Annotated in this window: 48 protein-coding genes, 1 pseudogene and 2 riboswitches; of the genes and pseudogenes, 41 read left to right on the top strand and 8 right to left on the bottom strand. The window is 36.3% G+C overall.

What is annotated here, in order from left to right; all coding sequences use genetic code 11:
- From BFA01S_RS08030 to BFA01S_RS07980, 11 genes are all read left to right on the top strand, one after another.
- On the top strand, positions 1–676 hold a 676-nt coding region (locus tag BFA01S_RS08030), incomplete at its 5' end, for an acyl-ACP desaturase (protein ID WP_066228130.1).
- A 28-nt stretch (positions 677–704) separates the two neighbouring features.
- The gene (locus BFA01S_RS08025) at positions 705–959 is read left to right on the top strand and encodes a hypothetical protein (RefSeq protein ID WP_066228124.1); all 255 of its coding nucleotides are present in this window, start codon (positions 705–707) and stop codon (positions 957–959) included.
- Between the two features lie 257 nt (positions 960–1,216).
- Positions 1,217–1,519 (top strand): hypothetical protein, encoded by a 303-nt coding sequence (locus BFA01S_RS08020; protein ID WP_066228121.1) that lies wholly within the window; start codon positions 1,217–1,219, stop codon positions 1,517–1,519.
- A gap of 134 nt (positions 1,520–1,653) precedes the next feature.
- Complete coding sequence (locus BFA01S_RS08015) at positions 1,654–1,854, top strand: cold-shock protein (RefSeq protein ID WP_066228118.1); 201 nt, start codon at positions 1,654–1,656, stop codon at positions 1,852–1,854.
- A gap of 156 nt (positions 1,855–2,010) precedes the next feature.
- A complete protein-coding gene (locus BFA01S_RS08010) occupies positions 2,011–2,490 on the top strand; it encodes a hypothetical protein (RefSeq protein WP_066228115.1) in 480 nt (159 codons plus the stop codon).
- 660 nt (positions 2,491–3,150) lie between these two features.
- A riboswitch (cyclic di-GMP riboswitch) is annotated at positions 3,151–3,238 on the top strand.
- 249 nt (positions 3,239–3,487) lie between these two features.
- Positions 3,488–4,495 (top strand): hypothetical protein, encoded by a 1,008-nt coding sequence (locus BFA01S_RS08005; RefSeq protein WP_066228113.1) that lies wholly within the window; start codon positions 3,488–3,490, stop codon positions 4,493–4,495.
- Positions 4,496–4,747: 252 nt separating this feature from the next.
- Positions 4,748–5,929, top strand: coding sequence for a glycerate kinase family protein (locus BFA01S_RS08000; RefSeq protein ID WP_066228110.1), 1,182 nt, complete (start codon positions 4,748–4,750; stop codon positions 5,927–5,929).
- A gap of 2 nt (positions 5,930–5,931) precedes the next feature.
- Positions 5,932–7,386, top strand: a complete 1,455-nt coding sequence (locus BFA01S_RS07995) for an SLC13 family permease (protein WP_066228108.1) — start codon at positions 5,932–5,934, stop codon at positions 7,384–7,386.
- A gap of 9 nt (positions 7,387–7,395) precedes the next feature.
- Positions 7,396–8,085: a response regulator transcription factor gene (locus BFA01S_RS07990; protein WP_082799899.1), complete on the top strand. Its 690-nt coding sequence runs from the start codon at positions 7,396–7,398 to the stop codon at positions 8,083–8,085.
- Positions 8,086–8,088: 3 nt separating this feature from the next.
- Positions 8,089–9,447 carry a sensor histidine kinase gene (locus tag BFA01S_RS07985; RefSeq protein ID WP_066228102.1) on the top strand — a complete coding sequence of 453 codons (1,359 nt, stop codon included), beginning with the start codon at positions 8,089–8,091 and terminating at the stop codon, positions 9,445–9,447.
- Positions 9,448–9,451: 4 nt separating this feature from the next.
- Positions 9,452–10,210 (top strand): hypothetical protein, encoded by a 759-nt coding sequence (locus BFA01S_RS07980; RefSeq protein WP_066228099.1) that lies wholly within the window; start codon positions 9,452–9,454, stop codon positions 10,208–10,210.
- A gap of 87 nt (positions 10,211–10,297) precedes the next feature.
- Here BFA01S_RS07980 and BFA01S_RS07975 read toward each other — a convergent pair whose 3' ends face one another.
- Complete coding sequence (locus tag BFA01S_RS07975) at positions 10,298–10,483, bottom strand: hypothetical protein (protein ID WP_066228096.1); 186 nt, start codon at positions 10,481–10,483, stop codon at positions 10,298–10,300.
- 379 nt (positions 10,484–10,862) lie between these two features.
- On the opposite strand from BFA01S_RS07975, the gene BFA01S_RS07970 reads away from it, so the two are divergent.
- Positions 10,863–11,282: a universal stress protein gene (locus BFA01S_RS07970; protein WP_066228094.1), complete on the top strand. Its 420-nt coding sequence runs from the start codon at positions 10,863–10,865 to the stop codon at positions 11,280–11,282.
- A 265-nt stretch (positions 11,283–11,547) separates the two neighbouring features.
- Positions 11,548–12,213: a vWA domain-containing protein gene (locus BFA01S_RS07965; RefSeq protein WP_066228091.1), complete on the top strand. Its 666-nt coding sequence runs from the start codon at positions 11,548–11,550 to the stop codon at positions 12,211–12,213.
- 136 nt (positions 12,214–12,349) lie between these two features.
- Here the strand turns inward: BFA01S_RS07965 and BFA01S_RS22340 are convergent, their stop codons facing one another.
- Positions 12,350–12,499, bottom strand: a complete 150-nt coding sequence (locus BFA01S_RS22340; protein WP_156483566.1) for a hypothetical protein — start codon at positions 12,497–12,499, stop codon at positions 12,350–12,352.
- Positions 12,500–12,529: 30 nt separating this feature from the next.
- On the opposite strand from BFA01S_RS22340, the gene BFA01S_RS07960 reads away from it, so the two are divergent.
- The 6 genes from BFA01S_RS07960 (at position 12,530) to BFA01S_RS07935 (ending at position 20,440) form a co-directional block, all read left to right on the top strand.
- Positions 12,530–14,488 (top strand): GTP-binding protein, encoded by a 1,959-nt coding sequence (locus BFA01S_RS07960; RefSeq protein WP_066228088.1) that lies wholly within the window; start codon positions 12,530–12,532, stop codon positions 14,486–14,488.
- Between the two features lie 165 nt (positions 14,489–14,653).
- On the top strand, positions 14,654–16,063 hold the full coding sequence (locus BFA01S_RS07955; RefSeq protein WP_066228085.1) for a sucrose-specific PTS transporter subunit IIBC: 1,410 nt from the start codon (positions 14,654–14,656) through the stop codon (positions 16,061–16,063).
- Positions 16,064–16,088: 25 nt separating this feature from the next.
- Positions 16,089–17,051 carry a carbohydrate kinase family protein gene (locus BFA01S_RS07950; protein ID WP_066228083.1) on the top strand — a complete coding sequence of 321 codons (963 nt, stop codon included), beginning with the start codon at positions 16,089–16,091 and terminating at the stop codon, positions 17,049–17,051.
- Positions 17,048–18,526 (top strand): glycoside hydrolase family 32 protein, encoded by a 1,479-nt coding sequence (locus BFA01S_RS07945; RefSeq protein WP_066228080.1) that lies wholly within the window; start codon positions 17,048–17,050, stop codon positions 18,524–18,526. The genes BFA01S_RS07950 and BFA01S_RS07945 overlap by 4 nt, the downstream gene beginning before the upstream one ends.
- 160 nt (positions 18,527–18,686) lie before the next feature.
- A complete protein-coding gene (locus tag BFA01S_RS07940) occupies positions 18,687–19,685 on the top strand; it encodes a LysR family transcriptional regulator (protein WP_328014423.1) in 999 nt (332 codons plus the stop codon).
- Positions 19,686–19,801: 116 nt separating this feature from the next.
- Complete coding sequence (locus BFA01S_RS07935) at positions 19,802–20,440, top strand: HD domain-containing protein (RefSeq protein WP_066228077.1); 639 nt, start codon at positions 19,802–19,804, stop codon at positions 20,438–20,440.
- A gap of 124 nt (positions 20,441–20,564) precedes the next feature.
- Here the strand turns inward: BFA01S_RS07935 and BFA01S_RS07930 are convergent, their stop codons facing one another.
- A complete protein-coding gene (locus BFA01S_RS07930; protein ID WP_066228075.1) occupies positions 20,565–21,089 on the bottom strand; it encodes a DUF2812 domain-containing protein in 525 nt (174 codons plus the stop codon).
- Positions 21,070–21,429 (bottom strand): PadR family transcriptional regulator, encoded by a 360-nt coding sequence (locus tag BFA01S_RS07925; RefSeq protein WP_066228071.1) that lies wholly within the window; start codon positions 21,427–21,429, stop codon positions 21,070–21,072. Before BFA01S_RS07925 ends, BFA01S_RS07930 begins: the two co-directional genes overlap by 20 nt.
- Before the next feature lie 634 nt (positions 21,430–22,063).
- Here BFA01S_RS07925 and BFA01S_RS07920 point away from each other — a divergent pair.
- From BFA01S_RS07920 to BFA01S_RS07825, 19 genes are all read left to right on the top strand, one after another.
- Positions 22,064–22,783 carry a (Fe-S)-binding protein gene (locus BFA01S_RS07920; RefSeq protein WP_066228068.1) on the top strand — a complete coding sequence of 240 codons (720 nt, stop codon included), beginning with the start codon at positions 22,064–22,066 and terminating at the stop codon, positions 22,781–22,783.
- 1 nt (position 22,784) lies between these two features.
- Positions 22,785–24,197 carry a LutB/LldF family L-lactate oxidation iron-sulfur protein gene (locus BFA01S_RS07915; RefSeq protein ID WP_066228064.1) on the top strand — a complete coding sequence of 471 codons (1,413 nt, stop codon included), beginning with the start codon at positions 22,785–22,787 and terminating at the stop codon, positions 24,195–24,197.
- The gene (locus tag BFA01S_RS07910) at positions 24,178–24,873 is read left to right on the top strand and encodes a LutC/YkgG family protein (RefSeq protein ID WP_066228061.1); all 696 of its coding nucleotides are present in this window, start codon (positions 24,178–24,180) and stop codon (positions 24,871–24,873) included. Before BFA01S_RS07915 ends, BFA01S_RS07910 begins: the two co-directional genes overlap by 20 nt.
- Before the next feature lie 85 nt (positions 24,874–24,958).
- Entirely contained in the window at positions 24,959–25,633 is a 675-nt protein-coding gene (locus BFA01S_RS07905; protein ID WP_066228058.1) for a FadR/GntR family transcriptional regulator, read from the top strand.
- 19 nt (positions 25,634–25,652) lie between these two features.
- On the top strand, positions 25,653–26,975 hold the full coding sequence (locus BFA01S_RS07900; protein ID WP_412758867.1) for an FAD-binding oxidoreductase: 1,323 nt from the start codon (positions 25,653–25,655) through the stop codon (positions 26,973–26,975).
- Position 26,976: 1 nt separating this feature from the next.
- Positions 26,977–28,314, top strand: a complete 1,338-nt coding sequence (locus BFA01S_RS07895) for a (Fe-S)-binding protein (protein WP_066228051.1) — start codon at positions 26,977–26,979, stop codon at positions 28,312–28,314.
- Positions 28,304–29,689, top strand: a complete 1,386-nt coding sequence (locus BFA01S_RS07890) for an FAD-linked oxidase C-terminal domain-containing protein (protein WP_066228048.1) — start codon at positions 28,304–28,306, stop codon at positions 29,687–29,689. Before BFA01S_RS07895 ends, BFA01S_RS07890 begins: the two co-directional genes overlap by 11 nt.
- Before the next feature lie 322 nt (positions 29,690–30,011).
- A complete protein-coding gene (locus tag BFA01S_RS07885) occupies positions 30,012–31,751 on the top strand; it encodes an L-lactate permease (protein WP_066228045.1) in 1,740 nt (579 codons plus the stop codon).
- A 1,059-nt stretch (positions 31,752–32,810) separates the two neighbouring features.
- Entirely contained in the window at positions 32,811–33,131 is a 321-nt protein-coding gene (locus BFA01S_RS07880) for a PadR family transcriptional regulator (RefSeq protein WP_066228042.1), read from the top strand.
- A 71-nt stretch (positions 33,132–33,202) separates the two neighbouring features.
- On the top strand, positions 33,203–33,544 hold the full coding sequence (locus BFA01S_RS07875) for a DUF1048 domain-containing protein (RefSeq protein WP_066228039.1): 342 nt from the start codon (positions 33,203–33,205) through the stop codon (positions 33,542–33,544).
- A gap of 169 nt (positions 33,545–33,713) precedes the next feature.
- Positions 33,714–34,475 carry an ABC transporter ATP-binding protein gene (locus BFA01S_RS07870; RefSeq protein WP_066228036.1) on the top strand — a complete coding sequence of 254 codons (762 nt, stop codon included), beginning with the start codon at positions 33,714–33,716 and terminating at the stop codon, positions 34,473–34,475.
- On the top strand, positions 34,476–35,225 hold the full coding sequence (locus tag BFA01S_RS07865; RefSeq protein WP_066228033.1) for an ABC transporter permease: 750 nt from the start codon (positions 34,476–34,478) through the stop codon (positions 35,223–35,225).
- Positions 35,226–35,992: 767 nt separating this feature from the next.
- Positions 35,993–36,136, top strand: a riboswitch (cyclic di-AMP (ydaO/yuaA leader).
- A 132-nt stretch (positions 36,137–36,268) separates the two neighbouring features.
- Positions 36,269–38,095: an APC family permease gene (locus tag BFA01S_RS07860; protein ID WP_066228032.1), complete on the top strand. Its 1,827-nt coding sequence runs from the start codon at positions 36,269–36,271 to the stop codon at positions 38,093–38,095.
- A gap of 123 nt (positions 38,096–38,218) precedes the next feature.
- Positions 38,219–38,647, top strand: coding sequence for a MarR family winged helix-turn-helix transcriptional regulator (locus tag BFA01S_RS07855; protein WP_066228029.1), 429 nt, complete (start codon positions 38,219–38,221; stop codon positions 38,645–38,647).
- A 248-nt stretch (positions 38,648–38,895) separates the two neighbouring features.
- Positions 38,896–39,045, top strand: a complete 150-nt coding sequence (locus BFA01S_RS22765) for a hypothetical protein (RefSeq protein ID WP_235842991.1) — start codon at positions 38,896–38,898, stop codon at positions 39,043–39,045.
- Between the two features lie 94 nt (positions 39,046–39,139).
- The gene (locus tag BFA01S_RS07845; RefSeq protein ID WP_066228024.1) at positions 39,140–39,445 is read left to right on the top strand and encodes an NIPSNAP family protein; all 306 of its coding nucleotides are present in this window, start codon (positions 39,140–39,142) and stop codon (positions 39,443–39,445) included.
- Positions 39,446–40,093: 648 nt separating this feature from the next.
- Positions 40,094–40,618, top strand: coding sequence for a DUF2199 domain-containing protein (locus tag BFA01S_RS07835; RefSeq protein ID WP_066228019.1), 525 nt, complete (start codon positions 40,094–40,096; stop codon positions 40,616–40,618).
- Positions 40,619–40,864: 246 nt separating this feature from the next.
- Positions 40,865–41,248 carry a DUF5412 family protein gene (locus BFA01S_RS07830; protein WP_066228016.1) on the top strand — a complete coding sequence of 128 codons (384 nt, stop codon included), beginning with the start codon at positions 40,865–40,867 and terminating at the stop codon, positions 41,246–41,248.
- 218 nt (positions 41,249–41,466) lie between these two features.
- Positions 41,467–41,796, top strand: a complete 330-nt coding sequence (locus BFA01S_RS07825) for a YjdJ family protein (protein WP_066228013.1) — start codon at positions 41,467–41,469, stop codon at positions 41,794–41,796.
- 243 nt (positions 41,797–42,039) lie between these two features.
- Here BFA01S_RS07825 and BFA01S_RS07820 read toward each other — a convergent pair whose 3' ends face one another.
- Entirely contained in the window at positions 42,040–43,239 is a 1,200-nt protein-coding gene (locus BFA01S_RS07820) for an MFS transporter (protein ID WP_066228010.1), read from the bottom strand.
- Between the two features lie 77 nt (positions 43,240–43,316).
- Positions 43,317–44,480 (bottom strand): serine hydrolase domain-containing protein, encoded by a 1,164-nt coding sequence (locus BFA01S_RS07815; RefSeq protein ID WP_066228007.1) that lies wholly within the window; start codon positions 44,478–44,480, stop codon positions 43,317–43,319.
- Between the two features lie 285 nt (positions 44,481–44,765).
- Between BFA01S_RS07815 and BFA01S_RS07810 the strand changes: the two genes are divergently transcribed.
- Positions 44,766–45,227 (top strand): Lrp/AsnC family transcriptional regulator, encoded by a 462-nt coding sequence (locus tag BFA01S_RS07810; RefSeq protein ID WP_066228005.1) that lies wholly within the window; start codon positions 44,766–44,768, stop codon positions 45,225–45,227.
- 302 nt (positions 45,228–45,529) lie between these two features.
- On the opposite strand, the gene BFA01S_RS22760 is transcribed toward BFA01S_RS07810, so the two are convergent.
- Positions 45,530–45,670, bottom strand: coding sequence for a hypothetical protein (locus tag BFA01S_RS22760; protein ID WP_169800445.1), 141 nt, complete (start codon positions 45,668–45,670; stop codon positions 45,530–45,532).
- Between the two features lie 328 nt (positions 45,671–45,998).
- On the opposite strand from BFA01S_RS22760, the gene BFA01S_RS07805 reads away from it, so the two are divergent.
- Positions 45,999–46,358, top strand: a complete 360-nt coding sequence (locus BFA01S_RS07805; protein WP_066227997.1) for an Imm3 family immunity protein — start codon at positions 45,999–46,001, stop codon at positions 46,356–46,358.
- A 121-nt stretch (positions 46,359–46,479) separates the two neighbouring features.
- On the opposite strand, the gene BFA01S_RS07800 is transcribed toward BFA01S_RS07805, so the two are convergent.
- Positions 46,480–46,779: a glycine zipper 2TM domain-containing protein gene (locus BFA01S_RS07800; RefSeq protein ID WP_066227993.1), complete on the bottom strand. Its 300-nt coding sequence runs from the start codon at positions 46,777–46,779 to the stop codon at positions 46,480–46,482.
- Positions 46,780–47,211: 432 nt separating this feature from the next.
- On the opposite strand from BFA01S_RS07800, the pseudogene BFA01S_RS07795 reads away from it, so the two are divergent.
- Positions 47,212–47,565 (top strand): annotated as a pseudogene (locus BFA01S_RS07795) (hypothetical protein); the annotation flags it as partial.

Genomic DNA, 47,565 nt, shown 5'->3' with positions numbered 1-47,565 from the left:
AAATTTACCTTGGTATACTTCGCATTTGGATTATACGTTTAAAAATTCAATGGAAGTAATAAGTGATTTCGTACGCACTTGGACAGCTGAAGAAGACCAGCACTCTAACTTACTTGAAACATATTTATTAGTGACACGAAACGTAAATCCCACAAGATTGCATGAATTAAGAAGACGAGTAGTTGAAAGCGGCTGGTTTCCAGACTTCACTAATCCTCTGGCAACAATGGCCTATACTTCATTGCAAGAGTTAGCTACACTAGTTTTTTATAATAATGTAGCTAAAATAGCGGGTCCGCACGACAAAGATCTAGCAACATTACTTCGACGTTTAGCGAAAGATGAAGCACTTCATTATGCATTCTATCGAGACACAGTGAAAGCGCATCTTGAACTTGATCCGAATTTCATTATTTATTTCGAAAATGTAATTATTAATTTTTCTATGCCAGGCGCTGTTATGCCAGACTTTAAAGATAGAATGAAAACGATTGCATTAGATGCGAATTATGGTCCATTACAATACTTTGACCAAGTATTAGATGTAATTGTTAAATATTGGGACATTGCTAATTTGGAACCTACTAGTGAAGATGCCAAACAATCACAAGCGAACATAATGAAATATCATGGGCGTTTAAAAAGAATTAAAGATCGCCAACTAGCAAAAAAATAAAAGGTAGATGTACGAAAGGGTTTTTATAATGAAAACAACTTGCGAATTATGTGAAAAAGAAACGAAAGATAAAATAAGTTATTTAGAACTTGAAACGTGGGAATTTGATTTTTTAAAGAAAGAGAAAAAAGATTTTTACTCTATTTGTTTCGAGTGTTTTGACAAACATACAAATAACTTTATTGATAAAGAAATGGATCTTGAATTAAGAAAAAAACGTGCTCTTTCGGTAAATAGAGAGATCCAAGAAGAAATCGATGCTATTCTTGAAATCGAAAGTTAATTACTCAACTGTATTTATTGAGCCTAAGTTTCCTCCACGTCAGCAATTCCAAAATGTGCAGGAGACTATTTACTCCTTTTTATCCATAGTTCATGTACGGTAGCAGAGATTAATAAGAAAACCTCCTGATTAGGGGGTTTTTATTTTTTATTTAAATATAGTTTAAATGGAATAAGATTGTAAAATAAAAAGTTTCAATTCATGTATAATGGGAAAGTATAAAAATAAGCAGACGGAATGCAGTGGAGGTTTACACATTGGAAAATATTTATTATGATTTCTGGTATTTAAAATCGGAGGAGGTTGAATTAGACGGGAAAGAATCTGATCGTTTTGCATATGAAGTAGCAATCGGTGTTTTTAGTGACGCGGAATTTTATGAGCAGCTTGATGATTTAAGAATTTCCGGTTTAACGAAGGAAGAGATGCTTCAGTTTAAAATTGAGGAGCCGGCTGTTTTACTTCAAAAGCTTGAAGAAGAAGGGCTTTTAAACATTGCAGCAGATATTAAATCTATCGGCTATTATTTCATAATGGGAGAAAAGCAGGTTCAGATATAAGTGTAAAAAATGGATTATTTGCTAGAAAAAGGCTTATTTGTTAAAATAAGAATGTAAGCTATTCGATTTCTGATTAGAATTTTCATCAGATTCGAAAATTTTATTAATGGCAATGTATTGGAGGATTAATGAACATGGAACAAGGTAAAGTAAAATGGTTTAATGCAGAAAAAGGTTTTGGATTTATTGAGCGCGAAGGAAAGGACGATGTATTCGTTCACTTCTCTTCTATTGAAGGTGAAGGCTTTAAAACTTTAGAAGAAGGACAAGCTGTAACTTTTAATGTAGAAGAAGGACAGCGCGGACCTCAAGCTGCTAACGTTCAAAAAATTTAATATAGAGATTCTTTAAATGGGAAAAAGCTAGCATTCAATTGCTAGCTTTTTCCCGTTTATATAAGAAAATAGACAAGTTTTTTTAATAAAATTAACACTCATAAAGTTCTCTTTTCATATTCTATTGTAATAATAGGAAAAAAAGGAGGGCTTATTTTGGATAGCAAAGTAAAGATTTTAATATTATTCTATCTATCGATTCTTTTTTTAGGAAGCTTCTTTATCATTGCACTTTTACAATTAAATCTATTTCAACAATTTTTACGAATTTCAATAAATACAAAACCGATTGAACCGTCTTTGCAATATTTTTTCACAGGAATAATTGGTGCTTCCCTTTACCAGCTCTACTTATTTATTACAAAATATGTGAATGGTATGCTGACAAATCCCTCCGAATGGGTAAAATATATTTTTTACCCGGTTCTTGCCTCAGGAACTGCTGTTGTAACTGTTGTACTTATTGACAGCGGCATTTTATTTATCGAGTTTGTAGAAGGAGATGAAACATTCAGCGCACAAGCAGGAACAGCATTTTTAGTCGGCTTTGGATTTACGAAAATTATTACACTTTATAAAAGATTGACATCAAAACTATTTTCAGGTCAAGGTGTCGATGATAAAGATAATGAATGACAGTTTTTTTAAATATTTTTTATAAAAATGTTTTAAAAAATGATAAGTGGGTAATTACAATAAGGTCTAAATGCCCATTACTAGTATAGAAATTCTCTTTTAATATTTAATTTTATAGAAACAAATACAAATTTTATATAATGTGTAAGTTGTATCCAGGTCAAAGACTGTCTTTAGGCGGGGTGAAAGGGAGGTCAGATATGGTATACAGATAAAAATAGAATATACGTTCTGTACATCGAGCATCTGAAATGCTATACTCTGCTTATAGACAATGACAGTTTTCTCGGTAAAACAATATATGTCATCATGTAAAAGACGATAAAACTTTTGATTGAAGGATTAAAAACTTCCACTGGCGGGCAGCCGGTTTGAGTCTGATGGGGATACATGAAATATCGTATCCATCCTTTTTTCTTCTCAAGTAGAAAGTGATCTAAGAAAACCACACAACTACAATCGTCTAATTGATTTGTAACAGTTTAGAGATTTAAAATCTCGCTGCTTTAGCGGTGTGGAGTGTCAATGAATAAAATATAAAAAATAGAGAGAATAAAGTAGAGTTATTCCCACATACCTGTTAATATATAATATATAATACTTTAGAACTAAGATAACTATGTTATATAGGTTTTAATAAAGAATAAATCGAATAGGAATATACGAAAATGGCAAATTTATCGAAAGATGAAGACGCAAAGTCACAGGTCTAAGGTCATGTAATGGCTATGACGGCTGGGTTACCGAAATGTTACGTTTACTATAATCGTATCAAATCAGTAACGACTGTCATTTTTTAGCATGACAGTCTTTTTTAATATTTACCCAAAAATAATACACAGTAAGACTCCCACTTCAAGGCATCTGTCATTGAAGCGGGAGTCTAGGCTGAAGCTTCCCTTTCTAAGGGTGATCTCATTTTAAAAATAATAAATCATTGTATAGATTGATATACAAATAAGGAAAAATTCTTCAATCAGAAATGGGGGAAATTTTAATGCCTTATTATCAAGTTAAGGAAGTTCATTTATTACATAAAGAAGATAAATATTCTATTTATCACAATAATGAAGAGAAAGAAATAAAGTTAAATGAAGGGTTTTCTACAGCGAAAACAATTTTGGAAGCGATGTATTTACTTACTACGAAAGATGATCCAATCTCATTTTACTATTATTATCATAATGGCAAACTGGAAATTTTTCTGAAGAATGAAGAAAGAAATCTTTTGCCTGGCTTGCAGATTAATATAAATGAATGTGAATGGGAAAATGGAAGCCCTCAGTTAGAAACTATGTTTGCATATGAAAAAGTTTCCTTAAAAGGCTGTGCTTCACCGCTAGTTATAAAAGATCGTGAAGAAAATTTAATTGATGAGCTGATAAATAGATTTCCTAATAAAAGTTTTCTCATTCAAGTAAGAGTGATGCCGAAAGAAGATAGGAAAGCAAGAGAAGAAATCCGCAAGCTGATGAAGCATATAAAAAAGCTTCTGCAAGGTCTTGATACGAAAGATGAGGAAAAAGTAAAGGAAGAATTCTTCAAAGAAAACGGATGCCGTTTACTAACGAAAAATTCGATCAGAGAACAGCTGGAGATTTTGGAGAATCATGTAAATACATTGAATACACAAGGATTTCTTTTTGAATCATTAGAATATAATATTTATGCAGAAGACGAAATAGCGAAAGAAGTAGCTTTAAAAATGAAAGAGTTTTCAAAACGAATTGAAAATTCGAGTCTTTATTATCTTCGAACAGAGCAATATAATTACAGTTTAGAATATTTGAATTATATTCCAGTTAATTTTGTTGCCTCTATTTTAGCTCTGCCGCTCAAAAATGTGCCTCAAGCAGAGAATAGAAAACGTCTTGAAATGACGAATTACGAAAATGAGTGGATTAATAAGATGAAGCAGTACAATGTTAATATTTCTCAAAGAACGATGCCTGCTTATTTATTTACAGGTAAAAGAATAAAAAAGATAGTTATTAAAAAGCTGTAAAAGGAAAGCGTTTTAATATATGCGTCATCATGGGGATAATAAGTTAAATAGATTGTCGTTTTTTGTGGAAAAATATCTAAAAAAGTAAGTAAAAATTGAGATAAATGACTAGCGAGCTATAATACAGCTTGCTGGTCATTTTTTATTTACTAATAATTCTCTAATCGTTTTTTAATCTTTCTCTAAAAATTCCTTAGCTTTTCCCCTGTAAATTAAAAAGTGTTCAAAGACAGATGGAGGGAGAAAAGAAAAATGAAATTAGTTATTATACCATCAGGTTTTAAAGAATGTTTAGATGCAGAGGATGTTGCTTTTGCAATGGAAAGAGGCGTAAGGCGTTTTGATAAGTCAATTGATCTTGAGGTTGTACCGATGATTGACGGTGGAGAAGGATTTGTAAAAACGATTATCCGATTAAAAAAAGGTGATTTAATTTATAAGAAAGTAACCGGACCAGTCGGACAAAAGATTTCAAGTTATTTCGGAATTTTCACAGAAAACGGAAAGAGGGTAGCGGTAATTGAAATGGCAGCGGTTGCAGGCTTAAAGCTTGTACCACAAGATGAAAGAAATCCGCTAAAAACAACAACGTACGGGGTTGGACAATTGATTAGCGCCGCACTTGACCTAAAAGTGGACCATATTATTTTCGGCTGCGGTGATTCCGGTACATCTGACGGAGGAGCAGGGATGGCACAAGCTTTAGGAGTAAAGTTTTTTGATAAGAATGGACAGCTCGTAAATATAAAAGGTGGCAAAGATTTATTAAAAGCGAGCCGTATTGATATGACAAATGTTGATAAACGTCTAAACAACGTGTTAATTGATGTTGCTTGTAATTGGAAAAATGTTCTATGTGGTGAACAGGGAGTTGCGCGTGTTTTCGGTCCGCAAAAAGGAGCGACATTAAAGCAGGTAGAAAAGTTATCGCAGGCTTTAGAACATTATGCGTCATTAATAGACGATGAGTTAGGGCTGGATGTGCGCAATTTACCAGGGAGCGGTGCATCTGGCGGTTTAGGAGCGGGACTGCTTGCATTTACCGGAGCGATATTACATCCCCGTTTCGACCTTATTATGAAGTTTATTAATATTGAAGAGAAAATTGCCAATGCAGATATTGTCCTGACTGCTGAGGGGAGCCTCGATTTTCAAACACCGAACGGGAAAATTCCCGCGGAAGTAGCACGGATTGCGAAAAAACATCATATACCTGTCATTGCTATTACCGGCACGATCGGCAAAGGTGCTGATTTAAACTATAATGCAGGAATTGATGCATTCATCAGTATTATTCCAAGACCTACAACATTGGAAAAAGCAATGATAAAAGCACCGCAATGGATTGAGGAAAGTACAGAATCTGTGCTGCGCCAAATTTCTATTGGAACAGAAATTGCGGAAAGAAGACTGTTGGCAGAAAGGATTTATTAAAGATGAATACAAGACTTTCCAAATATGAAAATAAATCAAGTCTCGTTGGATGGCTGCTGCATCAGCTATCGACGAAGACATTGGCTATTATCAGTATTCATGTGTTGTTTTTAAGCATCATCACTTCCATTAATGTATTGGACTATTCAGCGAAAATTGCCTTATTTGCCTTTTTATCTGCGATGACATTCTGGATTTCAACGAAGATCCCTGCTGGTTTCATTGCGGTCGCCCTTATTGCATTCATTGTTTTAATGAATGCACAAGGCTCCGATTTACTGTATGGATCATTGTCAGAAGAAGTTGTCTGGCTAATGGTCGGCTCGTTTATTATTGGTGAGGCTGTCAAACAGTCGGGGCTTGCGGAACGATTAAGTGAAATGATACTCCGGAAGTCAGTGGAAAAAAATAAGATTTTATCGAGTATTACAGCGGTCTTATTTGCTTCCGCTTTTTTTATACCGTCCACGTCAGGGCGGGCAGCACTCGCTATGCCGATTATGAAACAATTAAGTGAAAAATTTTCTCCAAAGGAAAAAAGCATATTAGCTATTTTAGCACCAGTTATTATTTTAATGAGTACATCTGCTACTTTAATAGGTGCCGGTTCTCATCTTATTGGTATCGGTTTACTTGAAACAACTGCCGGTGAATCGATTTCCTATACAAAATGGTTAATTTGGGGGGTGCCTTTTGCAATTGGCGTTACACTTATTACCTGTATTATTATAAAATGGATGATATGGCCGAAAGATGGAAAAGAAGAAATTGAAATGGAAGAGACTGAAACAAGTATATATAAAGCGCAGCAATTGAATGGAAAAGAAAAGAAGACGCTAGCATTAATTTGTATTCTAATTGCCGGATGGATGACTGAAAGTATTCACGGCTATGATATTGCGTTTATTACGATGCTTGGCGCCATTTTAGTCATGCTTCCGAACTACGGTATTGTAAGCTGGAAGCAGGGAATGAAATCAGTATCATGGAATTTAATTATTTTCGTAGCAGCAGCGACGGCGCTTGGCAAAGTTTTAGTTGATACAGGTGTCGTGAAATGGATTGAAACAGAAATGTTTGCTGTTTTAAATATGTTTGCCGGGGCGCCGGAATGGCTCATTGTTACGATTATTCTCGTTATCACAGTGACAAGTCATTTGTATATTACTTCACATACGACGAGAGCGGTTGTTTTTATTCCGAGCCTTTTATTATTCAGTAAGACGATCGGCATCGATTCCCAGACAGTCGTTTTTCTAAGTTTAATCGGTATGAATTACTGTGTTACATTCCCGGTTAGTTCAAAAGCATTATTACTATTTTATGAAGAGGGAACTATTTCATATGATGCTCGTCATCTTGTGAAAATCAGCATTGTTTTAATGCCTGTCTATATACTTACTATGCTTCTTTTTTATTTTACTTACTGGAAATGGACCGGCATGCACTTAAATTAGAGGTGAATTATGGAAAATCATATATTGATTATTGAGGATGACGTAAAAATCGCTCGCGTCATTCAGTTGGAGCTAGAATACGAAGGTTATACTGTCAGTGTTGGGCATACCGGCAGGAAAGGTCTGGAAATTTTAGAGGAAGAACCTATTGATCTCGTAATTTTAGATGTCATGATTCCTGAATTAAATGGAATGGAAGTATTAAGGCGGATTCGTCAGGATAATGATCAAATTATCGTTATTATGCTGACAGCGCGCAATTCAGTTTATGATAAAGTGAACGGGCTTGATTTAGGGGCAAATGATTATATGACAAAGCCTTTTGAAATTGAAGAATTGCTTGCAAGAATCCGTACGAATCTTCGTTTTAAACCTAGAGTCTCTTCTGATCAAACCGAAGAGGAAACGATTCAGATCCATTCTATTAAAATTAATACGAGTACGAGGGAAGTATTTAAAAGTGAAAGTTTGGTAGATTTAACGCCGAGAGAATATGACCTGCTTCTTTATTTAGTAACACATAGAAACCGCGCGCTTGAGCGTGAACAGATTTTAACGGAAGTATGGGGTTTTGATTATTATGGGGATACAAATGTTGTCGACGTATATATTCGGTATTTGAGGAAGAAATTAATGGATTCAAGGGAAAATCCAATTATTCAAACTGTCCGAAGCGTTGGCTATATGGTGAAGGATTAAAAGATGAAATTACGAACGAGGATACAGCTTTCAACGACGGTTGTTTTAATTATATTACTTATTACAGCTAACACGTCTATTTATTTTATTTTTAAAAATACGACAATTACATCTGAACAAAATCGGTTAACGAATATTTCAAATGAAATTTCAAAGAAGATACATGATAAAGAACAGAATTTATCTGTACAGCAAATATTGGAGGCCCACACATTAAGTGATGGATTGATTCGGGTCGTTGCCAGCAATAGTGAAGCTATCGACCAGTTCAGCACAAAAACGGATAAAGATTATAGAAAGATTGTCAGTAAATATGATGATGACCAATTTGAAGATGTCATTTCCTACAAAGAATCGATGTTTCTAATCGTTTCCGTGCCGATTATTCATGAAAATGGTGCCGTTGTAAACCTCCAATTAGTTGAAAATATCGATTTGCTTTTTAACAGCATCAACGATTTGAAGTGGGTGCTCGTTTATACAACGATCATCGTCAGCATGATTATATTTGTGACGAGCCGTTTTCTTGGCCAGTTCATCTCTCTTCCGATATACCGCCTTATTAAAACGATGGATATTATTGAAGAGGAAGGCTCATTTAAACAAATTTTGATTGCAAAACATACGAAAGACGAATTAAATGAAATGGCGATGACATTTAATAGAATGATAAAAAAATTGGAAAAAAGCTATGAAAAGCAGGAGCAGTTCGTATCAGACGCTTCCCATGAATTAAAGACACCTTTAACAGTGATTGACAGCTATATTAAACTATTACAAAGGTGGGGGAAGGATCGCCCTGAAATATTGGAAGAAGCAATTGATGCGATCGGTTCTGAAGCGAATCGAATGAAATATTTAACAGAGCAGCTGCTTCAGCTCGCAAGGAATGAAGAAGTAATTGAAAATGAAAAAGAAACTGTCAATATTGTTCCGCTTATAGAAGGGACAATTCAAAGACTCCAGCAGACATTTCAATATACTATTTATTTTAATAGAGAACAAAGCGATATACATATGAAAATTCATGAACAAAGCTTTATTCAGCTGCTCGTTATTTTATTGGATAATGCTAAGAAATACAGTGAAGATGATATAGATGTTGAATTGAAAGAAACAGATGAAACAGTAAGTATCCTTGTGAAAGATAAGGGAGTTGGAATTCCGTTGGAAATGCAGGCGCATGTTTTTGACCGCCTCTATCGTGTCGATAAAACGAGAAGCCGTGAAACCGGAGGATCCGGTCTCGGTTTATCCATTGCGAAAAGGATCGCCGAACAGCATGAGGGTCATATTACTTTAGAAAGCGCAGAGGGAGAAGGATCAACATTCACGCTCGTATTACCGAAGAAGAAGGTGTAAAAAAATGAAATTAAAAGCCGCACTTCTCATATTTATTATTTTAGGATTGTCCTATTCCATGTTTCAAGTTTTCATGAAAGATAGTCCCAAAATGCTTTCAGAGAAAGAAGCAGAACAAATTGCTGCCGATTTATATGGCGGAAAAGTATTAAATATAGAAGGAGATAAAGGCAATAGTAAATATATCGTATTGATTGAAAACGATAAAGGAACGTACCGTCTATCTGTGGACAGGGAAACAAAGAAGGTCAGTGACGTAAAGCTAATAGAGAAAAAAGCAGAAAAAATAGCGGCTGAACATAAAGCTGAAAAATCAACAGCTGCAGCAGCGAATGTAAAGCAAAGTAATATTACTCCATCCGACTCTGTTCCCCCACCGCCTATTTCTGAGCAAAAAGCGAAGGAAATTGCGCTTCATGCACTTAAGGAGATAAATGGACAGGTGAAAGGTGTAACAGAAGTTAATATAGATAAAGGCAAGCATTATAAAATAACAGTTGAGGGAAAAAAGGAAGGCGGGGAAGTGCTTGTACAGGCGAATACAGGCACTGTATCACAAATCCGCAATTATTCTAAAAAACAGCCTGATCCAAAACCGCAGCAGATAGCACCACCGAAGAAGGAAGAAAAACCAAAACAGACAGTAACGCCGAAATCGCAGGAGAAGCCGCAGCAGACAGCACAGCCAAAACAGCCGGTGAAAACTGATGATGACGACGATGATAACGATGATGACAATAATGAAGATGACGATGATGATTGAAGCATATATTTGGTGAAAAAGGCTCCGGTTTTATCCGTGAGCCTTTTAAAAGGAGTGAAATACTATAAAGAAAAGAGCACTACTCTTTTAAGAACGTTGGATGGAAGAGGAAGAAAAGCTTTTAATGAGTCTCTGTAAGTTTCGATGACCTTCTCTTAATTTAATTGTTTCTTCAATAATTTGTTGAAAGCCCTCTAAATCTTTATCAGATGCATTCAAAACAGATTTCGGAAGCTCCTCCGCAATTTTCTGTAAAGTTATGTCTTGGCTCATAAACTATTCCCACCTTTCTTCAAGTAAACTAGCCAGCTTTTTACTCTATAGTATTATTTTTTAGAAAAAACCTTAATTTCCTGCATAAAAGCGCTTTAAATTTATCTACAATTATCCGCACATTATTCTAAAATAAAAAGCAAATAGAAAATATCTAGCAAAAAACGACGGTAAATGTATGCTTTTTAAAATAAATCACTGTATTTTTCTTGTTTTGCAGCTGCAGGAAGGGCAAGTAAACATAGTTAGAGATTTAGTTAAAAGGTTACAATACTGGGTAAAAATGAATAAAAGTTCAAAAAGATGTGACATATATCACAGTGTAAACGGTTGCAATCTATTATAATGGAAATAAGATAGGAAAAGGAGCTGAATTTTTATGTACAATAAAATATTATTAGCAGTGGACGGTTCTCAAAATTCCAAGCTTGCATTAAAGCATGCGGTGCAATTAGCAGAAGGCAATAATGATGCAACAGTGGAACTCATCTATGTCGTAAATTTAAATGAGATGAAAATAACAGCTTTACAAACTTTAAACCAACAGGATCTTAATCATACTTTAGAAGAGAAAAAGGAAGAATTGGACCGACTTATAAAAGATTCAGGTATCGCATACAAAGTAACAATTTTACTAGGTGATGCAGGTCCATCGATCGTTGATTACGCTAATAAAAATGACTTCGACGTTATCGTTATGGGAAAAAGAGGACTGAATCCAATGCAGGCATTTGTACTAGGAAGCGTCAGCCACCAAGTAATACAGCGTGCAAACTGTCCGGTTCTTATCGTTAAATAAATAATAAAAACAGGATGTGCCAAGGGTGAAAAGCAACCCTTTGGCACATCCTGTTGAAAGGCCCCTTTATGAGAATCCGATAAAATTAAGGATTTTGTGATGGGGCCTTTCAGCTTTTAAAATTTATTAGATACGACATTCTAGAATATATCAGCTAACTCTCCGAAAAACCGCTAGTATCCATCCAAATCTATTTAATTATAAATCTATCTATCATTAAAACTTTGATATAATGGAAAAGATGATAAAAATTAGGAGGTTTGGCATGAGTACAATCACATTAAGAAAGAGCACAGCAAGTATTGTTTTGGAGAAAAAGAATTTAAAAAATGTTACTGCAAGAGTCGGACTTGTTTTAGATATTTCCGGTTCCATGAGAAAGCTGTACAGAGAAGGTGTTGTTCAGGAAGTAGTGGAGCGCATTCTTGCTGTTGCGAGTCAGTTTGATGATGATGGCTCACTGGATGTTTGGGTATATGATAATGAATTTTCCCGTTTGCCGGCTGTTACCGAAAAAGATTTTAAAGATTATGTTGATAAAAATATCTTAAATAATGATTCTATCCATAAATTTGGAAGGAATAATGAACCATTAGTAATGGAAGATGTCATCCGTAAATATACTGAGGAAGAGCAGAGTAAGGAACCTGTATTTTTAGTTTTCATCAATGATGGCGGATGTAAGCCAGGAATTAAAAAATTTATAGTAGAATCTTCTACAAAGCCGATTTTCTGGCAGTTTGTCGGGATTGGAAATTCTAATTTTGATGTACTGAAAAAGCTCGATACGATGGAAGGCCGCTTCATTGATAATGCTAACTTTTTTCATCTCGATGAGATCGAGACAGTTTCAGATGAACAGCTGTATAACTTATTATTAAATGAGTTTCCAAGCTGGCTGAAAGAAGCGAAGGAGAAAGAGATCATTTAAAGGCGGAGGATAACTTATTTTTAAAATAACAATAATAGTTATTTCATTGTCTTTCGGGGTAAAGTTAATAGATTTCTTCATAAAAATAATTCTTATTAAAAATATTGAAAAGATTAAAAAGAGACAAGAAGTGTTCCTATATGATTACGCTAGAATGAAGCTGGGCTCCAAATACTTCAACTCCATATGATGCAGAACGAATAACAATATTCGGTCTGCATCTTTTTATGGGTAAATTCCCCTCCATATAAGTTCGCTCGTCCGCAGTATTTGTTATAATAAACAAATAAAGAACTCCATGAATAGAGGTAACAAAATGAACAAGACGATTGGAATATTAGCGCATGTGGATGCTGGGAAAACGACCTTTTCAGAACAGCTCCTTTATCATACGAAAAGTATTAAACAAAGAGGAAGGGTTGATCATCAGGATACATTCCTTGATAATCATGAGATTGAAAGGCAGAGAGGGATCACTGTTTTTGCGGAGCAGGGAATGTTTTCTTATAAAGATTCCACCTACTATTTAATTGATACACCGGGGCATGTCGATTTTTCCCCTGAAATGGAAAGAGCGGTCCAGGTAATGGATTATGCGATTATTATTATTAGTGCAGTAGAAGGATTGGAAGGCCATACGGAGACAGTATGGGACTTATTAAGAAAATATAAAGTGCCGACATTTTTCTTTATTAATAAAGTAGATAGAACAGGTGCAGATACAGATCAAGTCTTAAAAGACATTCAAATGAATTTAACTGAAGATGTCTGTCATATAACAAATTCTCTTGAAGGCGAGATAATGGATGAACAATTAGCAGAATTTATCGCTGAGCGTGATGAGTCCCTTTTAGAATATTATATGGAGCATGGCTATGATGAACAGATGTGGCTGAAAACAATGCAAATAATGGTGAAGGAAAATAACATTTTTCCGTGTTTAAGCGGTTCAGCGCTTCAGGATATCGGCATCGAAGATTTCTTAGAAAAACTGAATTTGCTGACAGTAACGGAGTACAGCGATAATGAGCCGTTTTCAGGCCGTGTATATAAAATCCGTCATGAGCCGAACGGGACGAGAGTAACATTTATAAAAGCTTTAACAGGCTCATTAAAGGTAAGAGATGAAGTGAAATATGAATCAGCCGATAATGAAATTGCCGAAAAAGTGACACAAATCCGTCTGTACAGCGGAAATAAATTTCAATCTGCTGATAAAGTACAAGCAGGTGAATTGTTTGCGGTGACCGGGTTATCAAAAGCGGCTGTCGGGGACGGGCTCGGTATGTTAAAAGAAAAATCCGAATTTGAGATGATACCGACATTGAAATCGAGAGTCATATTTGAACCAGGCGTTAATATGAAGGAAGCGTTGCAGCTATTTCATATATTAAATGCGGAAGATCCTTCTTTAAATGTCACATGGGATGAGAATTTGCAAGAAATTCATCTTCATGTAATGGGAACGATACAATTAGAAGTTCTTACTCAAATCGTACTCGACCGTTTCAATTTAAAAATCGAATTTCAAGATCCGGAAATTCTTTATAAAGAAACGATTGAGACAGCTACAGTCGGCTGCGGACATTTTGAGCCTTTAGGGCATTATGCGGAAGTACATTTAAAAATAGAGCCGAATGAAAGAAATAAAGGAATTACATTTGAAACAGTGTGTCATACCGACAATTTGACAGTCGGTTTGCAAAACTTAGTGAGGCAGCATATATTTGAGCGGGAACATCATGGACTTTTAACGGGCTCGCCGCTGACAGATCTTCATATTACATTGCTTACAGGGAGAGCGCATAATAAGCATACATCAGGAGGAGACTTCAGGGAGGCTTCTTTCAGAGCGATAAGACAAGGGCTCGAAAAAGCAAATAATATTTTACTTGAACCTTTTTACCAATTTAAAATTAAAGTAGAGTTAGAGCAGATGGGCCGTGTTTTATCAGATATTCAAACGGCGCACGGAAAGTTTGATCCGCCAAAAACAGAAGGAGATAAGGCTGTTATAACAGGCTTTGCTCCGGTGTCCACTTTTATGAATTACAGCACCCAGCTCGCTTCCTTTACACATGGAAAAGGAGCAATCAGTTTAGTTTTTTCCGGATACGATCACTGTCATAATGAAAAAGAGATTATTGAAAAGATCGGCTACGATAAAAATGCTGATTTCCTCTATTCTTCTTCGTCTATTTTCTGTTCAAAGGGACAGGCGTATACAGTTCCATGGGATAAAGCGGAGGAAGCGATGCATTGTATATTAAAATGATGCATCTAAAATGATGAAATAAATACATTAGAAAGAAAACGCTCGTTTGGGCGTTCTTTTTTATGGGAAAAGAAGAATATAAGACTGAACCTTTTTAATGGATTATAATTCCATAAAAGGGTATAGACTACTTGAGCATCACTACTAAAAAAGGGGTGTGAGAATATGGCTGATAATCGTCAAACAGCAGCGGAAATTATTAATGCGATCGGCGGGCAGGACAATATTATTTCAGCAGCCCATTGTGCAACAAGACTAAGAATAATGGTCAAAGATAAAGAAAAGATCGACCAGCAAAAAGTGGAAAGCATTGAAAGAGTAAAAGGAGCCTTTTTCAACTCTGGACAATATCAGGTTATTCTTGGGACTGGAACAGTGAATAAAATTTACGAAGAAGTGATAAAACTCGGAGTCGGTGGTACGACAAAAGGGGAGCAGGCGAAAGAAGCTGTGAAAAGCGGCAATACTTTTCAAAGAACGGTACGTTCCTTTGGTGATGTATTTGTTCCGATTATCCCAGCACTTGTGGCAACAGGTTTATTTATGGGTTTCCGTGGACTTGTTATGCAAGAGGAAATTTTAGCAATATTCGGAATGACACCGAATGATATTTCTGAGAACTTTCTTTTATTTACCCAAGTGCTGACAGATACAGCATTTATTTTTTTACCTGCGCTCGTTGCCTGGTCGACATTTAGAGTATTCGGCGGGTCGCCTATTATTGGTCTCGTATTAGGACTAATGCTCGTAAGTCCGGCACTTCCGAATGCCTGGGCAGTAGCTGGCGGAAATGCAGAACCGATTCAGTTTCTTGGGTTTATTCCAGTTGTAGGCTACCAGGGCTCTGTCCTTCCCGCTTTTATTGCAGGAATTATCGGAGCAAAACTGGAGAAAAAAATTCGGAAATTTGTTCCTGATGTACTCGATTTGATCGTGACTCCGTTTTTAACATTGCTTATTATGATTACATTGGCATTATTCGTAATAGGACCAATTTTTCATAGTTTAGAAGAAATTATTTTAAATGCGACAGTTGCAGTGCTGAAATGGCCGTTTGGAATTAGTGGTATCCTCATCGGATTTTTCAATCAAATCATTGTAATAACCGGTGTTCATCATGTTTTCAATCTGCTTGAAATTCAGCTTTTGGAGAAATTTGGAAGCAATCCATACAATGCGATTGTTACATGTTCAGTAGCAGCACAAGGCGGAGCAGCTTTAGCGGTAGGTTTAAAAACAAAATCTGCTAAACTGAAAGCACTGGCGCTGCCATCTACTTTATCGGCCTTTTTAGGAATTACAGAACCAGCTATTTTCGGAGTGAATTTACGTTATTTTAAACCGTTTATAATGGGACTTATCGGTGGTGGTATAGGAGGATTTTTCGCATCTATTTTTGGACTAAAAGGAACAGGTATGGCTATTACTGTTATTCCGGGCGCACTGCTTTATTTAAACGGGCAAATACTGCTTTATTTACTCGTTAATATTATTGCGATTGCAGCGGCATTTATTTTAACATGGATGTTTGGATTCTCTGATAAAATGCTGAAAGATAAAGAGGAATTACGCTGATTTTAGAAAAAAGGAGAATGCTTTTATGAAAGATGGGCTTATTACTCTTGGAGAGGCATTAATTGATTTTATTCCTGCTGATGCTGAAAACAAAGTATATGAAAAAAATTTCGGGGGAGCTCCGGCGAATGTTGCTGTTGGAGCTGCTCTTCTTGGAATGAATTCAGCCTTTATAGGAAAGGTCGGGCAAGATGTTTTAGGGGTGTTTTTACAGCAGACATTAAAAGATTACGGGGTAGACGTTTCTTCGCTGTCTTTAACGAAAGACTATCGAACAGGTCTCGTATTTGTCACGCTTGATAAGCTAGGGGAACGGAGCTTTAGTTTTTATATAGAAGAAAGCGCGGATTTATTTTTAGAAGAGTCTGAGATAAACGAGCAATTGTTTAAAGAGAATAAAATCTTTCATTTTGGAACGATTTCTCTTTTGAAAGATCCGGTTCAATCGGCTACGAAAAAAGCCGTCCTTTATGCAAAAGAAAATAATATGATCGTTTCCTTTGATCCAAATGTCAGGCTTTCTTTATGGAAAGATGAGGAAGTATTAAAAGAAACAATTTTTATGATGATGAAAGAGACTGATATTTTAAAAATATCCGATGAGGAATTATTTTTTCTAACTGGTTCCAGCGATATGAATATAATTGAGAAATGGATGGAACAATACGATCTTTCTCTCGTTTTTTTAACGAAAGGCGAGGAAGGAAGCACGGTATTTACGAAATCAGGATTTGCTCATGTAAATGCATTAAAAATTAAAACAGCTGATACGACCGGTGCAGGTGATGCATTTGTATCCGCTCTTCTTTACTGTATGAATAAAAGAATAGGGGATATTTCCTCCATTACGCTGGAAGAGGCGATCGATATAGCGAGGTTTGCATCGATATCAGGCGGACTGGCTGCTTCGCAAAAAGGAGCGATAACCGCGCTTCCAACATTGGAGAAAGTCCAGCAGACAATGATGGAATATGGGAGCTCCTTATGAAGGAAAAGCAACTGATTTATAACGCATTTGAAAAAATAAATGAAAATAAAAAGAATAGAAAAGAAGATCCATACCGTCTGAAATTTCATTTAATGCCGCCGGTTGGATTATTAAATGATCCAAATGGTTTGATTCAATATAAAGGGGTTTACCATGTTTTTTATCAATGGAATCCATTTGAAACATCACATGGACCGAAGTTCTGGGGCCATTATACTTCCACTGATATGATCCATTGGAAGGAAGAGTACCCGGCACTTATTCCGAGTGAATCATATGAAATAAACGGTTGTTATTCAGGTAGTGCGGTTGAAAGGGAAGGACAGCTCATCCTTTTTTACACAGGAAATGTAAAAACAGAAAATAATGAAAGGAAAACGTACCAATGTAAGGCAGTTTCCAATGATGGGGTCCATTTTGAAAAAAGCGGTCCTGTCCTATTCCTTCCTGATGGATATACACCACATTTTCGTGATCCGAAAGTATGGAAAAGGGGAAATACATGGTATATGATAATCGGTGCCCAAACGGTGAAGGAGCAAGGGGCAGCTGTCCTTTTTTCATCCTCTGATTTAGAAAAATGGGAATATAAAGGACCAATTGCAGGAAGCCTTATGAATGGCTTGGGACAATTCGGATACATGTGGGAATGCCCTGATTTTTTTGAACTTGATTGTAAAGCTGTTTTATTAGTTTCTCCTCAAGGACTGGAGCCTGAAGGATATAAATATCAAAATTTATTTCAATCAGGATATTTTATCGGGAAATGGAGAGAAGGGACGACTGAGTTTCCTCATGGAGATTTTACAGAACTTGACCGTGGCTTTGACTTTTATGCCCCGCAAACATTTCAAGATGAACGAGGAAGAAGGATTATGATCGGCTGGATGGGAATAACAGATGAAAGAGAAGCTTTTCATCCGACGATAGAAAAAGGTTGGGTTCATGCTCTCTCCATGCCGCGTGAACTCGTTTTACATGATGAGAAATTATATCAAAAACCTCTTCCGGAACTGATGAAGCTCAGAATTTCAAAAGATTTCAGCCAACATATTTCCTTAGTAAAAGAGGAGAAATCATGGCAGGGAATTTGCAGTGATGTAAGTGAATTAAAAGTGGAATTTAAAAAAATAGAAGCAAAAATATTTAAGCTTAGCATACGTAATAATGTAGAAATAACGATTCATTTAGATGAAGAAGCAGTTACTTTTAAAAGAAAATCATGGAAGGACGGATCGGTGGAAAGCAGATCATGCCCGCTGAAAAGATGCGAACAATTACATCTCTTTCTAGATACGAGCTCTGTTGAACTATTTATTAATGGAGGAAAGGAAGTATTTACAGCAAGATTTTTCTCTGATCCACATGATAAAGAAATTGTTTTTTATACAGATGGAAAAATAGATCTTCTATTGGAGAAATGGAGTCTTAGAGCTTATCAAATAGATGAGATTTCTATGAATATTAGTAATTGAACAAAATCCTATGTGAGAAAATCTTTGCAAATTTTTCTAATAGTACTACGTGTAAAATCCCGTTTCTTATGGAGGCGGGATTTTTAATTAAATAAAGGAAAAATGATTCGTAAAACAACAATTTAGTTATTAGCATTTATAAGTTTTTTAATTTGTTAAAATGTACTCTATGTGTCCGATGTATAATGTTTATACAGACTTAAAAGAAAGTTCTATAAGGAAAGGATGGATATATATCGAATTACGACATTTAGAATATTTTTTAATGGTTAGCAAAGAGCTGCATTTTACAAAAGCTGCTGAAAAGTTAGGAATTTCACAGCCAACTTTAAGTCATCAAATTAAGATATTGGAACAAGAGGTGGGATTTCCGCTTTTTAATCGTATTGGCAAGAAAATTGAACTTACTAAAGTAGGAGAAATTGTACAACAAGAAGCGTTGAATATTCAAAGTTCCTTACAAAATATAAATTCTCAGATTGAAGCATTTACGAAAGTAGAAATTGGAGAATTAAAAATTGCTGTGTTACCGGGAGAAATAACTGATTTAGTATCTACTTTATGTATTCAATTTAATCAATTATATCCAAACATCCAAGTACTTGTTCAAAGTACTGATCAAGTGGAGAAGGCAGTTTTAGAAAATCATGCAGATTTTGGGATTGGTTTTTATTTTAATCGTCATGATATGTTACAAGTGACAAAATTATATGAGGAAGAATTTTATCTGATTGGTAATCATAGAGACGAGGAAAAGAGTATTTCATTTTCTTCTGTTTTAGACAGGCCTCTTATTCTATTTCCAAAGCTGCAGCAATGCAGGAAAATGCTTGATAAAACGAGTGATGAAGTTGGTAAACGAGTAGAGCCTATTATTGAAACATCCAGTATTGAATCTATTTTGAAATTAGTTCGAAGCGGAATTGGTTACAGTGTTGTTTCACGTACGCTATATGAATTTTATGATACAGAGGATTTATTTTTTCAGCAAATTGAAAATCCGTCTTTGAATAGGGAAGTTCATCTTGCAATGAAAAAGAATAGTTTTATCAATTATGCAGCACGCAGTTATATTGACATATTAGTACGTGAAATAGAAAGGCTTCGTTTTCATATAGAAAAAGATTCTATAGCTTCTTTAAAAAGCTTCATATCATAGCTTTTATCTATCATTATAATAGAAATGATTGAATAGATAAATAATCAAAACCTTTTTACAATGGAGATAATCTTATGAAAATAAGAATTATTAAATTGTGAAGGAGTTTTTAAATTATGTTTCAAGAAATAGCAGGCATTAAAATTCCAGATTCCAGATTAGCAAAGGATGCAGCAGATATTTTGAGAGAACATGGAGATGACTTGTTGTGGAATCATTCAAACCGTGTGTTTCTATTTGGTGCAGTTAACGGAAAAAAAGCAAAACAAAATTATGATTTAGAGCTCCTGTATATTAGTGCATTATTCCATGATTTAGGTTTAACAAAAAAGTATAGCAGTGCAGATTTGCGATTTGAAGTGGATGGTGCAAATGCAGCGAGAAGTTTTTTACAGCAGTATCAAGTGCCGGATGAGTCCATTCGTCTTGTATGGGATGCCATTGCGTTACATACGACACCTGGCGTTGCAGAACATAAAGAAGCTGAAGTGGCACTGCTCTTTTCAGGTGTTGGTTTAGATGTGATGGGAGACGGATTTGAACAATTCGATGACGACTCACGAGAAGAAATTATAAAAGCTTTCCCACGTAACAATTTTAAACAGAAAATCATTCCAGCGTTTTATGAAGGCTTTAAGCATAAACCAGAAACTACTTTTGGAAATATGAAGGAAGATATTGTTCAACATTTTAGACCGGAATATAAAAATAAAAATTTCTGTAACTGTATTTTACATTCACCTTGGAAAGAATAGATGATAAAATAGAAAAGGGCCGAGAAATCAGCCCTTTTTATGTTGATTGGATATTAATATTACCGATTATATGAAAATCGGGAGAACTACATTTTTTAATGAAAGAAATCCAATATACTTGCCATTAAATAGATGAGTTCCTTACTTTTTTTATCTTCCAGCGTAAGCGTGTAACTGCAAATAAATTAAAACCAATAAGTATAAGATAGATCCATCTTAATATTTCAATGCCAGTATAATTAGCTTGAATTAAAATGGTGAAAAAAATTGTTATTAAAATTAAGGTTAAATATATTAAGAAATTTGATAATACTTTATACTTCTGTACTTTTGAATCAATATCGGAGTATATATCGGGTTGATGAAAACTCTGGTCTGTTTTAATACGAAAGTAATGCCAGCCAAAAAATTGGGCTACATGCTCCCAACCCGCATCTTCAAATATGGAAAGATACTCTTCCAGATCATTATTTCGGGTACTCTTATAGTCTAGTTTGTATATGTACTCTGCTGGTCTGATTTTTTCAAACGTATATAATCCCCATTTAAAGTCACGCAACGCCCATCCCTTTTTCGACATCTCAAATAACCATTTCTCTTCTGCATCATCTTTCCATGTCCAAAATAGTTTAAAAGCTTTCTTCTTCATTTTCCAGGCCTCCTAACTTTTGAATATAACCTTGGCTTGCTTGAACTAGACTTTCTAAGCGTTTAAATTCAAGTCTTACGACCTCACATCCAAAATCGGTTAATTTATAGCTTTTCTTACGCTCGCTATTCACCTCATCAAGTTTCACAATTAATGCTTGTTTTTCTAATTTACTTAATGCACCGTATAGTGTTCCTGGTCCTATCTTTACTGAACCGTTACTCATTTCCTCGACCTTTTTCATAATTCCATATCCATGTAATGGTTCTGTTAATGAAAGAAGAGTGTAATAAGTCGTATGGGTTAAAGGGAGGAAGCTTTCAGCACTTTTTTTCTTCAATGATTTTCCACCTTCTTTAATAATAAAAGTAATATAACTAAACTTGATATATCGTAGTTCAATATATCGTTATATGATATATCGTATGACGATATTGTATCTTTTAAAGAGATAAAAAGCAATACTATTTCTAAATCTTTACAAGGGATAATTACAAAAAGATTTATATTATTCTTTAACAGCTGTTGGTTTTAAAAGTTATCAAACTAATAGATTATTTGATTAGTAGAATTTTATGAATTTGAAATTATATAAATGTTATTTAATCTTTCAGCATAGAATAATAAAACTAAATAGCAGATTCGAACATTGTTCTCTAGTAAAACTTTGTTGATTTTTGGCTTATCCATTTGCAAGCAGAGCTTGCAAATGCTTTTCAGCTTTAGCTGAAAAGTGCTCAAATTTCTAAAAAGGGAGAGAAAAGCGAGCTTTTCTTCCCCTTTTTAGAAATTTGAGCGAGATGAGCCAAAAATCGTGCATGATACTAAGTTTTACTAGACCTGTGCCGGAATATTAATTTTGATATATATAAATAACATTATTATTTCTATACATATCATATCTCGCATATTTCCCATCATACATTCGTAAGTATCAGTTATAGTCCTTATTTCTATTTGGGAGGTTGCTATAATTGAAAGTTTCCCTTTTTATTACATGTCTCGCAGACGTCTTTTATCCGAATGTCGGTAAAAGCACTGTTGAATTATTAGAAAAGCTCGGTTGTGAAGTCGATTTCCCGAAGCAGCAGACATGCTGCGGGCAGCCTGCATATAATAGCGGATATGATAAAGAAACGAAGGAAGTCGCCAAACATATGATCAATACATTTGAGCATGCTGAATATGTTGTTGCTCCGTCTGGTTCCTGCATTGCGATGTTTCTTGAATATGAGCATCTCTTTCATGAAGAGGAATGGAAGGAAAAGGCTAGGAATCTTGCACGAAAATCATATGAATTAACACAGTTTTTAGTAGATATTTTAAAAGTAGAAAAAGTGAATGCCTGTTTGAAGGGGTGTGCAACTTATCATAAATCATGTCATATGGCCCGTCTTTTAGGCGTTCGTGATGCACCGATGAAGTTACTAAAAAATGTAAGTGGTTTACATACTATTCCGCTTCCGCATGATTATGACTGCTGTGGCTTTGGAGGGACATTTTCTGTTAAAATGGCTCCGATTTCCGAACAGATGGTTGATGAAAAAATAAAGCATATTGAAAAAACAGAAGCAGATATAGTAATAGGCTCTGATTGCGGATGCCTTATGAATATTGGCGGACGGATTAATAGACTGGGGAAACCTATTCAAGTGATGCATATTGCAGAAATATTGAATAAGGAGATGGAATAGCATGTCTATGAAAATAGGGGATGAGAAATTTTTTGATCGTGTTAAAAGCGGGGTTAATGATGTATTTATGCGGGATGCAGTTGCCTCGGCACAGGAAAGGATGCAGGGAAGAAGGCTGAAGGCTGCAGAAGAGCTGGGAAACTTCGAAGAGTGGAGAAAGCTGGGAGAAGAAATTCGTTCCCATACGATTCAAAACCTTGATTTTTATTTAGAGCAGTTAAGTGAAAATGTAGTAAAACGGGGCGGTCATGTATTTTTTGCTTTAACGAAAGAAGAAGCGACAGATTATATTACAAGAGTAGCGAAGGCAAAAAAGGCAAAGAAAATTGTGAAATCAAAATCGATGGTAACAGAAGAAATTTATTTAAATGAAGCGTTGGAAGAGACAGGCTATGAAGTAATCGAAACAGATTTAGGGGAGTATATTTTACAGCTTGATAATAATGACCGCCCTTCCCATATTGTTGTACCTGCTCTTCATAAAAATAAAGAGCAGATCAGAGATACATTTAAAGAAAAAAGAGGCTACACAAAATCTGAAATCCCGGAAGAACTTGCGATATTTGCGCGCGAGCAATTAAGGAAGGAATTTTTAACAGCTGATATCGGAATTACAGGCTGTAATTTCGCCGTTGCTGAATCTGGCTCCATCAGTCTTGTAACGAACGAAGGAAACGCAGGGCTCGTCACCGCTTTACCAAAAACACAAATAACCGTAATGGGAATGGAAAGAATTGTACCGACATGGAAGGAGCTTGATATTCTCGTCAGCCTGCTTTGCAGAAGTGCTGTTGGGCAAAAATTAACGAGCTATATAACGGGATTGACAGGACCTAAAGGGGAAGAGGATGCGGATGGTCCGGAAGAATTTCATCTCGTTATCGTTGATAATGGACGATCCAATATTTTAGGAACGGAATTTGAAAGTGCCCTCCATTGTATCCGCTGTGCAGCATGTGTTAATGTGTGTCCGGTATACCGCCATATTGGAGGTCATTCCTATGGTTCTATTTACTCTGGTCCGATCGGAGCTGTGCTGTCACCGCTTCTCGGAGGATATGATGATTATAAAGAGCTGCCGTATGCTTCCACATTATGTGCCGCGTGTACAGAAGTTTGTCCGGTGAAAATTCCGCTCCATAAACTGTTACTGAAGCATCGCAGTAAAATAGTGAAGGATGAAACGTCGTTTGGAGAGAAGCTTGCGATGAAAGGCTACCAGCTCGCGGCCAGTTCGCCAAATATATATAATGCAGGAACAAAATCAGCATCAATGATAGCGGCTCCTCTTACGAAAGGGATAGGACCGATTAAGCCGTGGACAGACATCCGCCAATTTCCTAAGCCTGATAAAGAAAGATTCAGAGATTGGTTTAAGAGGAGGGAGATAGACAATGACCGGTCAAGTTCATAATCGCGAGAAATTTTTAAATCATCTTTCTGAAAAAATGAATCGGGACAGGAAGAAAGAACATATAGAAAATCCTGTTTGGAGCTCAAATCCTCAATTATCGATTTTAAAAGATGCAAGCAAGGAAGAACTCGTCAATATACTGAAAAAACAATGTGGAATTATTCATACACAATGTATAGAAACAACAGCTGAAAAATTAAAGGAGAAAGTTCAAATTGTTTTTAAGCAATATGGTGTCACCTCTGCGGTTACTTGGAAAGACGATCGTTTTTTTGAATATGGCTTACATAAGCTGGAAGCAGATATTCATGTGTGGAACCCGAAATTAAAAGAAAAAAATATAGAAATAGCGGAAAAAGCCGATGTGGGGATAACGTTTAGTGATATAACACTTGCAGAATCGGGAACAGTCGTTTTATTCAGTAATGAGAATAAAGGCAGAAGTGTGAGTCTGCTGCCAAAAACATATATAGCCATCATTCCAAAAAGTTCCATCGTTCCAAGAATGACACAGGCAGCGGAATATATTCATGAACAGGTGCAAAAAGGAGAAAAAATTTCTTCGTGCATCGATTTTATTACAGGCCCAAGCAATAGTGCAGATATTGAACTTAATCTCGTTGTCGGCGTGCACGGACCAGTGAAGGCGACTTATATTATTGTGAGCGATAAATGAAGGACTGCTTTAGTGGCAGTTCTTTTTTTATGATCCTTCACATATACCTTATAACATATCAGATATGTGAAGGGTGGTGAATGGAATGAATATCGAAAAAATTCAGACGCAAAAAATATCAGAAGCAGTGGAAGAACAAATTGAAAAAATGATCGTATCAGGGGCATTTCAAGCGGGGGAGAAGCTGCCGTCTGTCCGGGAGCTTTGTGACATGTTTGGCGTTGGGAGATCGGCTGTCCGCGATGCAATTACGACATTAAAAGGAAAAGGAATTGTGGATGTAAGAAGAGGAGAAGGAGCGTTTATCTGTCAGTTTGATTGTACAAAATTGTTTGCAAGCTCTGTCCTGCTTCCAAGCTTTGATGATATTCAGGAGCTTTTTCAAGTAAGAAAAATATTAGAAGCCGGAATAGCGGAAATGGCGGCATTGCACCGCACAGAGCATGATTTGCAATCTTTGAAGAAAATACTTTCTGATGAATCAGCCGAAAGATGGGAAGCGGATTATGAATTTCATTTGGCACTCGCCAAAGCAGCGAAAAATGATATTTTAATTCAATTTATTCAATTTATTTCAGAAATGATGAAAAAAACGATGGTCGACTTTCATATATATGTGGAGAAAAATAATAGCATTATAAAAATCATTGCCGAACAGCATGAAGAAATTTACGAGACAATCAAAAATAGAGATTGTAAAAGAGCAAATGAAGCGATGATTTATCATTTAAATTATGTAGAAAAACTTTTACAAAGATAAATAAGAAGGAGTGTTGATGTTGATCGAAACAGGAATTCTAACGGAATTACAAACTCTTTTTCCACATATTAAAATGGAGAAATCTATTAAAGATGAATGGCTCGGAAATAACGGGCAGCTCGCAGTCTATCCAAAATCAGAAGAGGAGATTGTAAGCATCTTAGAATATGCCAATAATCGCGGCAAAGAAGTGCAGGTTATTGGAGGCGGAACGAAAAGGGGATTCGGCGGTTTAACGGAATCTGTTCCTATTCTGCTTTCATTAACGGACTATAAAGGGATCGTTGAGCATACCCCAGGTGATATGACATTAACAGTAAAAGCCGGAACAACGTTTAAAGAGCTGCAGGAATACTTAGCTCCGCATAAACAGATGATTCCTTTAGATCCTGCATGGCCGGAGTATGCAACGATCGGGGGAATTGTTGCAGCAAATGAAAGCGGTCCGAAAAGACTCGGCTACGGTTCCGCAAGAGATGCAGTCATCGGACTGAAAATAGCTTATCCAGACGGTTCTATTATCCGTGCCGGAGGGAAAGTTGTTAAAAACGTTGCAGGCTATGATATGAATAAACTGTTTATCGGCTCCATGGGAACACTCGGTGTTATAACAGAAGTAACTGTAAAACTCCGTCCGCTTCCAAAATATGAAAGTGTTATTTTATTAACGTTTCCGACATGTGACTTCCATACAATCCGCTCATTTACTATTACTCTATTAGATTCCATGATGGAACCTGCCGCAATTGAATTACTAAGCCCGTCATTATGCGAAAAATTAACAGGCAAAAAATATTATACATTAGCAATCGGTTTTGAAGATATTGAAAGCTCTGTTCATTATCAGGAAGAATTCGTGAAAAGCATTCAGCCTGCTGAAACAGAAATGAAAATTTTACAGCAGGAAGAAGCAGAGCAATTTTGGAAAAGATTTTATATGATCAGCCCTCATGGTAGGCAACCGCCCTCTTCTGACGGAATAGAAGTATCTTTGAAAATAGGTGTGATGAATTTACATATTATTAATGTCATAAAGGAAAGTGAAAGATTAAAAGATATCGTGAGTTCAGCTGTTCAGGCGCATGGCGGACTCGGGCATGGATTATGCCATATTCATTTAAAAGGTACAGAAGAAGAAATTTTGCTGGTAATAAACGAGATGCGGAGTGCAGTCGCAAAGCTCGGTGGCTATGTCATTGTGAAGCATTTACCTCTTGCTTTTAGAAAAAAGATCGATATATGGGGAGAAAAACCGTCCACTTTCTTTTTGTTAGAAGGAATTAAAGTGAAAATTGATCCGAATAAAATTCTTAATGCGAAGCGATTCGTAGGGGGGATATAAGATGGGGAAACTTCCATGTGAGACGAAAAGCTTAGGCAATTATCTTTGGAGTGATCTTCCTGATGAAAATAAGTGGGCCGATTGTGTCCATTGCGGAATGTGCCTGGAAGCTTGTCCGACATATGAAATTACTGGCCAAGAGCAGCATTCCCCGCGCGGGCGAGTGTATTTGATGAAATCTGTCGCAGAGGGAAGGGTCGAAGTGAATGAGCAGTTCGCTGATCCGGTATTCCAATGTCTCGATTGTCGTGCTTGTACAACTGCATGTCCGGCAGATGTTGATGTTGGCGGACTTATTGAAGAAGCACGGGGACAGATACGCCAGGCAATGCCTTTAAAAGGTATGAAAGGATTTGTAGGTAAACTGTTTTTACAAAAGCTTTTCCCATATCAGAACAGGCTGAATACGTTAGGAAGTTTATTGAAATTTTATCAAAAAAGCGGCATGCAAAAGATCACTCGGAAAATGGGTGTAATGAAAATGATGCCGAAGCATTTAGCTGAAATGGAAGCGATTATGCCGGAAATAAATCAGCCTGTCCGAAAAAATTATAAAGAAGAAAAAATAATAAAAGCAAAAGGCCAAGCGAAACAGGAAGTAGCATTTTTAACAGGCTGCGTGATGGATGTTATGTTCAGCGATATTAATGAGTCAACGATTAATGTGCTTACACGCAATGGCAATGATGTTGTCATTCCAGGCAGACAGACATGCTGCGGGGCGCTTCATGTACATGCCGGTGACAGGGAAACAGGGAGAAAATTAGCGAAACAGAATATCGAAGCATTTGAGGATTTTGAAAAAGTGATTGTAAATGCAGCAGGCTGCGGCTGTATGTTAAAAGAGTATGCAGAGCTGTTTAAAGAAGAGCCGAAATGGAAGGAAAAAGCGGAGAAATTCTCTGGAAAAGTGGAAGATATTTCAAAATATTTACATGATACGGGCTATGAGAAACCAAAGGCGGAAATAAAAACAAAAATTACGTATCATGATGCATGCCATTTAGCACATGGGCAGGGAATTCGTGAGGAACCCCGTCATATTTTATTGGATATTCCAGGGGTGGAAATGGTGCATATGCCTAATGCCGACAGATGCTGTGGGAGTGCGGGAATATATAATATTACGAATCCGGAAATGGCAAATTCCATACTTGAAAGCAAGATGGAAAATGTACCGGAAGAAGCAGAAATGATCTCAATGGGAAATCCGGGCTGTATGCTGCAAATGGCGCTTGGTGTTCAAAAATACGGACGCAGCCAAAAAATTGTGCACACTGTCCAACTGCTTGACTGGGCATATAAAAAAGAGGACGGAGGGAGCGGAAATGAAGGATAAGCATATACGAAGTCTTGAGAGAATTGTCGGCGGTCCAAGTTCGATTCTTTATAAAAAAGAAGATTTGCTTCCGTACGACTGTGACGGTTTTACACTTCATAAACATTTGCCAAAAGCAGTCGTTTTCCCAAAAAATACAGAAGAAGTATCAAAACTTGCAAAATATTGTTCTGATAATAAGCTCCCGTTCCTCGCCCGCGGTGCCGGTACGGGCTTAAGCGGGGGAGCGATTCCGCTTAACGGAGAAGTAATCATCAGTTTAACGAAAATGAAAAAATTATTAAGCATTGATTTTGAAAATCGCTATGCTGTCGTTGAACCAGGTTTTGTTAACTTGAAATTAACTAATTTAATTAGTAATAAAGGTTATTATTATGCTCCCGATCCTTCAAGCCAGTACTGCTGTACAATCGGTGGAAATGTTGCTGAAAATGCGGGCGGTGCACATTGTTTGAAATACGGGGTAACGACAAATCATATTCTCGGACTAGAAGTTGTTTTGCCAAATGGAGAGATTATGGAAATCGGAAATAACGGCATTCCAGATTCACCCGGATATGATTTAATCGGACTTTTAACTGGTTCGGAAGGAACTCTCGGAATCGTCACAAAAATTATCGTCCGTATTTCAAAAGATCCGGAAGCAAAGCAGACAGTGCTCGCCTATTTTGACAGTGTGGCAGACGGAAGCCGGGCTGTCGCAGATATTATTTCGGCAGGTATCATTCCGGTGGCGCTTGAAATGATGGATAAAATAGCGATTGAAGCAGTGGAAGCTGCTGCATTTCCAGTCGGTCATCCGAAAGATATCGAAGCACTTTTACTCATTGAAGTGGACGGGATCTCTGCAGGGATTGACGAACAAATTAATCAGATTTTAGAAGTGTGTAAAAAGAGAAATGTACGGGAAGTGAGAGCGGCGCAAGATGAAGAGGAAAGAAATAAATGGTGGGCAAATCGTAAAACAGGATTTGGAGCGGTCGGTGCTATTTCTCCTGATTATTTAGTACAGGACGGTGTCATCCCACCGAGCAAACTGCCGGAGGTGTTAAGCCGTATTAATAAAATCAGTGCACAGTACGGTTTAAGAATTGCGAATATATTCCATGCAGGAGACGGAAACTTGCATCCACTCGTCCTGTTTGATACAAGAAATCCAGGGGAAGCAGAAAAAGCTCTGGAAGCAGGGAGTGCCTGTCTGAAAGTATGCGCGGATGTCGGCGGGACAATCACCGGCGAACATGGGGTAGGAATTGAGAAAATACAAGAAATGCGCTTCGTCTTTAATGAAAGGGAAATAAAAGCGCAGACGAATATCCGTGACGTATTCAATCCTAGTAATCTATTAAATGCAGGAAAGCTGTTTCCGGAATAAATAGGAGCGACTTTTCGATATATCAGCGGAAATACAAAGATATCGGCGACTTTCTAAATATATCAGCGAAAATACAAAGATATCGGCGATTTTCTCAATATATCAGCGGAATCACAAATATATCAGCGAACTTTTAAAAAAGTGCCGATATATGTCGGGATATTAATTTGCTCTTATATAGCGATAAGCCAGTCTAATTTTTTATATACAGAATAGTATTTAAATAAATAGGGACTGTCTCACAGTGGATCACACATCTATATATAGCATAAAATAAAATTAAATACGAGACACCCCTATACATATAAAAGGGGGAAATAAAATGGGTACGGGAATGTTAGCTTTTTTATCATTACTGCCGATTATTGCGGTTGGTGTTTTTTTAGTCGGTCTTAGATGGCCTGCAAGTAAAGCGATGCCAATTTCATTCATCGTTGCCGCCGGACTTGCGTTATTCGTCTGGAAAGTGCCGGGGAATACAGTTGCAGCAGCATCTGTCAATGGTCTCGTCGTTGCAGGAACGCTTTTATTTATTATTTTTGGAGCAATTTTACTTTTAAATACCCTACAGGAAAGCGGAGGAATGAGAACAATCCGCCAGGGGTTTACAGATATCTCACCGGACCGGAGAATCCAGGTTATTATTATTGCATGGTTATTCGGTTCTTTCATTGAAGGAGCGTCAGGATTCGGTACACCGGCAGCGGTGGCAGTTCCTCTTTTAGTCGGGTTAGGTTTCCCAGCTATGGCTGCTGTTATTGCAGGAATGGTTATTCAAAGTACACCGGTTTCTTTTGGAGCAGTCGGAACACCGATACTTGTTGGGGTGCAGTCAGGTTTACCTGTAGATGCCAGTGTGATAGCATTAATCGCAAGTAAAGTAGCCCTTCTTCATATGATTGCGGGAACGCTTATTCCTTTATTCGTTGTTGCATTAATGACAAGGTTTTTCGGGAAAAACAAATCATTTACAGAAGGAATCAAAGTGTGGAAATTCGCCCTATTCTCTTCTTTTGCAATGACTATTCCATATTTAATCGTAGCTAATGTACTAGGTCCGGAGTTTCCATCTATGATTGGCGGATTAGTCGGTTTAGCCATCGTTGTTTTTGCGGCGAAAAAGGGATTCCTTATGCCAAAGAACGAGGAAACATGGGATTTTGAAGAAAAATCAAAATGGAATCCAGAATGGAATGGAAAGCTGGAATTAAAGGATATCGCACATAAAAGTGGAAATATGAGCATGATCCGCGCATGGACACCGTATGTTTTAGTCGGTCTGTTCCTTGTATTGACTAGGCTTGATTCTCTTCCGGTAGAGAAATGGTTCCAGGCTTGGGTCGTAGAAATTCCGAACATGTTCGGTTCCGAAATTACAGCGAGTTTTCAGCCTTTATACTTACCCGGGACAATATTCATTATCGTCTCAATCTTAACTTTCTTTATTCACGGAATGAATGTAAGCGCATACAGAAAAGTTTGGTCACAATCAGGAAAAACGATGCTTTCTGCTTCCACTGCATTAATTTTTACTGTGCCAATGGTTCAAGTATTCATTAATTCAGGCGGTGGTACAGCAGGGTATGATAAGATGCCGATTGAACTAGCCAATGGGGTAGCAGCACTTGCAGGTGAATATTGGCCGTTCTTTGCAACATTTATCGGAGGGATCGGTGCATTTATCGCTGGAAGTAACACGGTAAGTAATATGATGTTCTCCTTATTCCAATATGATGTCGGGACACAAATTGGTGTAGATCCGACATGGATTGTTGCCCTTCAAGCAGTAGGCGGTGCAGCAGGAAATATGATCTGTGTGCATAACGTAGTCGCAGCTTCTGCCGTAGTGGGACTGATCGGAAAAGAAGGGGATGTCATACGAAAAACACTGTTCCCATTTGTATATTATGCTTTATTAATAGGGGCAGTCGGATACTCCATCGTATGGTACTCGGAAAAAGGATTGTTCAATCTCGGCTCAATCATTGCATTTTTAATCGCTGTGAGCGCAATTTATATTATTGCAACGAATCGCAAGCGTGCGCAGCTTTTATATAAATAAAGAAGAAGGGAAACACTAAATTATTAAATTAAGATAATAATATATAGGATAGTTAGTCCATTATGAGACTAATTATCCTTTTTTTATAATTAGACATCTTTCAAGAAATCATGGACCTATATGACGATTATTTGTATAAAGTGGTTGATGAATTTGATCCGGACCATAACTTTATGTTTGTGAAGATTTGGGAAGAATGCCGGAGAGCCCCTAATCTATTCGGATATATAAAAGTAGCTAAAATTCTTGAAAAAGCATTAAATTGAGCTTTCATTCCCAATTTTTCTCACTGCTTCGATAGGGAACTTTTTAAATTGTATATCATGAATTCTTGATAAAATTTATCCTATCTTCCACATTTTTAGGCATCTTTTTAAATTCATCTGTGCATTTTAACCATAACTATATAAATGCAGGGAAGAAAATTTAATGTCTACACAAAATTCCGAACAAATAAAGAAGCATTTGCTATTTAATAAAAACCACCTTCCATTTAAAAAAATCGAATTTTACAAATTATTCTTTTTAGAACCGAGGTTAAAATCTTCTTTTAGGAATTCCAACATAAGTTCTTGTCCTTTTTCAATTTTAGAACCATCAGCATTCACAATACTTGGTGAATAGTCCAATATTTTAGTTCAAATCCATAAAAATTAAAATTAGTGTTGTTTTTTATATTGATTTATATTATTCTCATTCAGTTCAATGGGAGTACCTGTATTTTCTGTACAGGCTGATAAAAGAATAATTAACAAAACTGCAATAATAATCTCTTCATTAATCCATCCCCTTTTTATAAAATATCTCTTAATATACCTTTGGAAATTCCTGTTCCCTAAATATTAACATAACAAAGGATGTAAATAGTTCGATTTTCCATTTCCACGCTGAGTAGTGAGGTTGCAAAAATATTTGACACCCTTACTACTAAGTGTTACAATATACCCGTAATAAGTAATACTTAATAGATTGATTTACAAAAAGCTATTAAGTAAAAAATTCCCCTTAGTACTAAGTTGTACTGAATACAAGTCAGACAACATAGAGGAGGCTCTGAACATGGAAAATTTAACTGAAATGCTGAAGGGTGCGCTGGAAGGCTGTGTGCTGGAAATCATCAGCCGCCATGAAACTTATGGCTATGAGATTACTCGTCGCCTGAACGAGCTTGGGTTTACAGAAGTCGTGGAAGGGACAGTCTACACTATCCTTGTGCGATTAGAAAAGAAAAAACTAGTGAACATAGAAAAAAAACCGTCAGATATGGGGCCTCCCCGCAAGTTTTACTCACTTAATGAGGCTGGCCGCCAGGAACTTGAGTTGTTTTGGGAAAAATGGGATTTTGTATCATCAAAAATCAACGTCTTGAAGTCCATTTAGCTTCATAAAATATTCCGTCTGATATTTTTGGAGTGTCGTGTTCAGCGTTATAAAAAAGGAGGAAAAATAACATGTTGGAAATATTCAAAAAAATGATTGGTGATAAAAAAGAGTATAAGATGATGATGGCACGGGTTGAAGCCCTTCCAAAGGACTACGAGTTTGTATTTAAGAAAATTCAAAACTACATGTGGAATTTCTCAGCGGGCAACGGGATGGATATGTTGCACATGCAGTATGAATTAATCGAGTTGTTCGAAGCCGGTGCAGCGGAAGGCAGACAAGTGCTAGAAATCACTGGGGACGACGTGGCGTCCTTTGCCGACGAACTAGTGGCAAACGCTAAAACCTATGTCGCCAAGTATCGTGAAGATTTGAATCAGAGTATCATGAAGCAATTGGGAAAAAAATAAATTCAATAAATAATACCGACTGAATAGCTGGTTTAAAATGTGAATTGCCATCTTCGCTATTCAGTTATTTTTCAACTAGGTACTAAGTGATACAGATTATCAGTCTTACTAAATAGAGCGGTATAGATAATCTAGCTCCGCAAGGCGCTTTTATAAGGAGGAAAAAATTATGATAAATGCAGCGATTTCTGTAAAAGGGTTAAAAAAATCCTTTAAAGACAAGGAAGTCTTAAAGGGGGTGGATTTTGAGGTGTGGCGTGGCGAAATTTTCGCACTGCTGGGCTCAAATGGAGCTGGCAAGACGACGACGGTCAACATCCTCTCGACGCTGATGAAGGCCGATGGCGGTGAAGTAGGTATTTGCGGCTTTGACGTCCAGCGTCAACCGGATCATGTTCGCCAGAGCATTAGCCTGACAGGGCAGTTCGCAGCTTTAGACGGCATGCTCACCGGGCGGGAAAACCTGATGATGATCGCCAAGTTGCGGGGAGTTTCCAATCCCGCTCAAGTCGCCGACAATCTGCTTACAAGGTTCAGCCTGACCGATGCGGCCAACCGTCGGGCAGACAAATATTCCGGAGGGATGAAGCGCCGGCTTGACATCGCCATGAGCCTGATCGGGACGCCAGCAGTCATTTTTCTCGACGAACCGACGACAGGACTTGACCCCGAAGCGCGGATTGAAGTCTGGGATACCATTAAGGAGCTTGCTGGTGGCGGCACGACGATCTTGCTGACGACCCAGTATTTGGAGGAAGCAGAGCAACTGGCAGACCGTATCGCCATCCTGCATGGTGGAAAAATCATCACGACTGGTACTCTTACTGAACTCAAAGAGATGTTCCCGCCAGCGAAAGTGGAGTACATCGAGAAGCAGCCGACATTGGAGGAAATCTTCCTCGCGATCATCGGTAAAAAGGAGGAGATGTAAATGAAAAGTAAAACAGGGGTATTACTAGGGCGTTTAATGCGCAATATCATGCGCAGCCCAGATACGATTATCACTGTGGCAATTACGCCGATTATGATGCTGCTGCTGTTTGTCTACGTATTTGGTGGTGCCATAGAGACAGGTACGGACAACTACGTCAATTATTTATTACCGGGAATCTTGCTGATGGCTATCGCATCCGGCGTTGCTTACACTTCCGTGCGACTGTTTACAGATGTAAAGAGCGGGCTGATGGCGCGTTTCATTACCATGCCTATCAAGCGCTCGTCGGTATTGTGGGCTCACGTGTTGATCTCGCTTGTTTCCAATGCACTTACTGTCGTGGTGATTATCCTCGTAGCACTCTTGATGGGCTTCCGTTCCAACGCTAATATCCTGGATTGGCTCGCGGTAGCTGGGATACTCGCGCTGTTTACGCTGGCACTGACATGGCTGGCGATCATTCCCGGATTAACAGCGGGGTCTATGGAAGGGGCGACAGCCTACTCCTACCCACTGATTTTCCTGCCGTTTATCAGCTCGGCCTTTGTCCCTACTGAGACCATGCCTAAAATTGTCCGTGTGTTCGCTGAGAACCAGCCCGTGACTTCAATCGTGAATGCGATGCGTGCCCTCTTGTATGAAGGGTCTGTTGGCAACAGTATCTGGATCGCGCTTGCCTGGTGCGTCGGCATCATGGTCATCGCTTACTTCTTCGCCAGTAAAGAATTTAAACGCAAGTTAGGGTAAATACACCATTATCGGATTAGCCATATCAATTATTAGTCACTGCGATAATACATTTGCTATGACATGGAAGGCTGCTTAAATGCCAAGGCAACTATCGGCAAAATCATGGAAATCCTCAAAATTGGTGTGATTGGTGGCGGCTCGATCAACTTATCCCAATCCAAGATTTGCCATGCATTCTTTAGAAGAATTTCCAGCGGGTAGTGCTCTTTCACAGGAGGAGAAATTAAAAGAATAAAGACCATGGATATAATTTACAGTAAAAGAGTAGATTCCGAAGCAAAACCGCTTTGGTAATCAGTGTCATTAACTTAAGGAACTATGGATTACATTTCAGTTGGAATGTGATTCATAGTTTTTTTCGATTGAAGGAAAAAATTTTAAAAGTAGCACGAAAAGAGAGAATGCCCCCTTAAATCGGATTTTAAGTTGTTTTATTCTATCTTTTCTACGATTCGTTTTTCTAGAAAATGGACCTTTAACGGAACAACTTATTGTCACTAAACAATTCCCTAATCAGCCTTTTGATTCAGATGTACTTTTCCTTTAATTTAGCAGCATCTAAATAGCCGTTTCTCTGAAATTATGCGACAACTATTGTACAAATGGGTGCTGCCATTGATGTTCCTGATAAGGAGAAATAGGTAGGAGAGCGAATCGTTGGATAATTTAGAAAGAGAGAAAAAGGGAGAAAAAAAATATGCTCGGCTAATGAAAAAAATTATTTACATTTGAAAAATAGAGGAGTAATATAATCACAGTTTCAAATTTCTAAATCGCTGAAACCATTGGTGCGGGGGAACCATTTTACTGGATTTTTAAAATCCAAGGGGTGAATCCTTTCTTAGGTAGGGCTACTCAAATGGCCCGAATCCGACAGCTAACCTCGTAAGCGTTATATGAGAAGGAAGGTGGAGCTTGTGAGCAAAAAATTCTAATGCCTGCAGGTCTATTTCTTGATGACTTGCAGGCATTTTCTGTTTAAGATTTAAATTTCGAAAAAAGGGAATTATACACCTATAAAAATGTGGTGGTGGGAATCGATGATGTCATCCATAAAGAGATTATTAATAGGAAGACCTTTACAATCAGCAGAACTTGGAGAACAGAAGCTTAATAAAACAAAAGCTTTAGCGATTCTTTCATCTGATGCTTTATCTTCCGTCGCATATGGACCGGAACAAATATTATTAGTATTAATTACAGTTGGAGCAGCAGCATTTTGGTACTCTATTCCAATTGCTGCCGGGGTTCTAATTTTATTAACTGCTCTGATTTTGTCTTATAGACAAATTATTTTCGCTTACCCTCATGGTGGAGGAGCATATGTCGTATCGAAAGAAAATTTAGGCGTTAATTCGGGATTGATCGCTGGGGGTTCTTTATTAGTCGATTACATTTTAACAGTAGCTGTAAGTGTATCTGCAGGTACGGATGCGATTACATCCGCTTTTCCGGAACTCCATCCATATAATGTATTTATCGCGATTATTTTTGTAGTGTTTCTGACGATTTTAAATTTAAGAGGGGTAACCGAATCTGCTTCTGTATTAGCTTATCCTGTCTATTTATTTGTTGCAGCTTTATTTTTATTAATTGCGGTAGGCTTATACAAAATTGCAACAGGCCAGGTTCCACCAGTTTTACATTCACCAGTCGGTACACCAGTAGCAGGAATTAGCTTATTTATACTTCTAAGGGCATTTGCCTCCGGAAGTTCGGCATTAACAGGGGTGGAAGCAATTTCAAATGCAATTCCTAACTTTAAACATCCTGCCCCTAATAATGCAGCTAAAACATTAATTGCGATGGGATCTTTACTCGCTGTACTGTTTTCGGGAATCGTTTATTTAGCTTATTATTACAGCATTATTCCGAATGCAGAAGTAACAGTCGTTTCCCAGATTGCCGAAAGTGTATTTGGCCGTAATTTCATGTATTTCTTTATTCAGGGAACGACAGCGCTAATTTTAATTTTAGCGGCGAATACGGGATATTCCGCTTTTCCGCTGCTTGCTGTTAACCTTGCCAAAGATAAATTTATCCCGAGGATGTTTACGATAAGGGGAGACAGATTAGGATATTCAAATGGGATTATTATTCTCGGTATAGCATCGATTCTTTTAATTATTGCATTTGAAGGGCAGACAGAGCATCTTATTCCCCTTTATGCAGTCGGAGTATTCATTCCGTTTACATTGTCACAGACCGGAATGATTGTAAAATGGGTGCGTGAAAAACCGGCAGGGTGGATTCCAAAGCTGATGATTAATGCAACCGGTGCAATCATTAGTTTTATTGTAACGATTATGTTCTTTTTAACGAAATTCCCGCAAATATGGCCGGTATTAATCTTCTTGCCTATCATCATTTATATGTTCCATACAATTAGGAAACATTATGATGCGGTAGGGGAGCAATTGAGATTGACGACTTGTGAACCGTCTTTTCAGATTGAAGGAAATGTCATTATCGTTCCGGTCGCTGGAATGACACATGTTGTGGAAAATTCTTTAAAGTATGCAAAATCACTTTCACCTAATCAGATACTTGCTGTCTATGTTGCATTTGACAGGGAGGAAGAGAAGCGATTTAAAGAGAAATGGAAGCAGTGGCAGCCTGATGTCCGGTTAGTAACGCTTCATTCTCATTACCGCAGCATTATTCAGCCGCTTACAAAGTTTGTTGATACTGTGGAACATAAAGCGAGAGAAGCGAACTACCAAGTAACAGTTGTTATCCCGCAGTTTATACCGAAAAAAGGCTGGCATAATATTTTGCATAACCAATCGAGTTTGCTCATTAAGACATTCCTGCTTTATAAGAGAAATGTCGTTATTACGACAGTGCCTTATCATTTGAAGAAATAAATAAAAGGAGTTTGGAAGCGGAAGTGCTTCTAACTCCTTTTTATTTTAAACGAATTAAAATGTTATTATATAATGAAGTTATTACATAACAGAATGCTTAATATTATATAAGGGGGAAGTATAGTGAAACTAGACCCGCTCCAGTTAATAGAATATGAAATCGCCCTGCTCGTTCGTCTTACAACTGCACATAGCCCGCGTCTTGGAAGCCTGGATCGGTCAGAATATTTAATTTTATGTGAATTAGATGAAAATGGTCCTTTAGCTATTAATGTGCTCGCTGAAAAACTAATGCTTAATATTTCAACTGCAAGCAGGCAAGTAGGTGCTTTAGAAACAAAGAAATACATTCATCGTTATCCTGACCCTAATAATGGACGAATTAGTCTGATGGAAATTACGCCGGAAGGACAGGATATCCTTACAAAAGTTCAGAAAGCCCGCTATGCTGTTTATAAAGAAATACTTCAGGAATGGACAGAGGAGGAATTGAAGCAGCTGGAAAATAATCTGACCCGCCTTAATCGTGATTTTAAGAAATGGGGCAATTAATTTATATTGAAAAGTGGAGAAAGAGATAAGGCTGTTGACAAGATGTTACAGTCTTTTTTGTTAAGTACTAATAAAGTTGTTTCTTATTGGACTAACGGAGTAGGTTAGTTCAATTAGATGCATAACTAATTTAGTGAGGAATATGGTTTTTTATGGTGATATAAAAAGAAGGAGGTGCAGTAGATTTGGTTTATTGGAAATTAAATTATAAGAAGAAGTTTATTTGGAGTTTATTACAAATCCCAGTGGTGATTGCCTTAATAATATTGATATTACTTTCAAATAATTTGTCACTGTTTTTATCTATTGTATTTATTACTGCACTCATTGCAGTGTCAATCATTACATTATTTTATACTTATTATAAATGGAAGAAAGAGAAACAAATTGATACATAGAATTTTTGAACCGTGATTTCTTATTAAAGTAACGGGGCAGGTTAGTCGAATATTATGTTATGATGAAAAAATAGATTTTTTAGGGGGGAGTAAGATGGTTACATGCTATCTGAAATATGTTATTGACCCGTATAAAGTAAAGGAATTTGAAGAATACGGTAAGATGTGGATTCGATTAGTTAATAAATTAGGCGGTACACATCAAGGTTATTTCCTTCCACATGAAGGTGCTAATAATATTGCTTATGCCCTATTCACTTTCCCTAGTTTAGCAGCATATGAAGAGTACCGAGGAAAGATGGTATTGGATGCCGAATGTCAGGAAGCTTATAAATTTGCAGAGGAAACGAAATGTATTCTAAGTTATGAGAGAAGCTTTATGCGACCTGTATTCGAGTGAACAAAAAATTATACATATCTTGTTCAACTAACGGGTGCATTTCTGCAATAAGCAGGAATGCTTTTTCGTATTGTGTTAACGGGGCAGGTTAGTTGAAGAAGAATAATTAGTAAAGTAATATTGTTAGAAGAAGGAAAACAAGAATATAATCAAGATTTGATTATAGGGGAGATTGAATTTTGTGAACCACTTTAAGTTTTTTGTTTATCAAGTCGTTTTTTCTATTATTGGTATAGCAAATAATTATTTTTTTAGGGAGTTTATTTATGAACACTTCCACATTAATAATAAATTTATTATTTCATTAATTAAAACACCTATTGATTTGATAATACTTTATTTTACTTTTAAGTTATATTTCTTATTAAAAACTAAGCTGAGATACAAGATTTTAATTCATATAGGTGCTTTTATTGTTGGGGCAGTAATTTTAGGGTTAATAACTAATTATATAGTTATGTAAAAATCTTGAGGTTCAACGAATGATTTTTTCTTCAACTAACAGGTGCATTTCTGCAATAAGCAGGAATGCTTTTTCGCATTGTGCTAACGGTGCAGTTTAGTTAAATAAGAAAAAAATATTAATTATATACTGGGTTTTAGGGTTAATATTGAGGAAAAGCTATTTTTCTTGTGAGGGATTATATAATGAGTAATTATCAAGAAGGTTATTTATGTAGATGTTGCGGAAAGTATCACAATGAACTTCCAATGAGTTATGGAAGTCCAGTTCCTGATTATTGTTACGACGTACCATCAGAGGAACAAGAAAGCCGGATAGAGATAAACGAAGATTTGTGCATTATTGACGGTGAGTATTTTTTTATTCGTGGATGTATTGAAATTCCTGTAATAGATGGAAAGGGACCATTTATTTGGGATGTCTGGGTTTCATTAAGCGAAGGAAATTTTGATAAAACTAATGATTATTGGGAAGTGGAAGGAAGAGAACAAGAACTAGAGCCAATGTTTGGCTGGTTATCAACTTCAATCCCTAGTTATCCTGAAACAATAAATTTAAAGACAATGGTTCATACTCTTTCCGTTGGAGTACGTCCTTATATAGAGTTAGAACCAACTGAGCACCCCTTAGCTATAGATCAAAGAGAAGGTATAACAATAGAACGTATAAAGCAGATTGCAGAAGAACTATGTGATGAAGAGGAACAATAATAACTTTTCTTGTTGAACTAACGGGTGCTTTAGCTTAATAAGATTTAAACAACTTTATTATTGATTTTTGAGCACAAGCATATTTAAATGAACAGAAATTAAACAACTTTAAAGAGCCTTTCTACAATAAAATGTAGAAAGGCTCTTATATTTTTATATCAAAATTAAATAACTTTATTATCATCTAACATAATGTTAGAATTCAATTCTATACATAGATATTCTATATAATTAAAGGAGATTCCAATGAACAAAAAGGTTAAAACTATTCTAATAACAATAATAGTATTTGTACTTGTATTTATGGGTGCTAAGTTTATATCTAAGGAACTTGATGATATGTGTGGAAATGATATTAAACAAAAAATATCTTCTCCTAATGGTGAGAATGTAGCCTATATTTTTGAAAGAAGTTGTGGTGCAACAACAGGATTTTCACCTCAGTTATCAATTTTAGAGAAAGACGATAAATTCAAAAATAAATCTGGAAATACATTTAGGGCAAATAAAGACTTTTCGATTGAATGGCTAGATAATAAACATCTAAAAGTTATTTACCATAAGTCTTCGGAAACTTACAAAATGGAGAAAAAATCAAATGGAATTGAGATAGAATACATGAGTCAATAAAAGACTAAAAGGATCTTTGTTAAAGCCCCTTTTAGTCTTTGTAAAATGTGACTTATGTTAACTAGATATGAAGGAAGCATATGTAACTTTAGAAAAGAATATACCGTCTAGAAAAATGGACCAATAAATCCATATTTAGATGAAATCAAGGGATTCGTTTATTTGTATAAGTTATTTAGTATTGAATAAACATTTTGATTTAAAAAGGTTGTGGTTTGATGAAGTTACATTATTTCATACAATTAGGTACCTCATTGCTTTTCTTTTCTTTTTCAACTTTTGCAGCATGGTATGAAGGAAGTGCTTTGTTAGATAATGAGTATGAATGGAAATATACTGCGAAGTTTACATATTGGCTTAAAGGTGAACCTACAAATTATAAAGATATCATGCAAATAGACTATTTTGTTTATGCTGCAAAATTCAGACCTCTTTTTATATGGCTAATGATCATTAGCATAGTATATTTTCTAATAATAATTTCAATCATTATTAAAAAATATCTTAAAGATAATAAAATAATAGATAAAACTAAAAGGATCTCTTGATGATGAAGGATCCTTTTTTACTGTCGATAATGTGTAATATGTTAACTAGACTTATATAAAGGACTTATTTTAGATATTTAAATATCCTATTCAACTAAAGGGACAGTTTAGTGCAAAAAGGAATGAGAAAACAAAATATATAAGAGCTTTACTAATTGCTGTAGGCTCTTAAAAATATAGACATAAATTTAAGCTAACAAAAGAACACAAACTTTTGAAAAGAGTGTGTTCTTTTTACAATTATTAATTTTTACTAATTTGTGTTTTTTCAATGCCACTCCAAGCAATTAGGAAAGCTAATAATAATAAAGCTATTGTCCAAGGGAAAGAAAGAACACCTATTGTTTCCATTAGGAGAGCTCCAACAAAACTACCCATACCAATCCCAAGATTCCATGTTGTTACAAGCATAGATTGAGCAACATTTGAACCATTTCCACTAACATTTGCAATTGCAGTTTGTAAAAGTGTTGCTGCTCCTCCAAATGTTAACCCCCATATTGCAACGGAAATATAGATTACTATAGCTATATCCAAGCTTAGTCCGAGAACTAAAGAGGCCAAACCGAATCCCGAAAGGCTTAACAACACTAATCTTCTCAGCATTTTATCAATCAATAATCCAACAATCCAAATACTAATTAGTGCCATGGCACCAAACGTCAGTAAGATTATATCCAACTGGTTTGATAAACCAAATTGATATAAATATGGAGCAATATAAGTGTAGAGTATATTATGGGATAATACCCACGCTAATACAATCAGTAAAATGGGCCTTACTTTTGGAGTTAACCAAACTTTTACAATAGACAAACGCTTTTCGGATGATTGTCCAGGAAAATTGGGAAGTTTCCAGATACTCCAAAAGATTAATATTAATGTCATTAACGACATTAATATAAAGACAAAACGCCATCCCATAAAAGAACCAAAGTATGTGCCTAGGGGAACTCCAAAAGCTAAGGCTAAAGGTGTTCCGACCATAGCTACCGCCATCGCTTTTCCTTTAAGAGCGTCTGTCACCATAAGTCGGGCATAGCCTGCCGTAATACCCCAAAGAACACCTGCAGTTATACCGGCAAGGAATCTTGCAATTAGAGTTAAGATATAATTCGTTGAAACTGCTGTAATCGTATTAAAGATTAGAAACCCGAGAATACATAATAGAAGCAACGGCTTTCTTCTCCATCCTTGAGTTGCAATTGTCAGAGGAATAGCTGCCAGTAATGAACCTAATGCGTAAGCAGTAACAAGTTGACCAGCAAGAGATTCCGTAATTTTCAGTCCATTTCCTATTTCAATTAACAAACCAGCTGGAATTGTTTCTGTTAATGCACAAATAAATCCAGCCAATGCTAAAATAATCAAACCGTTCCAGGGAAGGTGCTCTGAATCGTTAGCGGTTGTTACATCTTGCGGAATACTTGTAACGTTGGTCATATCTCTACCATCCTTTCTTGTTTACTTTATTTCTAGGTACCATGATAATGAAACCTTGAAATAAAGTATTTTTTGTCTTATTTTAATTCACCATAAACTGCGTCACATAAGTCTACTGTGAATTGGCCTGACATTCCCTCAAAGGCTGTATTGGTAAAGGAAACTACAGTTAATTTTTCTTTCGGATCTACAAACCAAGAATGTCCGTAAGCTCCTCCTAATCTCCAAGTACCAATTGACTCTTTTGTTTTTGCCTCCCGTGGATCTTTTAGTATTGTAAATCCTAAACCAAAACCCCTTCCAGGCCAGTTCGCTAATGATAAATCTCCAGTTTGGATTTTTGTCATCTCTTTCTTTAGATCACTGGAAAGTAGCCTAGTACCTACTCTTAACTCTTCCAAAAAAGACATAAAGTCATCTGCCGTTCCATTCATACCAGAACCACCAGAAGGAAAAGCAGTGTTATCAAATACACGATCAGGTTCAAATATTATACCTGCTGTGCCTTCAAATACAGGCACTATCTCTTTGTCGCCCATTCTTCTAGGGATAGGGGAATCACTAACATATTGGGTTACTAATCTTTGCTGGTCTTTAACTTCAAATGAAGTATTTATCATTTTTAATGGATCTGTAATCTGATACTTAATTAAGTCTGGCAAGGGCTTTCCATATGCCCTACTTATAACTGCTCCTAAGACATCCAAGGCAATGGAGTACCCCCAGTTTGTTCCTGGCTCATATAATAATGGTGTTGTAGAGAGTCTCTTTAAATTTTCTTCTAAAGAAATTCTAGAAAGGTCCATCCCGTCGGAAACACCAGCCTTTTTGTATGCTCCTCCGCCTTCGGGTTCCAGAAAACCATATGTTAACCCAGCAGTGTGAGTCAATAGATGTTTTATAGTTATTTTTGGTTTAACTCCATTAATTAATGAAGGTTGGAATTCCGGAATCCATTTAGTAACCGGATCATCTATTTCAATAATTCCTTTGGATATTAGAATCAAAGCAGCTGCAGAAACTATTGGTTTAGTTACAGAGGCCATGCGAAATATCGAGTCTTCATGCATTTTAATTTTTTCTTCCCTATCAGCATATCCCCCCGCATTTTTGTAGATGAGCTTACCATCTTTGTTTATCAAAGTAACGGTACCAACAATCTTGTTGTGTTCTATAGCTTTGTTAATAACATCATTCACTCGTTTGCTTAAACTAGCAATTTCGTTATCTGTAGTTAACATGAACAACACGTCCTTATCTGTTTTTTTAATACAACTTAATTTTATAGAAAACAACAAATGTTTTACACAAAGTTCCATTTGGATATTTTAAATAATAATTATAAATTATCTGTTTTCACATGGATTCACTTATATATTATAAATTGGAAATTCTTTATGCAATGATTTATAATGAAGTAACAATAAATCCGAATGAGAAAATAAAGAAAAACCTAATGAGGTTATAAATATTAGTTATATGTATATAAATACTTATACAATATAAGAAGAAGGAGTGCGTTTTATATGGATAGTGTAGATCGAGAAATATTGATGTATATGCAAGAGGATGCAAAATTGTCTATGACATCAATTGGCAAGTTGATTGGAATGTCTCAACCCGCAATTACAGAAAGAGTAAAAAGGCTAGAGGAACAAGGAATTATCGCTAATTACAGAACAATTGTAGCGAATGATAAAATAGGAAAGTCTACTGTAGCATTTATTTTGTTTAGAACTACGCAATGTTTAAACTTTGTGGATTATTGTGAGAAAACCCCCCAAGTAGTAGAGTGTCATCGTATTAGTGGAGAATTTAATTACTTGATCAAAGTAGTAGTTGAATCGACAAAAGAACTAGAACTTTTTGAAAATGAAAGTATGAAATATGGAAATTCAACAACATTAATTTCACTTTCTTCACCTATAGACTATAAACCATTAATTCCTTCCAATAATTTATTAAAAGACATAAATAAATTAGGATAATGTTAAAATTAGTTCCCGTAATAAAGAAATGGGATAGGATTAGTTTATGAAGAAATGCACTTAAGCTAACGGGTGCTTATGTTAAAAATAGGATGACTGCGGCGGTCCTGTTTTCTTATTGTGCTAACGGGGCAGGTTAGTTGAAGAACGATTGTGGAAAATTCCATAAAAAAGAACGCATTTTTTCAGATAACAAATAGCGTGCTTATTTTATGAACATTGTAATGAGTCTGCACTTATTAGACTAACTGAATGTATAAAGCAGAATATCGTGAAATGATATTCTGCTCCTGAGAAAAAACTTATTCTCCTTGGGCACCGTTTGTAGTCACTCTTCGAATGTGGTTATCTTCAAAATTGTTTTGACGAGCTTTCTCCACTTTATCATTTAAAAGTTTCTTTTGGTCTACCTCTGATGAAGGTGTCTGCTTATCTTTGGACATTGGTGTACCTTCTTTGTTAAGACATTCCCTACCTTCTTATTTTGCGGTCCTTTTAAAAAAATAATCATAGAACATAAAATTGCAAATAAATGGACTTAAGGTGAATGGGGCATGGGTTGAAGATGGAATTCCAGCAGGCAGCTCTCTTTTTCGTTGATCAACTAAAGGGGCAGATTAATACAATATATTTAGATTCAAATTAGGTGTTTATATATGGGGATGCCTACTGAATTAGACGGTGGAAAGGTTATTCATATTAGAGGTTATTTACATTACAATAATGGTGAAAGATTAAAATCGAATTAATTAATGGATGGAATGATTATTAGTGGAACACTGGGAATATAGTGAATTGTTCGAAACAATTCATGAGGTATATGAAGAGTTTTTAACTGAAGATAGAGGACATAAACATGCAATAGCAAGGTTAGTGGATGATTTCAGTAATTTAGGCAAGGTAGAAGATATAATTGTTGATGTTGCTATAGGCGAAATTGTAGTGACTCATGATAAAGTTTTTATTGGTTATGTTGAAAATATAACAAAGAGGTTAAGTATGTTTAACCTACAAGAAGTAGAAGGTGAATTAACAAAAGAAGAAATCAATGACTTATTGAAAAGAATAAATAAAGTAATTGATGGACTAAAAAATGCAGAAGTTGATTATAATCTATCAGCAGAATTGTGATATTTATAAGAGATTGTGAAGGAATGTACTTAAAGTAACGGGTGCTTTAGTGAAAAAAGACTGTCTTTTTGACGGTCTTTTTTGGTGAGATTAACACAAATACATTTTTGTAAAGTGCCTGTTACTTATTTATAGAGTTATTATTGCTCTCATCATTACTTTTGGAAGCTGTTTTGTCATCGACTTCAGCCCCTTCTACAATCTGGTTACCAATAGCACCGCCTGAAACACCGCCTATAACAGTACCAATTAGTCCAAATTGAGCACCTATCATAGCACCCGCAACGGCTCCATTAAGAGTTCCTGCTGCTGCTGCTTCACCAAAGTCACTCGCACCTTGATTAGCATTACTACCAGCTTGATTGTTGCCACTTTCTTCTATATTTCTACCAAAGTTATTGCGTTCGTTACTCTGATTCATCTATTCACTTCCTTGTTTATTAATGGGGAATATGCTAATGATGAAAGCACACGATCCTAAACATATACTACCCAGCTGAAGTAGTTTTACTCACTATATGTTGGTTCAAGATATGGTTGTTTTATCGACAGCCATTTTTTCTTGTTCAACTAACGGGTGCTTTTGGTGAAGAAGGAATAAAAAATGATCAAACCTTTTTATAAAAACACATTCAATTTAACATAAGAAGAACATGTTTTGATTAATCTTTTTTTAAAAATATACTCTTTTCTTTTGTTCGTTTATCAAGATTAATAACATTGTTTCAATTAAACTTTATTTTAAAGCTACAGATGGAAGTTATTGAAAAATTTTGTATTTTCTTATATCATAATACATAGAAACACTATGTATATAGAAGATCTATATTTTATTAGTAATGGAGGAAACTGAATGACAAAGAAGATGGTGATAATCAGTAGTATAATGTTAGTTATCGTCAGCATGTCAGTCATAGTTATCATTGTAGCTTTACCTATAATACAGTCATTTATAGATTATAATGCTGTTGAAGAAGAGGTGAAAAGTGCAAATAGGGATGAAATTCAACAATTTATGGGGGACATGGAGAAAGGAATAGAGAAGGAAATCACGGTAGCTAGACGATTTTATGGAGGAAGATCTTCTTTAGCAAGTAATGCACCTGAAGAGCCAAAAGGCTGGGTCATTTATCATTTAAAATCTGTTTATGATGAAGCAGCTAAAGAAAGTTGGATAGAAGTTACGCCTGATCTTAGCCGTTTTAAG

The sequence above is a fragment of the Metabacillus fastidiosus NBRC 101226 genome, assembly GCF_001591625.1.
In the GTDB taxonomy this organism is placed as follows: domain Bacteria; phylum Bacillota; class Bacilli; order Bacillales; family Bacillaceae; genus Metabacillus; species Metabacillus fastidiosus.
Note: the sequence above shows the minus strand (reverse complement) of the source record. Positions and strands in the feature narration are given on the sequence as shown.

Bases quoted from the DNA above. Each gene is read 5' to 3' on its own strand.
- BFA01S_RS08025 (WP_066228124.1), top strand. From the start codon at position 705: ATGAAAACAACTTGCGAATTATGTGAAAAAGAAACGAAAGATAAAATA.
- BFA01S_RS08015 (WP_066228118.1), top strand. From the start codon at position 1,654: ATGGAACAAGGTAAAGTAAAATGGTTTAATGCAGAAAAAGGTTTTGGA.
- BFA01S_RS08005 (WP_066228113.1), top strand. From the start codon at position 3,488: ATGCCTTATTATCAAGTTAAGGAAGTTCATTTATTACATAAAGAAGAT.
- BFA01S_RS08000 (WP_066228110.1), top strand. From the start codon at position 4,748: ATGAAATTAGTTATTATACCATCAGGTTTTAAAGAATGTTTAGATGCA.
- BFA01S_RS07995 (WP_066228108.1), top strand. From the start codon at position 5,932: ATGAATACAAGACTTTCCAAATATGAAAATAAATCAAGTCTCGTTGGA.
- BFA01S_RS07990 (WP_082799899.1), top strand. From the start codon at position 7,396: ATGGAAAATCATATATTGATTATTGAGGATGACGTAAAAATCGCTCGC.
- BFA01S_RS07985 (WP_066228102.1), top strand. From the start codon at position 8,089: ATGAAATTACGAACGAGGATACAGCTTTCAACGACGGTTGTTTTAATT.
- BFA01S_RS07980 (WP_066228099.1), top strand. From the start codon at position 9,452: ATGAAATTAAAAGCCGCACTTCTCATATTTATTATTTTAGGATTGTCC.
- BFA01S_RS07975 (WP_066228096.1), bottom strand. From the start codon at position 10,483: ATGAGCCAAGACATAACTTTACAGAAAATTGCGGAGGAGCTTCCGAAA.
- BFA01S_RS07970 (WP_066228094.1), top strand. From the start codon at position 10,863: ATGTACAATAAAATATTATTAGCAGTGGACGGTTCTCAAAATTCCAAG.
- BFA01S_RS07965 (WP_066228091.1), top strand. From the start codon at position 11,548: ATGAGTACAATCACATTAAGAAAGAGCACAGCAAGTATTGTTTTGGAG.
- BFA01S_RS07960 (WP_066228088.1), top strand. From the start codon at position 12,530: ATGAACAAGACGATTGGAATATTAGCGCATGTGGATGCTGGGAAAACG.
- BFA01S_RS07955 (WP_066228085.1), top strand. From the start codon at position 14,654: ATGGCTGATAATCGTCAAACAGCAGCGGAAATTATTAATGCGATCGGC.
- BFA01S_RS07950 (WP_066228083.1), top strand. From the start codon at position 16,089: ATGAAAGATGGGCTTATTACTCTTGGAGAGGCATTAATTGATTTTATT.
- BFA01S_RS07945 (WP_066228080.1), top strand. From the start codon at position 17,048: ATGAAGGAAAAGCAACTGATTTATAACGCATTTGAAAAAATAAATGAA.
- BFA01S_RS07940 (WP_328014423.1), top strand. From the start codon at position 18,687: ATGTACTCTATGTGTCCGATGTATAATGTTTATACAGACTTAAAAGAA.
- BFA01S_RS07935 (WP_066228077.1), top strand. From the start codon at position 19,802: ATGTTTCAAGAAATAGCAGGCATTAAAATTCCAGATTCCAGATTAGCA.
- BFA01S_RS07930 (WP_066228075.1), bottom strand. From the start codon at position 21,089: ATGAAGAAGAAAGCTTTTAAACTATTTTGGACATGGAAAGATGATGCA.
- BFA01S_RS07915 (WP_066228064.1), top strand. From the start codon at position 22,785: ATGTCTATGAAAATAGGGGATGAGAAATTTTTTGATCGTGTTAAAAGC.
- BFA01S_RS07910 (WP_066228061.1), top strand. From the start codon at position 24,178: ATGACCGGTCAAGTTCATAATCGCGAGAAATTTTTAAATCATCTTTCT.
- BFA01S_RS07905 (WP_066228058.1), top strand. From the start codon at position 24,959: ATGAATATCGAAAAAATTCAGACGCAAAAAATATCAGAAGCAGTGGAA.
- BFA01S_RS07895 (WP_066228051.1), top strand. From the start codon at position 26,977: ATGGGGAAACTTCCATGTGAGACGAAAAGCTTAGGCAATTATCTTTGG.
- BFA01S_RS07890 (WP_066228048.1), top strand. From the start codon at position 28,304: ATGAAGGATAAGCATATACGAAGTCTTGAGAGAATTGTCGGCGGTCCA.
- BFA01S_RS07885 (WP_066228045.1), top strand. From the start codon at position 30,012: ATGGGTACGGGAATGTTAGCTTTTTTATCATTACTGCCGATTATTGCG.
- BFA01S_RS07880 (WP_066228042.1), top strand. From the start codon at position 32,811: ATGGAAAATTTAACTGAAATGCTGAAGGGTGCGCTGGAAGGCTGTGTG.
- BFA01S_RS07875 (WP_066228039.1), top strand. From the start codon at position 33,203: ATGTTGGAAATATTCAAAAAAATGATTGGTGATAAAAAAGAGTATAAG.
- BFA01S_RS07870 (WP_066228036.1), top strand. From the start codon at position 33,714: ATGATAAATGCAGCGATTTCTGTAAAAGGGTTAAAAAAATCCTTTAAA.
- BFA01S_RS07865 (WP_066228033.1), top strand. From the start codon at position 34,476: ATGAAAAGTAAAACAGGGGTATTACTAGGGCGTTTAATGCGCAATATC.
- BFA01S_RS07860 (WP_066228032.1), top strand. From the start codon at position 36,269: ATGATGTCATCCATAAAGAGATTATTAATAGGAAGACCTTTACAATCA.
- BFA01S_RS07845 (WP_066228024.1), top strand. From the start codon at position 39,140: ATGGTTACATGCTATCTGAAATATGTTATTGACCCGTATAAAGTAAAG.
- BFA01S_RS07835 (WP_066228019.1), top strand. From the start codon at position 40,094: ATGAGTAATTATCAAGAAGGTTATTTATGTAGATGTTGCGGAAAGTAT.
- BFA01S_RS07830 (WP_066228016.1), top strand. From the start codon at position 40,865: ATGAACAAAAAGGTTAAAACTATTCTAATAACAATAATAGTATTTGTA.
- BFA01S_RS07825 (WP_066228013.1), top strand. From the start codon at position 41,467: ATGAAGTTACATTATTTCATACAATTAGGTACCTCATTGCTTTTCTTT.
- BFA01S_RS07820 (WP_066228010.1), bottom strand. From the start codon at position 43,239: ATGACCAACGTTACAAGTATTCCGCAAGATGTAACAACCGCTAACGAT.
- BFA01S_RS07815 (WP_066228007.1), bottom strand. From the start codon at position 44,480: ATGTTAACTACAGATAACGAAATTGCTAGTTTAAGCAAACGAGTGAAT.
- BFA01S_RS07810 (WP_066228005.1), top strand. From the start codon at position 44,766: ATGGATAGTGTAGATCGAGAAATATTGATGTATATGCAAGAGGATGCA.
- BFA01S_RS22760 (WP_169800445.1), bottom strand. From the start codon at position 45,670: ATGTCCAAAGATAAGCAGACACCTTCATCAGAGGTAGACCAAAAGAAA.
- BFA01S_RS07800 (WP_066227993.1), bottom strand. From the start codon at position 46,779: ATGAATCAGAGTAACGAACGCAATAACTTTGGTAGAAATATAGAAGAA.